At 66.0% G+C, this 56,798-nt stretch carries 53 protein-coding genes, 1 tRNA gene and 2 pseudogenes (1 of these 56 running past the window's edge); 20 read left to right on the top strand and 36 right to left on the bottom strand.

Annotated features, from left to right (window positions below):
- Positions 1-368: the 5' portion of a succinyldiaminopimelate transaminase gene (gene dapC, locus DC347_RS16585; RefSeq protein WP_109863727.1), read on the bottom strand. It extends 784 nt beyond the left edge of the window; the window shows 368 of its 1,152 coding nt (coding positions 1-368); it begins with the start codon at positions 366-368; its stop codon lies off the left edge, out of view.
- 14 nt (positions 369-382) lie between these two features.
- The gene (gene fdxA / locus DC347_RS16580; protein ID WP_009356972.1) at positions 383-709 is read right to left on the bottom strand and encodes a ferredoxin; all 327 of its coding nucleotides are present in this window, start codon (positions 707-709) and stop codon (positions 383-385) included.
- A gap of 136 nt (positions 710-845) precedes the next feature.
- On the opposite strand from fdxA, the gene DC347_RS16575 reads away from it, so the two are divergent.
- A complete protein-coding gene (locus tag DC347_RS16575; RefSeq protein ID WP_109863726.1) occupies positions 846-1,082 on the top strand; it encodes a hypothetical protein in 237 nt (78 codons plus the stop codon).
- A gap of 133 nt (positions 1,083-1,215) precedes the next feature.
- On the opposite strand, the gene typA is transcribed toward DC347_RS16575, so the two are convergent.
- Positions 1,216-3,144: a translational GTPase TypA gene (gene typA / locus DC347_RS16570; RefSeq protein ID WP_109863725.1), complete on the bottom strand. Its 1,929-nt coding sequence runs from the start codon at positions 3,142-3,144 to the stop codon at positions 1,216-1,218.
- Between the two features lie 270 nt (positions 3,145-3,414).
- Between typA and DC347_RS16565 the strand changes: the two genes are divergently transcribed.
- A complete protein-coding gene (locus DC347_RS16565) occupies positions 3,415-4,299 on the top strand; it encodes an SGNH/GDSL hydrolase family protein (RefSeq protein WP_109863724.1) in 885 nt (294 codons plus the stop codon).
- A 58-nt stretch (positions 4,300-4,357) separates the two neighbouring features.
- Here DC347_RS16565 and DC347_RS16560 read toward each other — a convergent pair whose 3' ends face one another.
- The 6 genes from DC347_RS16560 to DC347_RS16535 all read right to left on the bottom strand — a co-directional run bounded on the left by DC347_RS16560 (position 4,358) and on the right by DC347_RS16535 (position 13,520).
- Entirely contained in the window at positions 4,358-6,064 is a 1,707-nt protein-coding gene (locus DC347_RS16560) for an ABC transporter ATP-binding protein (RefSeq protein ID WP_109863723.1), read from the bottom strand.
- Positions 6,065-6,075: 11 nt separating this feature from the next.
- Positions 6,076-7,020, bottom strand: a complete 945-nt coding sequence (locus tag DC347_RS16555; RefSeq protein WP_109863722.1) for an ABC transporter permease — start codon at positions 7,018-7,020, stop codon at positions 6,076-6,078.
- Positions 7,010-7,939, bottom strand: coding sequence for an ABC transporter permease (locus tag DC347_RS16550; protein WP_109863721.1), 930 nt, complete (start codon positions 7,937-7,939; stop codon positions 7,010-7,012). The genes DC347_RS16555 and DC347_RS16550 overlap by 11 nt, the downstream gene beginning before the upstream one ends.
- A 124-nt stretch (positions 7,940-8,063) precedes the next feature.
- The gene (locus DC347_RS16545) at positions 8,064-9,746 is read right to left on the bottom strand and encodes an ABC transporter substrate-binding protein (protein ID WP_109863720.1); all 1,683 of its coding nucleotides are present in this window, start codon (positions 9,744-9,746) and stop codon (positions 8,064-8,066) included.
- 290 nt (positions 9,747-10,036) lie between these two features.
- Positions 10,037-11,797 carry an ABC transporter family substrate-binding protein gene (locus DC347_RS16540; protein WP_109863719.1) on the bottom strand — a complete coding sequence of 587 codons (1,761 nt, stop codon included), beginning with the start codon at positions 11,795-11,797 and terminating at the stop codon, positions 10,037-10,039.
- A 91-nt stretch (positions 11,798-11,888) separates the two neighbouring features.
- Positions 11,889-13,520: a cryptochrome/photolyase family protein gene (locus tag DC347_RS16535; RefSeq protein ID WP_109863718.1), complete on the bottom strand. Its 1,632-nt coding sequence runs from the start codon at positions 13,518-13,520 to the stop codon at positions 11,889-11,891.
- A gap of 84 nt (positions 13,521-13,604) precedes the next feature.
- Here DC347_RS16535 and DC347_RS16530 point away from each other — a divergent pair, with 84 nt between their 5' ends.
- Positions 13,605-14,072 (top strand): hypothetical protein, encoded by a 468-nt coding sequence (locus DC347_RS16530; RefSeq protein WP_109863717.1) that lies wholly within the window; start codon positions 13,605-13,607, stop codon positions 14,070-14,072.
- A 37-nt stretch (positions 14,073-14,109) separates the two neighbouring features.
- On the opposite strand, the gene DC347_RS16525 is transcribed toward DC347_RS16530, so the two are convergent.
- Complete coding sequence (locus tag DC347_RS16525; RefSeq protein ID WP_109863716.1) at positions 14,110-14,361, bottom strand: DUF1272 domain-containing protein; 252 nt, start codon at positions 14,359-14,361, stop codon at positions 14,110-14,112.
- Between the two features lie 133 nt (positions 14,362-14,494).
- Here DC347_RS16525 and DC347_RS16520 point away from each other — a divergent pair, with 133 nt between their 5' ends.
- From DC347_RS16520 to DC347_RS16510, 3 genes are read left to right on the top strand one after another with little or no spacing between them, the layout of a single operon-like run.
- A complete protein-coding gene (locus DC347_RS16520; RefSeq protein WP_109863715.1) occupies positions 14,495-15,187 on the top strand; it encodes a histidine phosphatase family protein in 693 nt (230 codons plus the stop codon).
- A 24-nt stretch (positions 15,188-15,211) separates the two neighbouring features.
- Positions 15,212-15,757, top strand: a complete 546-nt coding sequence (locus DC347_RS16515) for a DUF3090 domain-containing protein (RefSeq protein WP_109863714.1) — start codon at positions 15,212-15,214, stop codon at positions 15,755-15,757.
- Positions 15,757-16,524 carry an SCO1664 family protein gene (locus DC347_RS16510; RefSeq protein WP_109863713.1) on the top strand — a complete coding sequence of 256 codons (768 nt, stop codon included), beginning with the start codon at positions 15,757-15,759 and terminating at the stop codon, positions 16,522-16,524. The genes DC347_RS16515 and DC347_RS16510 overlap by 1 nt, the downstream gene beginning before the upstream one ends.
- A gap of 46 nt (positions 16,525-16,570) precedes the next feature.
- Here DC347_RS16510 and ychF read toward each other — a convergent pair whose 3' ends face one another.
- A complete protein-coding gene (gene ychF, locus DC347_RS16505) occupies positions 16,571-17,656 on the bottom strand; it encodes a redox-regulated ATPase YchF (protein ID WP_109863791.1) in 1,086 nt (361 codons plus the stop codon).
- 90 nt (positions 17,657-17,746) lie between these two features.
- Between ychF and DC347_RS16500 the strand changes: the two genes are divergently transcribed.
- Positions 17,747-18,973 (top strand): DNA recombination protein RmuC, encoded by a 1,227-nt coding sequence (locus tag DC347_RS16500; RefSeq protein WP_109863712.1) that lies wholly within the window; start codon positions 17,747-17,749, stop codon positions 18,971-18,973.
- 115 nt (positions 18,974-19,088) lie between these two features.
- On the opposite strand, the gene DC347_RS16495 is transcribed toward DC347_RS16500, so the two are convergent.
- Together DC347_RS16495 and DC347_RS16490 are read right to left on the bottom strand one after the other, a co-directional pair.
- Positions 19,089-20,168 carry a 4-hydroxy-3-methylbut-2-enyl diphosphate reductase gene (locus DC347_RS16495; RefSeq protein WP_109863711.1) on the bottom strand — a complete coding sequence of 360 codons (1,080 nt, stop codon included), beginning with the start codon at positions 20,166-20,168 and terminating at the stop codon, positions 19,089-19,091.
- A gap of 9 nt (positions 20,169-20,177) precedes the next feature.
- Positions 20,178-21,026: a hypothetical protein gene (locus DC347_RS16490; RefSeq protein ID WP_109863710.1), complete on the bottom strand. Its 849-nt coding sequence runs from the start codon at positions 21,024-21,026 to the stop codon at positions 20,178-20,180.
- Positions 21,027-21,186: 160 nt separating this feature from the next.
- Between DC347_RS16490 and xseA the strand changes: the two genes are divergently transcribed.
- A complete protein-coding gene (gene xseA, locus DC347_RS16485; protein ID WP_109863709.1) occupies positions 21,187-22,521 on the top strand; it encodes an exodeoxyribonuclease VII large subunit in 1,335 nt (444 codons plus the stop codon).
- Positions 22,518-22,736, top strand: a complete 219-nt coding sequence (locus DC347_RS16480) for an exodeoxyribonuclease VII small subunit (protein WP_109863708.1) — start codon at positions 22,518-22,520, stop codon at positions 22,734-22,736. Before xseA ends, DC347_RS16480 begins: the two co-directional genes overlap by 4 nt.
- 17 nt (positions 22,737-22,753) lie before the next feature.
- Here DC347_RS16480 and DC347_RS16475 read toward each other — a convergent pair whose 3' ends face one another.
- The 6 genes from DC347_RS16475 to DC347_RS16450 all read right to left on the bottom strand — a co-directional run bounded on the left by DC347_RS16475 (position 22,754) and on the right by DC347_RS16450 (position 28,551).
- Positions 22,754-23,608 carry a polyphosphate kinase 2 family protein gene (locus DC347_RS16475; protein ID WP_109863707.1) on the bottom strand — a complete coding sequence of 285 codons (855 nt, stop codon included), beginning with the start codon at positions 23,606-23,608 and terminating at the stop codon, positions 22,754-22,756.
- A 51-nt stretch (positions 23,609-23,659) separates the two neighbouring features.
- The gene (locus tag DC347_RS16470) at positions 23,660-24,880 is read right to left on the bottom strand and encodes a pyridoxal phosphate-dependent aminotransferase (protein WP_109863706.1); all 1,221 of its coding nucleotides are present in this window, start codon (positions 24,878-24,880) and stop codon (positions 23,660-23,662) included.
- A gap of 143 nt (positions 24,881-25,023) precedes the next feature.
- On the bottom strand, positions 25,024-25,986 hold the full coding sequence (locus DC347_RS16465) for an ABC transporter substrate-binding protein (RefSeq protein WP_109863705.1): 963 nt from the start codon (positions 25,984-25,986) through the stop codon (positions 25,024-25,026).
- On the bottom strand, positions 25,983-26,729 hold the full coding sequence (locus tag DC347_RS16460; RefSeq protein ID WP_018760342.1) for an ABC transporter permease: 747 nt from the start codon (positions 26,727-26,729) through the stop codon (positions 25,983-25,985). The genes DC347_RS16465 and DC347_RS16460 overlap by 4 nt, the downstream gene beginning before the upstream one ends.
- Entirely contained in the window at positions 26,726-27,451 is a 726-nt protein-coding gene (locus DC347_RS16455; RefSeq protein WP_109863704.1) for an ABC transporter permease, read from the bottom strand. Before DC347_RS16455 ends, DC347_RS16460 begins: the two co-directional genes overlap by 4 nt.
- Positions 27,451-28,551 (bottom strand): ABC transporter ATP-binding protein, encoded by a 1,101-nt coding sequence (locus DC347_RS16450; protein WP_018760344.1) that lies wholly within the window; start codon positions 28,549-28,551, stop codon positions 27,451-27,453. The genes DC347_RS16455 and DC347_RS16450 overlap by 1 nt, the downstream gene beginning before the upstream one ends.
- Positions 28,552-28,780: 229 nt before the next feature.
- On the opposite strand from DC347_RS16450, the gene DC347_RS16445 reads away from it, so the two are divergent.
- Positions 28,781-29,800, top strand: coding sequence for a pirin family protein (locus DC347_RS16445; RefSeq protein WP_109863703.1), 1,020 nt, complete (start codon positions 28,781-28,783; stop codon positions 29,798-29,800).
- Here the strand turns inward: DC347_RS16445 and DC347_RS16440 are convergent.
- Together DC347_RS16440 and DC347_RS16435 are read right to left on the bottom strand one after the other, a co-directional pair.
- Positions 29,797-30,744: an N-acetylglucosamine kinase gene (locus DC347_RS16440; RefSeq protein ID WP_109863702.1), complete on the bottom strand. Its 948-nt coding sequence runs from the start codon at positions 30,742-30,744 to the stop codon at positions 29,797-29,799. The genes DC347_RS16445 and DC347_RS16440 overlap by 4 nt on opposite strands.
- Complete coding sequence (locus DC347_RS16435; RefSeq protein WP_109863701.1) at positions 30,741-31,724, bottom strand: LysR family transcriptional regulator; 984 nt, start codon at positions 31,722-31,724, stop codon at positions 30,741-30,743. The genes DC347_RS16440 and DC347_RS16435 overlap by 4 nt, the downstream gene beginning before the upstream one ends.
- Positions 31,725-31,872: 148 nt before the next feature.
- On the opposite strand from DC347_RS16435, the gene DC347_RS16430 reads away from it, so the two are divergent.
- Together DC347_RS16430 and DC347_RS16425 are read left to right on the top strand one after the other, a co-directional pair.
- Entirely contained in the window at positions 31,873-33,111 is a 1,239-nt protein-coding gene (locus DC347_RS16430) for an MFS transporter (RefSeq protein WP_018760348.1), read from the top strand.
- 140 nt (positions 33,112-33,251) lie between these two features.
- Complete coding sequence (locus tag DC347_RS16425) at positions 33,252-33,755, top strand: Lrp/AsnC family transcriptional regulator (RefSeq protein WP_018760349.1); 504 nt, start codon at positions 33,252-33,254, stop codon at positions 33,753-33,755.
- 40 nt (positions 33,756-33,795) lie between these two features.
- Here the strand turns inward: DC347_RS16425 and DC347_RS16420 are convergent, their stop codons facing one another.
- Entirely contained in the window at positions 33,796-35,040 is a 1,245-nt protein-coding gene (locus DC347_RS16420) for an MFS transporter (RefSeq protein ID WP_109863700.1), read from the bottom strand.
- A 169-nt stretch (positions 35,041-35,209) separates the two neighbouring features.
- Here DC347_RS16420 and DC347_RS16415 point away from each other — a divergent pair, with 169 nt between their 5' ends.
- On the top strand, positions 35,210-35,704 hold the full coding sequence (locus DC347_RS16415; protein WP_196803301.1) for an Lrp/AsnC family transcriptional regulator: 495 nt from the start codon (positions 35,210-35,212) through the stop codon (positions 35,702-35,704).
- On the top strand, positions 35,705-36,700 hold the full coding sequence (gene corA / locus DC347_RS16410; RefSeq protein ID WP_018760352.1) for a magnesium/cobalt transporter CorA: 996 nt from the start codon (positions 35,705-35,707) through the stop codon (positions 36,698-36,700).
- A 74-nt stretch (positions 36,701-36,774) separates the two neighbouring features.
- Here corA and DC347_RS21715 read toward each other — a convergent pair whose 3' ends face one another.
- The 5 genes from DC347_RS21715 to galU all read right to left on the bottom strand — a co-directional run bounded on the left by DC347_RS21715 (position 36,775) and on the right by galU (position 39,777).
- The gene (locus tag DC347_RS21715) at positions 36,775-36,927 is read right to left on the bottom strand and encodes a hypothetical protein (RefSeq protein WP_018760353.1); all 153 of its coding nucleotides are present in this window, start codon (positions 36,925-36,927) and stop codon (positions 36,775-36,777) included.
- 85 nt (positions 36,928-37,012) lie between these two features.
- Positions 37,013-37,088, bottom strand: a tRNA-Ala gene (locus tag DC347_RS16405).
- A gap of 132 nt (positions 37,089-37,220) precedes the next feature.
- Positions 37,221-38,165, bottom strand: a complete 945-nt coding sequence (locus tag DC347_RS16400; protein WP_231369811.1) for a hypothetical protein — start codon at positions 38,163-38,165, stop codon at positions 37,221-37,223.
- An 81-nt stretch (positions 38,166-38,246) separates the two neighbouring features.
- Positions 38,247-38,867 (bottom strand): GNAT family N-acetyltransferase, encoded by a 621-nt coding sequence (locus DC347_RS16395; protein WP_018760355.1) that lies wholly within the window; start codon positions 38,865-38,867, stop codon positions 38,247-38,249.
- A 4-nt stretch (positions 38,868-38,871) separates the two neighbouring features.
- Positions 38,872-39,777, bottom strand: coding sequence for a UTP--glucose-1-phosphate uridylyltransferase GalU (gene galU / locus DC347_RS16390; RefSeq protein ID WP_026264278.1), 906 nt, complete (start codon positions 39,775-39,777; stop codon positions 38,872-38,874).
- A gap of 103 nt (positions 39,778-39,880) precedes the next feature.
- On the opposite strand from galU, the gene DC347_RS16385 reads away from it, so the two are divergent.
- From DC347_RS16385 to DC347_RS16375, 3 genes are all read left to right on the top strand, one after another.
- Entirely contained in the window at positions 39,881-40,501 is a 621-nt protein-coding gene (locus DC347_RS16385) for a 5-formyltetrahydrofolate cyclo-ligase (protein WP_109863699.1), read from the top strand.
- Positions 40,502-40,613: 112 nt separating this feature from the next.
- Positions 40,614-40,877 (top strand): FmdB family zinc ribbon protein, encoded by a 264-nt coding sequence (locus tag DC347_RS16380; protein WP_109863698.1) that lies wholly within the window; start codon positions 40,614-40,616, stop codon positions 40,875-40,877.
- A 111-nt stretch (positions 40,878-40,988) separates the two neighbouring features.
- Complete coding sequence (locus DC347_RS16375; RefSeq protein WP_206073953.1) at positions 40,989-41,720, top strand: RcpC/CpaB family pilus assembly protein; 732 nt, start codon at positions 40,989-40,991, stop codon at positions 41,718-41,720.
- 78 nt (positions 41,721-41,798) lie between these two features.
- On the opposite strand, the gene DC347_RS16370 is transcribed toward DC347_RS16375, so the two are convergent.
- The 7 genes from DC347_RS16370 to DC347_RS16340 all read right to left on the bottom strand — a co-directional run bounded on the left by DC347_RS16370 (position 41,799) and on the right by DC347_RS16340 (position 52,860).
- Positions 41,799-46,103: an AAA family ATPase gene (locus DC347_RS16370; RefSeq protein ID WP_109863697.1), complete on the bottom strand. Its 4,305-nt coding sequence runs from the start codon at positions 46,101-46,103 to the stop codon at positions 41,799-41,801.
- Positions 46,104-46,231: 128 nt separating this feature from the next.
- Positions 46,232-47,821, bottom strand: a complete 1,590-nt coding sequence (gene guaA / locus DC347_RS16365; protein WP_109863696.1) for a glutamine-hydrolyzing GMP synthase — start codon at positions 47,819-47,821, stop codon at positions 46,232-46,234.
- A gap of 86 nt (positions 47,822-47,907) precedes the next feature.
- On the bottom strand, positions 47,908-48,417 hold the full coding sequence (locus DC347_RS16360) for a DUF3817 domain-containing protein (RefSeq protein ID WP_109863695.1): 510 nt from the start codon (positions 48,415-48,417) through the stop codon (positions 47,908-47,910).
- Entirely contained in the window at positions 48,414-49,277 is an 864-nt protein-coding gene (locus DC347_RS16355; protein WP_109863694.1) for an SURF1 family protein, read from the bottom strand. Before DC347_RS16355 ends, DC347_RS16360 begins: the two co-directional genes overlap by 4 nt.
- 76 nt (positions 49,278-49,353) lie before the next feature.
- On the bottom strand, positions 49,354-49,842 hold the full coding sequence (locus DC347_RS16350; RefSeq protein ID WP_018760364.1) for a PTS sugar transporter subunit IIA: 489 nt from the start codon (positions 49,840-49,842) through the stop codon (positions 49,354-49,356).
- 40 nt (positions 49,843-49,882) lie between these two features.
- A complete protein-coding gene (locus DC347_RS16345) occupies positions 49,883-51,622 on the bottom strand; it encodes a glycerol-3-phosphate dehydrogenase/oxidase (RefSeq protein ID WP_109863693.1) in 1,740 nt (579 codons plus the stop codon).
- A 101-nt stretch (positions 51,623-51,723) separates the two neighbouring features.
- Positions 51,724-52,860, bottom strand: coding sequence for a GuaB3 family IMP dehydrogenase-related protein (locus tag DC347_RS16340; RefSeq protein ID WP_018760366.1), 1,137 nt, complete (start codon positions 52,858-52,860; stop codon positions 51,724-51,726).
- 154 nt (positions 52,861-53,014) lie between these two features.
- On the opposite strand from DC347_RS16340, the gene DC347_RS16335 reads away from it, so the two are divergent.
- From DC347_RS16335 to DC347_RS16325, 3 genes are read left to right on the top strand one after another with little or no spacing between them, the layout of a single operon-like run.
- Positions 53,015-53,239, top strand: coding sequence for a hypothetical protein (locus DC347_RS16335; RefSeq protein ID WP_133247101.1), 225 nt, complete (start codon positions 53,015-53,017; stop codon positions 53,237-53,239).
- A complete protein-coding gene (locus DC347_RS16330) occupies positions 53,236-53,883 on the top strand; it encodes a hypothetical protein (RefSeq protein WP_109863691.1) in 648 nt (215 codons plus the stop codon). The genes DC347_RS16335 and DC347_RS16330 overlap by 4 nt, the downstream gene beginning before the upstream one ends.
- Positions 53,884-53,907: 24 nt before the next feature.
- A complete protein-coding gene (locus DC347_RS16325; protein WP_109863690.1) occupies positions 53,908-54,513 on the top strand; it encodes a hypothetical protein in 606 nt (201 codons plus the stop codon).
- On the opposite strand, the pseudogene DC347_RS16320 reads toward DC347_RS16325, so the two are convergent.
- Positions 54,510-56,368: pseudogene (locus DC347_RS16320) on the bottom strand (ABC transporter ATP-binding protein). The gene DC347_RS16325 and the pseudogene DC347_RS16320 overlap by 4 nt on opposite strands.
- 34 nt (positions 56,369-56,402) lie before the next feature.
- Positions 56,403-56,798: pseudogene (locus DC347_RS16315) on the bottom strand (HNH endonuclease); the annotation flags it as partial.

The raw sequence follows: 56,798 nt of genomic DNA, 5'->3' as shown, positions 1-56,798 counted from the left end.
TTGGGACGGACGACGACGTCGCCCGGCTTGAGGCCCAGCAGCAGCGGAAGCCAGGCAACGAGTTCTTTCGAACCCACGGTGGGCATGATGTTGCGGGGATCCAGGCCGGACACTCCGCGCCGGCGTTCGAACCAGCCGGCAATGGCGTCCCGGAGCGCCGGCGTGCCGTGCACGGTGGGATAGCCGGGGGCATCGGCGGCAGCCTTCAAGGCGTCCTGAACCAGTGCCGGGGTGGGATCCACCGGCGTGCCGATCGACAGGTTGACAGCCCCGCCGGGGTGCCTGGACGCCTTGGCCAGATAAGGTGCCATAGCCTCCCAGGGGTAGTCGGGCAGGGCCAGGCCAAACGAATTCACTGCTGCTGTCACGGCGCTCGTCCGGGTCAGTGGTCTTGGTTCTGCGGCGGCAGAGCGGCGATCATCGGGTGGTCCTTGCCCGTGTTGCCGATCTTGGCCGCGCCGCCCGGAGACCCGAGGTCATCGAAGAACTCGACGTTCGCCTTGTAATAGTCGGCCCATTCATCCGGAGTGTCATCCTCGTAGTAGATGGCTTCCACCGGGCAGACCGGTTCGCAGGCGCCACAGTCGACGCACTCGTCCGGATGGATGTACAGCGAACGCTCGCCCTCATAGATGCAGTCCACGGGGCATTCTTCGATGCATGCCTTGTCCTTAACATCCACACACGGCTGCGCGATTACGTACGTCACGTCCCTGGCCTCTCCACGTTGGGTTCCGGCGACCCGCCGGTTCTTGCATCCGGCAGCACGGCCGGACTCTTGACATCTGAGCCTATTATCTCCCAGCACGTTCCCGCGAACCTAGCCGGCACCCTAGTATGAACTGGTGAGTCTGCCTGCTGCCGCGCCCGCCCGGTTCCTGACCGCTGCGGCCCCGGGTACCCGCGTCGTGGTCCGTTACCGCATCGACGGAGGCCTGACCGACGCCCTGGGCCACCTGCTGGCATGCGACGCCGGTTCCTGCACCATCCGCACCCGCCGGGCCGACGTCGTTATCCCCCTGGAACGCGTGGTGGCGGCCAAGGAGGTTCCGCCCGCTCCCCCGCGGCGCCCCGCGCGGTGACGGCCGCCCCCCGCGCCACCCCTCGCGCCACAGGCTCGGGGTTGCTGCGCAGCACGGACATTAAAGCGGAACGGATGTTAAAGCAGAATGCCACCGGTGCAGTACCGGTGGCATTCGTGGTGTTCAGGCGTTGTTATGCCTTGGCGCGGGCGCGGTTGGCCTTGGCACGCTCGTTGGTGTCCAGGATGACCTTGCGGATGCGGATGGCCTCCGGGGTCACCTCGACGCACTCGTCCTCGCGAGCGAATTCAAGCGACTCTTCGAGGGTCAGGTCGCGCGGCGGCGTCAGGTTCTCAAAGGTGTCGGAGGAAGCGGCACGCATGTTGGTGAGCTTCTTTTCCTTGGTGATGTTGACGTCCATGTCATCGGCGCGGGAGTTCTCGCCAACGATCATGCCCTCGTACACCTCGGAGGTGGGCTTGACGAAGAAGGAGCCGCGTTCCTGCAGGTTGATCATGGCGAACGGGGTCACAACACCGGCACGGTCGGCAACCATCGAACCGTTGGTACGGTACTCGATGGGACCGGCCCAAGGCTCGTAGCCCTCGGAGATGGAAGCGGCGATGCCTGCACCGCGGGTGTCGGTCAGGAACCGGGTACGGAAACCGATCAGGCCACGGGCCGGGACGATGAACTCCATGCGGCACCAGCCGGTGCCGTGGTTGGCCATGTTGGTCATCCGGCCCTTGCGGGCGGCCATGAGCTGCGTCACGGCACCCAGGTATTCCTCGGGAACGTCGATGGTCATGTGCTCCATCGGCTCGTGGATCTTGCCGTCCACCAGCTTGGTCACAACCTGCGGCTTGCCGACGGTAAGCTCGAAGCCTTCGCGGCGCATCTGCTCCACCAGGATGGCCAGCGCCAGCTCGCCACGGCCCTGGACTTCCCAGGCGTCGGGACGCTCGGTGGGGAGCACCTTGATGGAGACGTTACCGATCAGTTCCTTATCCAGGCGGTCCTTGACCTGGCGGGCAGTGACCTTGGCACCCTTGACCTTGCCGGCCAGCGGCGAGGTGTTGATACCGATCGTCATGGAGATCGCGGGATCATCCACCGTGATCAGCGGCAGCGGCTGCGGGTTCTCGGCGTCCGTCAGGGTCTCACCAATGGTGATCTCCTCGATACCGGCGACGGCCACAATTTCGCCGGGGCCGGCGGATTCGGCCGGCACGCGCTCCAGCGCCTTGGTGGCCAGCAGTTCGGTGATTTTGACGTTCTTGAGCTCACCGTTGGCGCGCGCCCAGGCAACGGTCTGGCCCTTGCGCAGGGTGCCGTTGTAGATGCGCAGCAGTGCGAGGCGGCCCAGGAACGGGGAGGCGTCGAGGTTGGTGACGTGCGCCTGCAGCACACCCTCCGGGTTGTAGGTGGGGGCCGGGATGTGCTCGATGATGGTCTTGAAGAGCGGCTCCAGGTCCTCGTTCTCCGGAGCGGTGCCGTCGGCGGGCTGCTCGAGGGAGGCGCGGCCAACCTTGGCTGCGGCGTAGACGACCGGCACTTCGAGGATCTTGTCCAGGTCCAGGTCCGGCACTTCGTCCGCGAGGTCGGAGGCGAGGCCCAGGAGCAGGTCCATGGACTCGTGGACGACCTCTTCGATGCGCGCGTCAGGGCGGTCGGTCTTGTTGACCAGCAGGATGACCGGCAGGTGCGCGGCGAGTGCCTTGCGGAGCACGAAGCGGGTCTGCGGCAGCGGACCTTCGGAAGCGTCCACGAGCAGCACGACGCCGTCGACCATGGACAGGCCGCGCTCCACCTCGCCACCGAAGTCGGCGTGGCCCGGGGTGTCGATGACATTGATGGTGATGGTCTCGCCGTTGGAGGACGGACCGTTGTAAGCCACCGTGGTGTTCTTGGCCAGGATGGTGATGCCCTTTTCACGCTCCAGGTCACCGGAGTCCATCACACGGTCTTCGAGGTGGTTGTGCTCGGCAAAGGAGTTGGTCTGCTTGAGCATGGCGTCGACCAGGGTGGTCTTGCCGTGGTCAACGTGGGCCACAATCGCGACATTGCGGAGGTCACTGCGGGATGCAGTGGCCACCGCGGTGTTGGTGGTGGTTTCAGACATGCGTAATTGCTCGATTCAGTGGAGTCAGCTGTTGTATCGCGACATTTCCAACTGGAACGCACGACGGACAAGGCCCTTGGCACAGGGCGCCTGCATCTATTCTAGCCGGTGAGCCATTTGTTGGCCTAAAATCCGGCGGGACCACGTGCCCGCAGGGTGCATCCTGGCAGGGCTGGCCCGGCAAAGTGTGACGAAATTCACTGGCACTTCCGGGAGCGTGGCATGATTGCTGTGACGCAGAGCCCACCTTCAGAGCAGGCGGAGACCACGATGCCCCGTGCGACGGCCACCACGCCCAGCGGCGCCGCCCGCGCCGCCACCATGGTGGCGTCCGGCCTCCTGGCGGCCTCTGCGGTTCTGGGGCTCGCCGGGTGCGGGGCGCCTGCCGGTGACGGGGTCAGCTCCCTCTCGCGTGCCGCAGCGTCCGGTGGACAGGCCCCCGCCGCCGCCATGAAGACGAACGTTGCAGCCACGTCGCGGCTGCTTAATGCCGGGAACGGACGGCTTGAGGCGGTGCTACCGGACATCAGCAGGACTGTCCTGCTGATCGGGGATTCCCAGTCTGAACCCCTGGACGGCTGGCCGCGCCTGGGCCTCGCCGCTGCCGGGTACGACGTGTATTTTTGCGGCCGGGGCGGCACGGGTTACGTCGCGGCAAACGGTGCCACCGGCAACTACGTTGACGCCCTGGAGCGCGGGGACTGGTTGCTCCCTTCAGGCACCCCGGCGCTGATCGTCATCGAAGGTGGCGGCAATGACGCGGCCAGCGGCGCGAGCAACACCCAGATTGTCCGCAACGCCGAGCGGCTGATCGCCGATCTCAAAACCCGCTACCCGGGCACTCGGATGGCAATGATCGGCACCTTGGCACGCGGCGCGGACAACGGCGGCGGTCGCCGCAGCGAAGTGGACGCCCTGGTGGGGTCCGTGGCCGCCGCCCACGGCCTGACTTTTGTTTCAGCCGGGGACTGGCTGACCCGCTACGGACTCGCCAAGGACCTGGCTGATTCCGTCCATATGAACGCCGCCGGCCGCGTGGCCCTGGGCGGGATCCTTGAGCGACGGCTCAGGGAGTTGAAACTGGATCGGACGTCGGCCGCCGGCCAGGGTTCGCTGGCGGCAGTCCCCGGCGGCACCAGCGGGCTGCAGGACTGAGGCTTAAACAGGTGAAGCCGGGACCCACCGTCCCGGCTCCACTTGTTTGGGCTGCGCCCTACGCCACCTCAGGCGGCAGCATCAGCTTCGCACCGGGAATGGCGTTGAGCAGCGCCTTGGTGTAGTCCTGCTGGGGCGACTCGAAGACATCGTCCGTCGAACCGGTTTCCACCAGCCGGCCCTTTTCCATCACGCACACGTGGTCGGCGATCTGCCGCACCACGGCGAGGTCGTGGGTGATGAACAGGTAGGTCAGCCCAAGGTTGGCCTGGAGGTCGGCGAGCAGGTTCAGGACCTGCGCCTGCACCAGGACGTCGAGGGCGGACACGGCCTCATCACAGATGATCACCTCGGGATCCAGCGCCAGGGCGCGGGCGATGGCAACACGTTGCCGCTGCCCGCCGGAGAGCTCGTTCGGGTACCGCTGCATGGCGGACTGGGGCAGCGCCACCTGGTCCAGCAGGGTCCGGACTTTCTTTTCCCGGCTTGCCTGGTCCCCGATCTTATGGACCCGCAACGGTTCTTCGATCGTGCGGTAGATGTTGTACATCGGATCGAGCGAGCCGTACGGGTCCTGGAAGATCGGCTGGACCCGCCTGCGGAACTTGAACAGTTCGGCCGGTTTCAGCGCCGAGGTGTCGACGCCGTCGAACAGGATCCGGCCCTCCGTCGGCTTCTCAAGCTGGAGCACCATCTTGGCCACCGTGGACTTGCCGGACCCCGACTCCCCCACGATCGCCGTCGTGGTTCCGCGCCGCACATCGAAGCTCACGCCGTCGACGGCCGCGAAATCCGCCGCCTTGCCCAGCCCCTGGCGGAGCTTGTACACCTTCCGCAGGTCCTGGATCTGCAGGAAGGTATCGGACTTCGCCGTTTCGGCAGCAGGCGCCAGCAGGTCGGTCGTCTCCACGCCCTGTTCCTTCGCCACCTGGATACGGCGGCTGGCGAGGGACGGGGCCGACTCCACAAGCCGCTTGGTGTACGGGTGCTGCGGGTTGCGGAGCAGTTCCAGCGACGGTCCGGCTTCAACGACGCGGCCCTGGTACATCACGACAACCTTGTCCGCGCGCTCGGCTGCCAGGCCGAGGTCGTGGGTGATCAACAGGACGGAGGTGCCCAGTTCGTTGGTCATGGTTTCCAGGTGGTCCAGGATCTGCCGCTGGACCGTCACGTCAAGGGCCGACGTCGGCTCATCGGCAATCAGCAGCCGCGGCTGGCAGGACAGGCCGATGGCGATCAGGGCTCGCTGGCGCATGCCGCCGGAGAACTCGTGCGGGTACTGGTTGGCCCGGCGCTTGGCGTCCGGCAGCCCTGCCTGGGAAAGCACCTTGGCGATGTCGTCCGGCCCGCTGGGCCGTCCGTTCGCGCGCAGTGTTTCCCGGACCTGGTAGCCGATCTTCCAGACCGGGTTCAGGTTGGACATGGGGTCCTGCGGGACCATGCCGATGGTGTTGCCGCGCAGTTCGATCATGCGCTGCTCGCTGGCGTGGGCAATGTCCTCGCCGTCGAGCAGGATCTGGCCGCCGGATACCTTGCCATTGTTGGGCAGGAGGCCAATGGCCGCCAACGCAGTGGTGGACTTGCCGGAGCCGGACTCCCCCACGATGGCCACGGTTTCGCCGGGCATGATGGTCAGGTGTGCGTCCCGTACTGCCTTGACTTCGCCGCCACCGGTCTTGAAGGTGATGGCGAGGTCGCGGATTTCGAGCAGCGGCCTGATCCCGGTGGTGCCGGCCTCGTCAATGCGGACGTCTGGAGTTGTCATCTCGTTATCTCTCATCGCTGACGGCTCTTCGGGTCGAGGGCGTCGCGCACGGCGTCACCCAGCATGATGAAGCTCAGCACCGTGATGGACAGCGCCGCAGCCGGGTACAGCATGATTTCCGGCCGGGTCCTGATCGATGCCTGCGCACCGGCAATGTCGTTGCCCCAGGACATGATGCTCTGCGGCAGGCCGATGCCCAGGAAGGACAAGGTGGCTTCCGCCACGATAAACACGCCAAGTTCAAGCGTTGCAAGGACGATGATCGGTGCAAGGGCGTTCGGCAGGACGTGGCGGATCAGTGCCCCGAACTTGGAAACACCCAACGCCCGTGCCGCCGTAACGAAGTCCGCGTTGCGTACCTCAATCACCGCGCCGCGGGTAATACGGGCCATCTGCGGCCACGCGAGCAGCGATATGACGAACACTACGGTCCACACGCTCTTGTTCTCGCGGAACAAGGGAAGCTGCGTGATGACCAGCGCACCCAGGACCAGCGGCAGGGCGAAGAAGATGTCGCCCAGGCGTGCCAGCACGGCGTCAATCCAGCCACCGTAGTAGCCGGCGAGGGCGCCGAGGGTCACGCCGATGACCAGGACGCAAAGGACCGAGAGCAGGCCCACGGAAAGCGAGGCTTGCGTGCCGTGGATGACCCTGGAGTAGACGTCGCAGCCCTGGAAGGTGAAGCCGAACGGGTGCCCCGCGGTGGGGCCGCCTTCGGAGTTGCCAAGTTCGCAGCCGTCGTTGGGGGGCGTGGAGGTGAACAGGCCGGGGAACAGCGCAATCACGACCAAGGCAAGGATCAACAATGCCGAGATGATGAACAGCGGACGACGGCGGAGCTTGCGCCAGGCGTCTGCCCACAGGCTGAGCGGGGCCTGGTCAGTCTTGACGGCATCCGTTGCCTGCAGCGGGGTCTCGTCGATGGGGGCCACAAAGTGGTCATTTTTACTGGTCATAGCGGATCCTCGGGTCAAGCCAGGCGTACAGGAGATCGACAAGCAGGTTGGCCACCACGAACACCAGCACCAGCACGCTGACGATGGAGACGATGGTGGGGCCTTCGCTACGGAGGACTGCCTGGTAGAGCTTGTTGCCTACGCCGGGAACGTTGAAGATGCCCTCGGTCACGATGGCACCGCCCATCAGGCCGCCAAGGTTGGCACCGAGGTAGGTCACCACCGGAATGAGCGAGTTGCGCAGGATGTGCGCCAGGACCACCCGGGGGCGCGAGAGCCCCTTGGCGGTGGCGGTCCGCACGTAGTCGGCGTTCATGTTTTCGCTCACGGACGCACGCGTCAGCCGGAGGACGTAGGCAAAGGAGACGAGCCCCAGGACCACGGCCGGCAGCAGCAGGGTGACCCAGTCGGCGTTGGCGCCCACAGTGGGTTTCGCCCAGCCGAGCTGCACGCCAAAGACGAGCTGGAAGACGAAGCCCAGCACAAACGTGGGAACGGCGATAACCACCAGCGAAGCTACCAGGACCGTGGAGTCGAACCAGCCGCCGCGGCGCAGGCCCGCGAATACGCCGAAAGCGACGCCAAAGATTGCCTGGATTGCCAACGCCTCGACGGCCAGCATGGCCGTGACGGGGAAGACCCGGGCAAGGCTGGCCGCGATGGGCTGGCCGGTGAAGTCGTTGCCCAGGTTGAAGGTGAAGAGGTTCTTGAGGAACAAGCCGTACTGGACCCAGAAGGGCTGGTCCAGGTTGTACTGGCTGCGCAGGGTGTCAATGACTGCCTGCGGGGGCTGGCGGTCGCCGAAGAGTGCGGCGATGGGGTCGCCGGGCAGGGCGAACACCATGTAGTACACCAGGAGGGTCGTGCCGAGGAACACAGGGATCACCTGCAGGAGTCGGCGCAGGATAAACCGGATCACAGGATCACCTGCCTTCCGGTAGGGGGGAAAACGCGTTCATGAATGCCTTCCTGCCGCTTGCAAGCCAATGGGGGCCCGGACGTAACCGGAACCCCCATCAGCCTTCGGCAAGTTAGATCTGGGCCTACTTGGCGGTAATGCCGTAGTAGAGGATTTCACCGTTCCAGCCGGTCTCGGCCTTCACAATGTTGTTGCTCCACACGATCGGGCGTGCCTGGTCCCAGAGCGGCAGGCCGGGCAGGTCCTGGAACAGGACCTCCTGGGCCTGGTTGAACTTGGCGTTGGCCTCGTCCGTGCTCTTGGCTGCCAGGCCTTCCTTCAGCAGCTTGTCGAACTCCGGGTTGGAGTACTTCTCGTAGTTGGAGGAAGCGCCCGTGGCCCATACCGGTCCCAGGAAGTTGTAGAGCGACGGGTAGTCACCCTGCCAGCCTGCGCGGGTCAGGCCCGGCAGCTGCTGGGACTTGCGCAGGTTGAGGACCTCGGCGAACTTCGCGAACGGCTGGATTTCAGCCTGGATGCCGAGGTTGTTCTTGAAGCCGTTGGCAACAGCGTCGATCCATTCCTTGTTGCCACCGTCGGTGTTGGAGGCAATCTGGAGCGGCTTGGAAGCGTCGTACGGCTGGATCTTGTCGGCCTGGGCCCACAGGTCCTTGGCCTTGGCGGGATCGAACTTCAGGACTTCGCTGCCCTTGAGGCCTTCCTTGAAGCCGTCGATGACCGGCGGAGCGAAGGCCTTGGCCGGGGTGCGGGTGCCGTTGAAGACAACCTTGGCGATTTCCTCGCGGTTGATGGCGTAGGACAGAGCCTGGCGGCGCAGCTTGCCGGCTTCACCCTGGAAGTTCGGGTTGTAACCCGGGATGTTCAGGGTGGAGTCGGTGGCAACAGCCTTGGTGGCGTTGCGGTCCGGGAAGTCGTTGACGTAGGTCTTCAGCGCGTTGGACGGCAGGACGTCAGTGATGTCCAGGTTGTCCGACTGCAGGTCCGTGTATGCGGGGCCCGGATCGGTGTAGAACTTGAAGGTCACGCCGCCGTTCTTGGCTTCGCGGGTGCCCTTGTAGTCGGCGTTCTTCACCAGAGTGATGGACTGGTCGTGGACCCAGGAACCCTGCTTTTCGAACTTGTAGGGACCGTTGCCTACCGGGTTTTCACCGAAGGTCTTGGGGTCAGCCAGAGCGGCGGAAGGAAGCGGGTAGAAGGCGGAGTAGCCAAGGCGCAGGGACCAGTCGGCCTCAGGCTGGGCGAGCTTGACCGTGATGGTGGAATCATCGGTTGCCTGCAGTCCGGACATCGTGTCGGCCTTGGGAGCCGGGGTGGTGGTGGTCTTGCCGTCGGCACCCTTCACCGAGTTCACGGCCGAGACGTCTTCGTAGCCGGCGATGGACTCGAAGAAGAAGCCGTTGTTCTGCAGGTTCTTGGAGTTCGCGGCGAAGTTCCAGGAGTCAACGAAGGTCTTGGCCGTGATGGCTTCCCCGTTGGTGAACTTCGCGCCCTGCTTGACCTTGATGGTCCAGTTCTGCGCGTCGGACGACTCGATGGAATCGGCCAGTGCGTTTACGGCCTTGCCGTTGGCGTCGTAGCTGCGAAGGCCTTCGAAAAGCAGGTTTACGACGCGGCCGCCGTAGACCTCATTGGTGTTCGCCGGCAGCAACGGGTTTTGTGGCTCATTGCTGTACGCGGTGATGACCTTGTTCGGATCGCCGGCAGCAGTGCTGGACCCGCCAGTGCTGCCGCCGCCGCCGCACCCGGTCAGGGCAAGCGCGGCGATTGCCACGATGCCCAGTGCTTTGGAAGTGCGCGTAAAACGCATTCCGCCTCCTATGAGTTGTGGGAGAGAGATATTGGGGAAATCTTGTGCTTCCCCGCAGGCTGGACACAGCTGAGTGCTGTGACGAAACCTACATATACGGGTTAGCCTAACCGCACGAAGTCCGGATACTGGTACTCCGTTGCCAAACCGTGACCGGAGCAGTCAAATACCCCGCGAGTGGTGGGCAGTTACGCACGTCACATGCTACTCGTCGGTACGCCAGACGGCGAATCGGGGCCGTGATCGTTCACGTTTAGGCGCCTCCGTTCGCAGCGAAGGGCGCTCCCGGCCTACGCCAGCCGCCAGTCCCAGACGTTCCACCAGACACCCACGGGACCGGGGCTGGTTTTCACGCCGGCCACCCGGGAGTTGAACGCGGTGGTGCCCAGGGTCTGGTAGAGCGGCAGGCCGTAGGCGTCCTCCCAGACGTGCCTGTCGATGTCGGCAAGGAGTTCGTCCTGTTTGCCAAGGTCGGTGGTGACGGCCAGTTGCGCCATCACCTTGTCCGCATCGGCGTCGGAATAGCCCGTGAAGTTGCTGCCGCCTCCGGTGCGGAAGATCTGCGGTACCCGGCTGACTCCCGCTTCCGTGCCGATCCATCCGGACAACGCCGCGTCATAGCCGCCGCGGCTGAGCGATGCTGCCCAGTCGGCGCTTGCCTGGCCGCCGTCTTCCACCCGGAAGCCCGCCCGTTCGGCCGAACCCCGGATCAGTGCGAAGGCCTTGGCGCGGTTGGGGTTGTCCCGGTTGTAGAGGATGCGGACGGTGGGCGTGGCGCCCCTCAGGAGGCCCTTGGCGGCGTCGATGTCCACCTCGGCGTAATCCGAGGAGCCGTTTTTCTTTACGGTGTCCGCGTATTTGGGCTGATCGGGCAGGAAGACCTGTGAATCCAGCGGTTTGTTGTCCACTGCCTGGCCGCCCAGCACGGCATCCACGATGTCCTGCCGGGGAACAGTTTTGAGGAAGGCCTCGCGGACGTCTTTGTCCTTGAAGGGGCCGGCGAAGTTCAGGTCGAGGTGGTCGTAACCGGCCTGCTTGTAGCGTTGCACAGTGATGCCCTGCCCGGACAGGCCCGTGAGCAGCGCATCGGTGGCAGCGGATGGCTGTGGCGAGATGATGTCCGCCTGCCCGTTGCGCAGGGCGTCGACGGCGGCGGGCACGGCCCCGGTGAATCGAACGTTGATCTCGTCAAGCCAGGGTTCCTGGCCCCACGTGTAGTCCCGGTTCCGAACCAGTTTCATGGAAACCTCCGGGACGATGTCCCGGACGATGTAGGGGCCGTTGGAAAGGTACAACGCCGGATCATCCGGGATTTTCTTCGTGTCGAAACCGGTGTTCCAGAAGTCGCTGACCTTCTTGAGGGCCGCGATGGTTACGGGCTTCTCAGGATTGCCGCGCGGCGTGTCCTTCAGGAGGTCGACCAGGTCTCCTTCGTCGGTTAGCCCGCTCTTGGCCGCGACCACATGGGCCGGGAGCCCGACGTCGAATGCCACTTCCCAGTCGGCGTACGGTGCGGCGTACTCGAGGGTGATGGATCTGCCGTCCGAGCCGAGTTCCGGAAAGACCGTCCCTGCCAGGCCGGTGGCGTTGGAGGCTGTTGCGAAGTATTTGGTGCCTTTCCCGGTGCCGGGGTCGACGTCGTCGAAGTAGCCGGATCCGGCAGCCCAGCTCAGGAGCAGGTCGGCGGCGCCTACCGGAGCACCGTCGGACCACTTGACTCCCTCGTTGACCGTGTATTTCACCTTGAGGGGCTGGTCCGACACCTTTTCGTAGTGCCCGAACTTGTCGTTGCGGACCACCTTGGAGCTGTCATCGAGGAAGAAGAAGCCGGAGTGCGTAATGGCGCCGATCTTCGTGTTGATGTCGGTGTTGCCGTTTGCGCTGTACGGGTTGAAGGAGGAGAAGGCGTTTACTTCCGCGACGGTCACGCTGCCGCCGCGCTTGGCCTCCCCCACCACCACCGAAGGGGCACCCCCGCCGGAGCAACCGGACAGAATCAGGGCGGCCGCCACCGCAGCAGTGAGCAGTCGCATCAGCTGCCTGGCCGGCATGCCGCCTCCTTTGTGTTTTTCCCTCTCCGGAGGGCAACGGGCCGCCACGAATCCGCCCGGTGAAATCAGGATACGCGGTGCCCCTGCCCAGTTATCGAATCCTGTCCCCCTCTCCCGTAAACGGGGGCTTCCGGACCAGCCGGTCACGGCCGGGGTTATCCAGCAGGGCGTGGGCACGGGCCCGGTGGTTGTCCTTGACCGCCGGATCCATCCGGTCCCACAAGGACACGACCATCCGCGAGCGCGGATTCCGTTCGAAGACCGGACGGTGGTCATCGATGAACGACCAGTACAACCCGTCCCAGTCAGCCATCCACTCCCCCGCCGGCAGGTCCGACATCTTCCGCAGGTAGTTGCTGCCCGAGACGTAGGGTTTGGTGGTGATGTCGGCCCCCGCGGCGAACTGGCTCATGGCGTAGACGTTGGGCACCATCACCCAGTCGTAGGCGTCGATGAACATCTCCATGAACCACGCATAGACATCGTCAGGGTGGATCCGCAGCAGGGACATGGCGTTGCCCAGCACCATCAGCCGTTCGATGTGGTGGGCATAACCGGTGGCCAGCACGCGCGATATGACCAGGTCCACGGGTGCCAGCCCTGTCCTGGCATCCCACCAGCCCGCACCGGGCCGGTTCCGGTGGTTGAGCAGGTTGGCTGTTCGCATCCGGCGGCCCCGCACCCGGTAGGTGGCACGCATGTATTCGCGCCAGCCGATCACCTGCCGCGCGAAACCTTCAAGCGAGGCCAGTGATGTGGCGGCGCCGGCGCCGTCCAAGGCAGTGTCCAGGACTTCGCGCGGATCCAGCAGGCCGATGTTCAGGACCGGAGTAAGGAGGCCGTGGTTGATGAACGGATGCTCGGCTGAGATCGCGTCTTCGTAGGGTCCGAAGCCGCCCAGGCGCTCTGAAACAAATTCCTGCAGATGTTCGCGGGCCTCCCGGGTCGTGGTAGGCCAGGCGAACAGGCGCGGGTCGCCCGGGGCATCCGGGAATTCCTGCGACACCCATTCAATCGCGAGGCCGACCTCGCGGGATGCCTCGTCGCTGTGCCGGCTTGGGGCCGCCAGGGAGGGCTCAGCCAGCGCATCAAGGTCGAACGCGCCTTGCTGCTGGAGAGCGGGGTGGTCCCTGAAGCGGCTGACGGTGGGTGGAACATGCCCCCGGGGAAGCTTCTTGCGGTTCTCCGCGTCGAAAGACCATTTTCCGCCGGCCGGTTCGCCGTTATCGACCAGGATGTCCAGCCGCCGGCGTTGCCAGATATAGAAGTCCTGCATCCGTGGCCGGTTATGGGAGAACCAGTCGTCGATCTGCGTGCGGGCCGTCAGAAAGTTCGGCGTCTCGAGCACGTCTTCGCTGCGCAGCCGGTACCCGCCGTCGGCCAGTCCCGCAGCCAGGTCCTGCTCAAGCCAGTCATCGACGACGTCGAACCAGGTGACGGACAACGGACGCCGTTGCCTGACCAGCTCGGCAAGCTGGACGCGTGACGTCCGGGTACGGTCGCTGGCGAGGACCACCACGTCGTAGCCGAGCCCGCGAAGCCGGCGGGCGAACCTGGCCATGGATGCGCGGTGCAGCACCAGTTTGTGGGAGTGGAAGGCGTACTGGCGGAAGTAGAGGTCATGCTCGATGAGCACGAAGACGGTGTCCGTGCCCGTCTCCTCCCAGTGCTTCTCGAAGAGTTGATGGGGCAGGACAAGGCGCAGGCGTGGTCCATCAGTCATAGGGAAACCCTATGGTGCCTCGGTTTCGGCCAGGGCCGCGGGCGGTAGGGTGGACGGACGTCAGGCCATGGCATTGGGGGAAGAATGCTTGAAAACACCGCACGGCCGTCACAGCCGCCACCACCTGCAGCCCATCACCGCGTCCGGCAGGCGGACCTGCCGGCAGAACAGTTGTCCGCCCTGGAACCGGTGCCGAAAGGACGGCTGGCCGGTTGCGTCCTGGCATTGCTCCTCGGCGGCTGGATGCTCGCAGTCCCGGTTGTCCTCATTGACCGGCTCAAGGATTCTCCAGGAACGACGGCGGGGGTGCTGTCCGTCGTCGTCGTTGCCTGCGCTGTTGTCACCGCCGGCCTCGGGGGGTTCCGTTTCTTCAACCCGAGGGATGAGCGCAAGCCACTGCGGTTGTCCCTTTCTGCTGCCCTGACGGCAAGTATCGCTGCCGGCGCCGCGTCTGCCCTGGTGCCCGAGTACGGCGTGCTTCTGGTGATTCCGGCAGTGTTCGCCGGAATACCTGCCCTGGGCCTGCTTGTGAGGGACGCCAGGGCAGGCTGACCGCCGGGGCCTGCACCCGTTCTGGTCCCGGCCGGCCTCAGCTACGGGTGGTTTGCTGGAGGCAACCGGGCGACACCACCCTGACCGTACCCGCCGGATTGTTGACCAGGGCTGCCGCGGGGCGGACAGGCCGCCGCTGCAGGTCGCCACCGCAGTTGGGACATGACCTGTTGGGGAAGCGCTCGACGCAGTCCGGGCACCACGTGCATTCAAAGGTGCAGATGTAGGCGGGATCGGACGGCGCAATGTCGCGGTCGCAACATTCGCAATTGGGACGGATCTCAAGCATCCGACAACTCTAGCCAATGGGACCCGCACAAACGCCCGGTACACCTTGAGGCTGGACTCCCGGACGGCCACTGCCTGTGAACGTTCGACAGGGTGGACCTGTGAACGTTCGACAGGGTGGATAGGCTGGGTGCATGGCGACCGTTATTCTCGTGCGGCATGGCCGCACCACTGCCAATGCCACGGGGCTGCTGGCCGGCCGGGCGGCCGGCGTCGGCCTGGACCAGCTCGGACGGGACCAGGCGGCACTGACCGCGGACCGGCTCGCGCCGGTGCCGTTGGTCGGCGTGGTGTCCAGTCCGCTTGAGCGGTGCCTGCAGACCGCCCGGTTCATCCTGGACCGCCAGGCCGGTGCGCCGCATGCGCCGACCGATCCGGATCTCACCGAGTGCGATTACGGCCAATGGCAGGGCCGCCTGCTCAGCGAACTCGCAACCGACGCGCTGTGGCCGGTCGTGCAGTCGCAACCGTCCGCCGTCGTCTTTCCGGGCGGCGAAGCCATGGCCACGATGCAGGCCCGGTCGGTGGCAGCTGTCCGACGCCACGACGCAGCCTTCGAAGCCGAGTACGGGCCGGGGGCCGTCTGGGCAGCGGTGAGCCACGGCGACATCATCAAGTCAATCCTCGCTGACGCGCTCGGCATGCACCTTGATCTGTTCCAGCGGATTAACGTCGGTCCCGCGTCCGTATCGATCGTGCGCTACGGTGCCAACCGGCCGAGCGTCTACGCCACCAACACCGATGCCGGCGACCTGTCGTGGTTGTCGAAGGGCATGGACGCCGTCGACGCTCCGGTAGGCGGCGGCGCGGGGCACAAGGCGCCGTGAACCCCATGTGCCTAGAATACTGACATGCCTACACGTGTTCACGAGTTTGACTGGCCTGACCGGGTGGTTGTTGGCACCATTGGCCTGCCGGGGGCGCGTACGTTCTACCTTCAGGTACGGGCAGGGGCGCAGCTGGTGAGTATCGCCATGGAGAAGCAGCAGTCCGCCCTGCTTGCGGAGAAGATCGACGAAATCCTCGACCAGCTCATCACCGTCGAGGGCAATCCCTTCAGCATTCCCACTGGCACGCCCCTTGAACTTGTCGACAACGACCAGCTTGAGGCCGTCCAGGAACAGTTCCGCACCGGGGCCATGAGCTTGGGGTGGGACCCCAGCACGGCCCAGGTGGTGATTGAGGCGCATCCCATTACCGATGCCGATGACGACGACGAATCGTTTGACGAGGACTCCGACGAGTCGGAAATGTTGGTGGTGCGGATGCCTGTCGGCACCGCCCGTGCCTTCGCCAAGCGGACCCGTGAGATCGTGGGCGCCGGACGTCCAGCGTGCCCGATCTGCGGCTACCCCATAGACGCCGACGGGCACACCTGCACCCTTCCCGAGGCCTGATGCCGGCGCCGGACCTGCTGGCCGCCGAGCTGACTCTCACCGGCCGCATCACGACGGCATCAAACGCTACGTTCCTGGGCAGCATCGGCGACGTGGCCGTCGTTTACAAGCCGGTTGCAGGCGAGCGGCCGTTGTGGGATTTTCCCGCGGGATCCCTGGCCCGCAGGGAGGTGGCCGCGTACCGGGTCTCGCAGGTCCTGGGCTGGGACATCGTGCCCCGCACCTGGCTGCGCGATGGTCCGATGGGCGAAGGGATGGTCCAGCTCTGGCAGGAGCGGGACCCCGCCCAGAGCCCCGTGGACCTGGTCGCTACGGAGCAGGTGCCGGAGACGGGCTGGAAACAAATCCTCGAGGGACAGGACGAGCGTGGACGGATGGTCGCGCTGGTCCACGAAGACTCGCCGGCCCTCAGGCGCATGGCAGTGTTCGACATCATCGTCAATAACGCCGACCGCAAGGGCGACCACATCCTTGCCATGCCGCGCGGACACCGGCACGGCGTGGACCATGGGCTCACCTTTCACAGCGACCACAAGCTCCGCACGGTGCTGTGGGGATGGCTGGGAGAGGCCCTGACCGCCGAGGAGCGCGCCGGCGTCGACCGTGTCAGCGCGGGACTTGACGGCGAACTGGGCCGGGACCTGGCGGACCTGATCAGCGCCGAAGAAATCGCATCGCTCGCCGCCCGCTGCGCCCGGTTGCGCCAGACGGGGCGGTTTCCGGCTCCGAGCGGCGAAATGTCGGCGGTACCTTGGCCGCTGTTCTGAGGAACTTCCCCGGATGCTTCGCAGCCATCGCACCGGCGCCCCTGGACTAGACGTTGAAGCGGAACTCCACCACGTCGCCGTCGGCCATGACGTATTCCTTGCCCTCGATCCGGACCTTGCCGCGGGACTTTGCCTCGGCCATGGATCCTGCTTCGACGAGGTCGTTGAAGGACACCACCTCGGCCTTGATGAACCCGCGCTGGAAATCGGAGTGGATGACACCGGCGGCCTGAGGTGCTGTATCGCCCTGCCGGATGGTCCAGGCGCGGGTTTCTTTCGGCCCGGCGGTGAGGTACGTCTGGAGCCCCAGGGTGTGGAAGCCAACACGGGCGAGCTGGTCGAGGCCGGATTCGTCCTGGCCGTTCATCTCGAGCATCTCGCGGGCTTCTTCCTCGTCCAGTTCGACAAGGTCGGACTCAAGCTTGGCGTCGAGGAAGATGCAGTCGGCCGGGGCCACCAGGGCGCGCAGCTCGGCCTGCTTCTCGGGGCTTCCGAGGATTCCCTCGTCGGAGTTGAAGACGTAGATGAACGGCTTTGCGGTCAGCAGGCCGAGTTCCTTCAGGTGCTCCATCTCCAGCTTGTCGCTCTTGATCGAGGAGAAAATCGTGTCGCCACGTTCCAGCACCGCCTGGGCGGCCTTCACGGCGGCCAGTTCGGCGGCTTCGCGCTTCTTGATCTTGACTTCTTTTTCGATCCGCGGGACGGCCTTTTCAATCGTCTGCAGGTCAGCGAGGATCAGCTCGGTGTTGATCGTCTCCATGTCGGACCGGGGGTCCACCTTGCCGTCGACGTGGATGACGTCGGGATCGTCGAACACGCGGACCACCTGGGCGATCGCCTCGGCCTCGCGGATATTGGCCAGGAATTGGTTCCCCAGCCCTTCGCCCTCCGAGGCGCCCTTGACGATCCCGGCGATGTCGACGAAGGACACGGCGGCGGGAAGCACGCGCTGGGAGCCGAAGATGGCAGCCAGCTTTTCCAGCCGCGGGTCCGGCAGGTTGACGACGCCGACGTTGGGCTCGATCGTGGCGAACGGGTAGTTCGCCGCGAGCACCTGGTTGCGGGTCAGTGCGTTGAAAAGGGTTGATTTGCCGACGTTGGGCAGTCCGACGATGCCAATAGTTAGAGCCACGAGCATTGATTCTACCCGCCGGGGCCCTGCCGCCAGTACCCGGGGATGTCACTGGCCGTGATTGTCAGAGGCCCGTGCAACAGTGAAGCCATGGATGCTTTTGCCTTGATTTTGGCCCTTCTGATGTTGCTGCTGGGTGCACTGGCCGGTGCGGCGGCCATGTACGTCCTGCTGCGCAGGAACTCCCGCGGACTGGAGGCGGACTTTGACGCTGTCTCGTCCCGGCTTTCGGAGGTGACGGCCCAGTTGGCAGCGGCCGACGCCGAGCGGCGGCTTTTGGCTGCCCAGAACCGTGAGCTCGGTGAGGCGCGGACGCAGGACGGCAGCGTGCTGCGTGCCCTGGCCCCGGTGGCCGAAAAACTGTCCGCGGTCCAGCATCAGGTGGCGCTCCTGGAACGGGACCGGGTGGAACAGTACGGCCAGCTGGCACAGCAGTTGCAGGAAGCCCGGCTGTCCGACGAGCAGCTGATCCGCTCCACGCACGCGCTGGAATCGGCTTTACGGTCAAACAGTGCCAGGGGCCAATGGGGCGAGGTACAGCTTCGGCGGGTCGTGGAGGCCGCGGGGATGCTCCGCCACGTGGACTTCGTGGAGCAGGCCCACAGTGCGGGCCACGATTCTTCTGTACGCCCCGACCTGGTGGTGCAGCTGCCCGGCGGGAAACAACTTGTGGTGGACGCCAAGGTGCCGTTGTCGTCCTACTTGGAGGCGCAGGATCTCGGTGTGGCGGATCCCCGCACGGTCCAGCCCTCCGGGGCGCGGTCCGCGAATGATGCCCGCAGCCAGGCACTGCTGGCAGCGCACGCCAAAGCGTTGAGGGCGCACGTGGACGCTTTGGGCACCAAGAAGTACTGGGACATTCCGGGAAATTCGCCGGAACTGGTGGTCTGCTTTATTCCCGCGGAATCGATTCTTGCGGCGGCGCTGACGGCAGATGCCGGACTCCTGGACTATGCATTGTCACGCAACGTGGTCCTCGCCTCGCCAAGCACGCTGCTTGCGGTATTGAAGTCCGTGGCGTTCACCTGGCGCCAGGATGTCCTGACGGACAGCGCACGCGAACTGTTCGAGCTCGCGCGGCAGCTGTACGACCGGATGGGGACGCTGGGTGAGAACGTCGGGAAGCTCGGCTCGTCCCTGAAGTCGTCGGTGGATCGCTACAACGCCATGGTGGGGACCCTGGAAGCGCGGATCCTGCCCACGGCCCGGAAACTCAACACCCTGGAAGATTCAGGCCTCGTCACGCCGGCCTTGGTGGAAGCAACCCCGCGCGCGCTGGTGGCGCCTGAACTCCAGGGCGACGACGAAGCGGCCTGAGAACCTTGGGGGTGCTGGAAGGGCCTGGCAGGTGTTTGAAACTGCCCGGCCCTTCCTTCACACTGTTGCTTGCCGCCGTCGGCCTGCTGTGCTGGGTCCCCGGCGGCGGGGGTGGTCAGCTGCGGGTCCGGCGGCCGCCCAGGGCGCGGCTGACATCGCCGGCTTCCTTGAGGGTTGCACGGAGTTCCTTGGGCAGCGAGAACAGCAGGTCCTCCTCGGCGGTGACCACTTCTTCCACCGCGCCGTAGCCATAGTCGGCCAGCAGCCGCAGGACGTCCTGCACCAGGACCTCCGGAACTGAGGCCCCGGACGTGACGCCCACGGTGGCAACGCCTTCGAACCAGGCTTCGTCAACCTCGTTCGCGAAGTCCACCCGGTACGAGGCCTTGGCGCCGTATTCCAGCGCCACCTCGACCAGCCGGACGGAGTTGGACGAGTTGGCGGAACCCACCACGATCACCAGGTCTGCCTTGGGCGCGATCTTCTTGATGGCCACCTGCCGGTTTGTGGTGGCATAGCAGATGTCATCGCTGGGCGGGTCCTGCAGGGTGGGGAACCGGTCCTTGAGCAACCGGACGGTTTCCATGGTCTCGTCGACGCTGAGGGTGGTCTGGGACAGCCAGATGACCTTCTCCGGATCGCGGACGGTCACCTTGTCCACTTCGTGGGGCCCATTGATGATCTGGATGTGGTCCGGCGCTTCACCGGAGGTGCCTTCCACTTCCTCATGGCCGTCATGGCCGATCAGGAGGATGTCGAAGTCGTCCTTGGCGAAGCGAACGGCTTCCTTGTGCACCTTGGTGACCAGGGGGCAGGTGGCATCGATGGTGCGCAGTCCTCGGCTCTCCGCCGATTCGACGACGGCCGGGGAAACGCCGTGGGCCGAGAAGATCACCAGCGCGCCCTCTGGCACTTCGTCAGTTTCGTCCACGAAGATGGCGCCTTTTTCCTCGAGCGAGCTGACAACGTGGACATTGTGGACGATCTGCTTGCGGACATACACGGGCGGACCGTAGTGCTCCAGGGCCTTCTCGACGGCGATCACTGCCCGGTCAACACCGGCGCAATAGCCACGCGGAGCGGCCAGCAGCACCTTCTTGGTTCCGTTCACGGGGGCCGCGGCCGCCACTTCCTGGGGAGAGCGGCGCCGGCGCGGAACGGTTGGCATCGAAAGGGGTACAGCCGAGGTGGTCATCCCTCCATGCTACCGGCTGGCCTGCACCCGTTTCCGGGAGGCGAACAACGTCACAATTCCCACTGCCACCAGGACCCCGCCAGTCACCGCGGTGGCACCGATCCACGCCTGGAAGTCAGCCGCTGCCACGCCCACGAATTCGTCGCGGAACATGTTTGCCACCGAACTGCCCGTGTCTGCGGTCGCGGCGCGGGCCGATCCCAGCTGCAGTCCGAGCGACCAGAGACCGGCGAGGGCCAGGCCGCCAAGGCCCGCACCGAACAGGACTGTCCAGCGGCGGCGGGCTGCGACGAGTGCCAACAGGAACGCAATGCCGGCACCGATGGCGGCGATGTAGCCCATGGGCGCGTAGGTGGACAGCCGCTCCGCCCACTCGCGCTGTGCGGGTTGGCCGACGTTGATGAGGGCCTGGTCCGGCGGGTTGAGGGGAAGCCGCGTGGTGCGGGAGATTTCCTCCGAACCGAGGGCAACCAGCGGGGCTACGTCAAGGGTCAGCGACGACGCCGGAACGTTGCCGGCCTCCCCCGCCGGGCCTGCGAAGTTCAGGCGGTGGCTCCTGCGAAGGGTCTCCTCCCACGCTGCGGGGTAGCCGGGAAGCTGGGTCAGGGACTCCGCGGCCTTCTCCAGGACCGAATCGACCAGCCCGGACAGGGCGCTGGGAACCGAACCCGTATCGACCGTTCCCACGGCCGCGGCAGCGAGTTTCTTCTGGAAGTCCGCGTTCTTGCCCAGCGGCGCCGCAAGCCGGACGAATCCGTCTTCCTGGATGATGTTCCGGTCCACCCACATGGCGGGGACGGCGACGGATGCCAGGAGGATGCCCAGCACGGTGGCGAGGGCGGAAATGAAAGTGCGCACGGCAGGTCCTTCGGGGTTGGGGGCCTCACTCCATCCTAGGCAGGCCGCCTGGCCGTCCCTGTCAGCCCCGGGTGCTAGACCTTATGGATAAGGTTGATTGACCGCCCACAACAGTTGAAGGACCCCATGCCCGCAGCACCAGCCCCGCACCGGCGTCCGCATGTCTGACCAGGCATCCCTTCCGGGTGCCGCACCCACCACTTTGCCGGCCACCGCAGCGGAAACCAGCCCGGACAATCCGTGGCCCCTCCAGCTGTTGTCGCAGAAGCTGAAGGCGCACATCGACCGCACTCCGTCGGCATGGGTGGAAGGCCAGGTCATCGAACTGAACCGCCGCGGCACCAACGCGTACATCACCCTTCGCGACGTTGATGCGGAAGTATCGCTGCCCGCGTCCGTCTGGACGAAAGTGCTGGAGCGGCAGAACCTTCCGCTCGAGCGGGGCTCACGGGTGGTTGCGCTGCTGAAACCCGAGTTCTGGATGAAGACCGGCCGGTTGAACATGCTGGTGCGGGACATCCGTCCCGTCGGCCTGGGCGACCTTCTGGCCAGGATCGAACGGCTGCGCCAGGCGCTGGCCGCGGAGGGCCTGTTCGCCGATTCGAGGAAGAAGCCCCTGCCGTTGCTGCCGCACCGCATCGGCCTGATCACCGGCCGCGACTCGGACGCGAAGAAGGACATCCTGCGCAACGCGGCATTACGGTGGCCGGCCGTGGAGTTCGAGATCCGTGAAGTAGCGGTGCAGGGCAACACCGCGGTGTCCCAGGTGGTCCGGGCACTCCGCGAACTGGATGGGTTGCCGGAAGTTGACGTCATTGTCATTGCCCGGGGCGGTGGCGCCCTGGAGGACCTCCTGCCGTTCAACAGCGAGGACCTGGTCCGGGCAGTGGCTGCCGCGGCCACCCCCGTGGTCAGTGCCATCGGGCATGAGGCGGACCGTCCGTTGTTGGACTACGTTGCCGATCTTCGGGCCTCCACGCCTACGGATGCTGCCAAGCGGATCGTTCCGGAAGTCTCCGAAGAACTGGCAGGCGTCCGCCAGGCGCGGGAACAGCTGCGGCGCTGCATGGAACGGCTGGTGGACCGCGAGTCGGACCGCCTGGCCTCGCTCCACTCGCGGCCCGTGATGGCAGCACCCGAGGGTATGGTTTCCGTCCGCGCCGAGGAAATAGAGCGGCTGCTGCGGCGCTCCTCGGCGGCCGTGAATTCCACGGTGGTGCGGGCGGCCGACCAGCTGGAGCACCTGAAGGCCCAGGTACGCGCGCTGTCACCGCAGAAGACGCTCGACCGGGGGTACGCCGTCGTCGAACTGGCAGGTGACCAGAGCGCCCGGATTGCGGCGTCCGGCCACGCCGTCGTCCGCCGCCCTGCTGAGGCGCCGGCAGGGTCCGCTTTGTCGATCCGGGTGGCCGAGGGCCGATTTGGCGCCACGTCCACCGGGGTGCTGCAACCAGGCAAACCAGACCACCAGCAAGGATTGGAAGAGAAGGCATGACCGAACAAAAACCGGAGTCGGACGTCGCGGGGCTGAGCTACGAAGAAGCCCGGGAGCAGCTCATCGCGGTGGTGGGCAGGCTGGAAGCAGGCGGGGCAAGCCTGGAAGAATCCTTGGCATTGTGGGAGCGCGGGGAGGCGCTGGCCGCACGTTGCGAGGAGTGGCTGGAGGGCGCACGGAAGAGGTTGGCAGCCGCACGCGACCAGCCGCTCTAAGCCGCCGCAGCCGCCGGTCAGGACCGGGCCACGAGCTCCCGTTCGATATCCACGTCGAACTCTGCTTTGGGCCACTCCAGGCGAAGATCGGACAGTGCCGACATCACCAACTGCTGCACGGCGATCCGGGCGTACCACTTCTTGTTGGCCGGAACCACGTACCAGGGGGCCGCAGCCGTGCTGGTTGCGTCAAAAGCAGCCTGGTACGCCGCCATGTAGTCGTCCCAGAAGGCCCGTTCCTTCAAGTCACCGCTGCTGTATTTCCAGTGCTTGGCGGGATTGTCCAAGCGGGCCAACAGCCGGGACTTCTGCTCATCCTTGCTGATGTTGAGCATCACTTTGACGATCCTGGTGCCGGCGTCTGCCTGGCGTCCCTCGAATTCGTTGATGGCCCGGTAGCGACGGGTGATCTCTTCCGGCGTGGCCCAATTGTGGACCCGGTGGATGAGGACGTCCTCGTAATGGGAGCGGTCGAAAATCCCCACCATCCCGGCCGCCGGCACCTCCTTCTCGATGCGCCAAAGGAAATCGTAGGACTTCTCCTGCTCGGAGGGGGCCTTGAATGCCTTGAACTGGACTCCTTGGGGGTCCATGGTGGCCATGACGTGGTTGACGATGCCGCCCTTGCCAGCGGTATCCATCGCCTGCAGGACCAGCAGGATCCGCTTCCTCCCGCCGAACCGTGACTCCGCGAACAGCTTCTCCTGCATCTCCGTGAGCTTCCCGTCCAGGTCAGCCAGCAGCGCTTCGCCGTCAGCTTTGTTGCCGCTGTAGCCCGGAGTGGCGTCGGGGTCCACCGCGGCCAGGGAAAATCCCTTGCCAACGCGCAGGGTGTCAGAGGGGTGCTGGTCGAAACCGACAATGCTGGCCACGGGGGTCCTTCCCTGGGAGGGTCATGGACGCGGCGCGCCCGTGACCACAGGCTAGTTCCCCTGGTACCGGCTTAGGAAGTCCCCCATCCGGCCGATGGCTTCCTCGATGTCCTTCACGTTCGGCAGCGTGACCATGCGGAAGTGGTCCGGCCGCACCCAGTTGAATGCCCGGCCATGCGACACAAGGATCTTCTGTTCCCTCAGGAGGTCGAGGACAAACTTCTCGTCATCCCTGATGTGGTAGACCTCCGGGTCAAGGCGCGGAAAAAGGTACAGGGCGCCCCGTGCCTGCTGCGTGCTGACACCTGGAATCGCGTTCAGCATGTCGTAGGCCTTGTTGCGCTGTTCCAGCAGGCGGCCGCCCGGAAGGATGAGGTCGTTGATGCTCTGGTAGCCGCCGAGTGCCGTCTGGATGGCGTGCTGGGCCGGGACGTTGGCGCAGAGGCGCATGTTGGCCAGCAGGTTGATGCCCTCCAGGTAGTCGGCGGCTTCCTTTTTGGGCCCGGAGATCGCCATCCACCCGGCCCGGTAGCCACACACCCGGTACGCCTTGGACAGGCCGCTGAACGTCAGGCACAAGACGTCGTCGCCGGTGAGCTTGGCGAGATTCACATGGACGGCGTCTTCGTACAGGATCTTCTCGTAGATCTCGTCGGCAAAGACCACCAGCCCGTGCTCCTCGGCGAGCTCCACGATGCGCTTGAGCGTGGCATCGGGGTAGACGGCACCGGTGGGATTGTTGGGGTTGATCACCACGATTCCCTTGGTCCGGGGCGTGATCTTCGCTTCCATGTCCTCAAGGTCCGGCTGCCAGCCGGATTCCTCATCGCACAGGTAGTGGACCGGTTTGCCACCGGCGAGCGCCACGGAGGCGGTCCAGAGCGGGTAGTCCGGCGTGGGAATGAGGACCTCGTCGCCGGAATCGAGCAACGCCATCAGGGACATGGTGATGAGCTCGCTGACGCCATTACCCAGGTAGATGTCGTCTACGTGGATGTTCTGGATCCCTCGGGTCTGGTAGTACTGCGAGACGGCGGTGCGTGCGGAAAAGATGCCGCGGGAGTCACTGTAGCCCTGTGCGTGGGGCAGGTGGCGGATCATGTCCACGAGGATGGCGTCGGGCGCCTCGAATCCGAACGGCGCGGGGTTGCCGATGTTCAGCTTGAGGATTCTGTGGCCTTCCGCTTCCATCTGCTGGGCGGCCTGCAGGATCGGTCCACGGATGTCATAGAGGACGTTGTTGAGCTTCGTGGACTGCCTGAATTCTGCCATCCCTCAAATATGCCACAGGAAGGATGCATCACCGTTGAGACCTCCGCCACACGCGCGACGGCGGCTGCGGGACCTTTGGAAGTCCGGCAGCCGCCGTCGTGATCACCTGCTGCTCCGCCCCTGTGGGCGGGGAAGGCGGGCTGTTACTTGACGATGCCCTTGTCTTTGAGCCAGGCGGCTGCGGCCGTCTTGGCGTCCTGCTTCTGGCTGCCGCTGACAGCCCGGTTGAGGTTGATGAGGTCATCGGTGGTGAGGATGCTGGACACTGAGTTCAGGGCCTGCTTGGCCTTGTCCGTCATCTTCGCCTTGTTGTACAGCGGCAGGACCTGCTGGGCGATGAAGTTGTTCTTCGGGTCCTCCAGCACCACCAGGTCGTTGTCGGCGATCGACGGCGTGGTGGTGTAGATATCCGCCACCTGCACCTGGTCCTCAAGGAGCGCCTTGAGCGTCACCGGGCCGCCGCCGTCGCTGAAGGGCTCCAGCTTCTTGGGCACGCAGTTGTAGTTCTTCTTCAGGCCCGGCAGGCCGTACGCGCGCTCACCGAACGTGGCCGGAGCGCCCACCACGATGTCGCTGCAGACCTTGGCGAGGTCTTCGATGGACTTCAGCTGGTACTTCTCCGCGGTTGCCTTGGTGACAACCATGGCGTCCTTGTCCTCGGCCTTGGAGGCGTCGAGCACGGCCAGGCCGTCCGGGAGCTTGCCCGGCAGTGCCTTGGCAATGTCGCCGGCGGAAACCTCGGTGGCTTCCTTGTTGACGTAGAGCAGCAGGTTGCCGCTGTAGTCCGGCACCACGTCCACGGAACCGTCCTGGACGGCCTTGAAGTAGACCTCGCGGGAGCCGATGTTCGGCTTGGTGGTGGCGGTGATTCCGTTGGCGTTCAGGGCGCCGGCATACAGTTCGGCGATGATTTGGCTCTCCGGGAAATCAGCGGAACCAACCACCAGGGACGTTGCCCCGCCGGAGGCGCCGCCGCTGGATGCCGGCGCGTTGCTCAGCGGATTGGACGAACCACCGCAGGCGGACAACGCCACTGCCAGGCCAAGCCCGGCGGCCAGGCCGCCGAAGGCCCGCCTGCCGAGGCGTGGGGGACGGCTATCTTTCATGACTTACCTCCTTGTACAACAGTCTCCGCAACCACGGGGTCTGTGAGATCAACCGCAGCCTCCTGGCTGCGGTGGGACTGCTTCGAGGTGCCTGTTGCCAGGAACAGCCTCTGGAATAGGGACAGGACCAGGTCCACGGCGATGGCCAGGACAGCGATAAGCAGGGACCCGCCCAGCATCTGGGGAAAGTCGCTCAGGACCAGGCCGTCGAAGAGATAGCGGCCCAGGCCACCCAGGTTGATGTAGGCAACCACGGAAACCGTGGCGATCACCTGCAGCACGCCGGTCCGGAAGCCGCCGAACATGACCGTGAGGGCATTGGGCAACTCGGCCCGGAACAGGACCTGCAATTCCGTCATGCCCATGGCCCTTGCGGCGTCCACCACGTTGCGGTCCACGCTGGAGATACCGGCGTACGTCCCGGCCAGGAGCGGTGGGACGGTAAGGATCACCAAGGCCCAGATCGGGGGCATCAGCCCGATACCGGCCAGCAGCACGAACAGGATCAGCAGGCCCAGGGTGGGCAGGGCCCGCAGCGCACCGGCCAGGGCAACCACAGCCACCCTCCCCCTCCCGGTATGGCCAACGAACAATCCAACCGGGACCGCTATGGCGGTGGCGATCAGCATGACCAGCCCGGTGTACTGCAGGTGCTCGACCACGCGGGTGGGGATGCCCATGCTTCCGGACCAGTGCATCGGATCGGCGAGCCACGCAACGGTGTCCGAGATGACGTTGCTCATGCTCCCCCTCCCGTCCCGCTTGCGGCGAGGGGCCCCGTGGCGGCGGAGGCCCCCGTGCGGCCGGCGCCGTCCCCGCCTCCGCGCCGTTTACCCGTCCGTTCCCAGGGCGTGAGGATACGTTCCAGCAGGACGAGGAGGGCGTCCATGACCAGCGCCAGGACCAGGATGGCGATGATCCCCACTACCACCTCGGTAACGAAGTCCCGCTGGAGGCCGTCAGTGAAGAGCATGCCCAGGTTGCCAACCCCCAGCAGGGCGGCAACGCTGACCAGGGAGATGTTGCTGACCGACACTACGCGCAACCCGGCGAACATCACCGGAAGGGAGAGCGGCAGGTCGACCTTCAGGAAGCGTGAGAGCGGTTTAAACCCCATGGCTTGGGCGGCCTGGCTGACTTCGGCATCCACGGAGTCGAACGCGTCGAGCGCCGCGCGGACCAGCAGCGCCACAGCGTAGATGGTGAGCGCCACCACCACATTGACGGGGTCCAGGATGCGGGTGCCCAGGACGGTGGGGAGGATGATGAACAGTGCCAGCGAGGGAATGGTGTACAGCAGGGACGACGCCGTCAGCACCACGGAGCGCAGCGCACCGCTCTGCCGGGCCAGCTGGGCGAGCGGGATGGAAATCACCAGGCCCAGGACCATGGGAACGAGCGCCAGGACCAGGTGCTGGCCGCCGCGTTCGAAGACCATGCCGCTGTTGGCCAGGAACCACTCCATCAGAGTGCCGCCTGCCGCAGCTGCCGCGCTTCCTCGATCAGTGCCAGGACCTCGCCGCCGCGGACTACCCCCAGCACCCGGCCGTCGGGATCCACGGCAACACCAAGGCCCGACGGCGATGACAGGGCCGCGTCCAGGGCCCGCCGCAGGCTCTCGCCGGGGCGGAACAGCGACCCGCCGGGAACAAGTTCAGTTTCGGTGCCGGGCGCCGACCAGCCCAGGGGCCGCTTGTCGGCATCGACCACCAACTGCCAGCCACCGGCCGCACCGTGGTCCGACACGTTTCCTTGGGCCCCCCGGATAATCGTAGGTACGGGGTGCAGGACCACGCCGTCGGACGGGGTGAACCCAAGGTGGCGGAAGCCGCGGTCACGCCCCACGAAGGAGGCGACGAAATTGTTGGCGGGCGCCCGCAGAATCTCCTCCGGCGTGGCGTATTGAGCCAGTTTGCCGCCGGTGGCGAAGACGGCCACCCTGTCCCCGAGGATGGTGGCCTCGTCAATATCGTGGGTGACAAAGACGATGGTTTTGGCAAGGTCTTTTTGCAGGCGCAGCAGTTCCTGCTGGAGTTCGTCACGGACCACGGGGTCCACTGCACTGAACGGCTCGTCCATGAGCAGCACCGGCGGGTCTGCTGCCAGGGCGCGGGCCACGCCGACGCGCTGCTGCTGGCCGCCGGAGAGCTGGGAGGGGTAGCGCTTGCCGAGGGACGACGCCAGGCCCACAACGTCCAGGAGTTCCGAGGCGCGTTTGCGGGCGTCAGCCTTTGAGACACCGTTCAGCCGGGGCACGGTGGCGATGTTGTCCAGAACCGACCGGTGCGGCAGCAGCCCCGCCGACTGCATGACGTAGCCCATGGAGCGGCGCAGTTCCGCGGCCGGGACGGAGGTGACGTCCTTGCCGTCCACCGTGATGGTTCCCGACGTTGGTTCCACCATGCGGTTGATCATCCGGAGCGACGTCGTTTTGCCGCAACCGGAAGGACCGACAAAGACGGTAATGGTGCCCTTGGCGATGGACATGGACAACCCGTCCACGGCAGGCTGGCCGCCGGGGTACTGCTTGGTGACGCTCTGGAACTCGATCATCGCCTGGTCCATGGTGCGGACTTACCTGTTCTCTCGGACGGGCTGATCCCAGCACCGCGACTTTGCCATCAGCACGCTGATAGTTACGGTAACCCAATCAGGGGCCGGGTTCACCAGATCTGGCCCCAAACCCCACAAAGGAATCCCTACTGTGACCATTCGGTGCCGCGGCGGGGGGCGGATGGGTATCCGGGCGGGAAAGAGCATGTCCGGCCGGCCGGGGCCCGCCTAAAGTGGAGGCGTGACCAATTTGGAAGTTTCACCCCAGCAGGAAATCTGTCCCCCGGCCCCGGCGGAAGGGAGATCCGGACCCTGCCTGCAGTTGTGGCCGGAGCGCGAGGTGCCGCTGGGCGGGGTGCGCGCCATGAACGTCAAACGCACATTGCCGCAGCGCGGGTTGCCGACGATCGGGGCATGGTGCTTCCTGGACAGTTTTGGTCCGGACCGGACAGCGATGTCGGTCCTTCCCCATCCCCACATCGGGCTGCAGACCGTGACGTGGCCCTTGGCAGGACATATCCGGCACCGGGACAGCGTGGGCAGTGACGTGGTTGTTCGGCCTGGAGAGCTGAACATCATGACTGCCGGGCACGGGGTGTCGCACTCCGAGTTCGCAGTGCTTCCTGCCGACGGCGGCGGGTTGCCGCTGCAGCGGGGCCTGCAGCTTTGGGTTGCGCTTCCCGATGCCCACCGGCACCGGGCGCCTGCCTTCGAACAACACCGGGAGTTGCCGGTGGCGGATGGCCGCGGGTTCTCAGCCACGGTCATGGTGGGTGAGTTTGGCGGCGTGGTGTCTCCCGCCACGATGTACTCGCCAATTGTGGGCGCAGACGTCGCCTGTGAAGGGGACGCGGTTCTGCCGCTGAACCCGGACTTTGAGCACGGTGTCCTGGTGCTCGACGGCGGCCTGGCGGTGGACGGGCAGGATCTGCATGCGGGGCCGCTGGGCTACCTGGGCGCCGGGCGGAGCGAACTGAAGGTCCAGGCACGCCCGGACACCCGCTTCCTGCTGATCGGCGGTGAGCCTTTCGGCGAGGAACTGTTGATGTGGTGGAACTTCGTGGGCCGCACGCACGAGGAAGTGGAACAGGCCCGCGGGGACTGGGAGGCCCAGGCAACACTTCCGGACGCCATGGCCGCCGACGCCCGCTACGGCCTGGTGCACGGACACGGGCCGGATGCCGGGGCCGAAGCCGGCCGCATCCCGGCCCCGCCCCTTCCGGGGGTCCGGCTGACGCCCCGGAAACGCACCGTGGACTAGGCGGGCCGGGCCACCAGCTCCAGCACACCGAAGACAGGTTCCTGGTCCAGGACCCTGACGTCCGTGACTCCGGCGTCGGCCAAATTCCGGCGGAAGGCCTCCTGCAGGGGCACCACGTTCATGCCCAGGCCGCCGCCAAGGATCACCGGAGCGTGGAGTCCCAACTGTGTCAGCACCTGGCCGGCCAGCGCGGCAAGGTCCTTGCCGGCCTGTTCCAGCAGGGCTGCGCTGTCCCCGTGTCCTTCTGCTGCTGCCTCCACGACGTGCCTGGCCTGCTGCGCCCAAAACCGCCTCCCGGTTTCGGGTGAGTGGAACAGCGCTATGAGCTTGTTCGGGTGGTCCAGTCCGCAGCTCTTGAGCAGGGCGGAAGTGAGTTGATCGATCGGCAGTCCTTGGTTCATCCGGCGCAGGCTGTGCCGCACCGCTTCCCTGCCCAGCCAATAACCGCTGCCTTCGTCCCCGAGAAGGTAGCCCCAACCGCCTGCCCTGGCCTCGCCGCCGTCGGCATTGCGTCCCCAGGCGGCCGAGCCGGTGCCCGCAATGACCGCCACTCCTGTTGCGGCCCGCCCGGCGGCGAGCAGGAGGCGCGAGTCGTGCACAACGGTGACGGTAGCCCCCGGGACGAGGGGCTGGATCAGGCCGGCAAGGGCGGCGGCGTCCTGGTCGGTGTCGATGCCACCGGATCCGGCGTATACCCGTGCCACGGGGCCGGCTCCGATCCGGGCGAAGAGGTCCGCCAGGTTGCGGGCTGCCTCATCCCGGGTGACGTTCTGGACGTTGGAGCTTCCGGCGGACTCGTCGGCGACGGGGATGCCGTCCTCGAAGCGGACGCCATGCGTCTTGGTGCCGCCGATGTCCAGCCCGATCGTGATGCCGTGCAGTGGATTGGCGGGATTGTCAGCGGGCCCGGCGTGGGTGGTGGGGGTGTTCTGGGTGTTCGTCACGTCACAAGGGTACTTGCCCGGGTGGCCAGGCCGGCCACCAGGCCCGGGCCTTCGGCCACCACCAGTTCGCGGAACAAGCGTGCCGGCGCAGGCTCGGCGCCGGGTTTCCTGCGCCGCCAGCTGACGCCGACCTCCCGGAAGGCCAGCCGGGAATCCAGCGGTACTTCCACCCAACCGAGGTCTCCGGTTTTGGGGCGGCCGGTCCAGCCCGGTGCCCCTGCGGCGGGTGGCAGGATGCCGACGCCGAGCCCGGCTGAGACGAGCCCGCGGACTGTGTGGGAGTCCTGGCTTTCGAAGGCGATGCGCGGCCGGAACCCGGCGTCCCGGAACAGGGCGTCCGTCAGGGAGCGCAGACCATAGCCTGGGCCGAGCGCTACGAATGGCTCGGTCCTGATGTCGGCCAGCCGGGCCGTCCGCTGCCGCGCCAGCGGGTGGGCATGGTGGACCACCAGCCGGAGCGGCTCACGGTACAGCGCCGCCGAATCAAGGGTGCGTCCAGGGGCGGCAACCGGAGCCGTGAGGGCAAGGTCGGCTTCCCCTGCTGCCAGTTCCTCAATGCAGGAGTCCCGTGCGCCCTGGCTCAGCCGGAACCCGGTCCCGGGATGCCGGGCGCGGAAGGTGCTGATCAGCAGGGGCAGCGTGGCCTCGCCGAAGGTGTGCTGGAAGGACACGGAAACCGTCCCGCGGACCACCTCGGACTCATTGCGCACCAGATCCAATCCGGCCTGGAACTCCGCGAGCGCCTGCTCGATGTAGGGCAGGAGCGTGCGCGCGGCAGGGGTAAGGCGGACGCCGCGTCCGTCCCTCACCAGGAGCTCGGTGCCGACGGCGGCACTTGCCCGGGCCAGCGCTCGGCTCACCGTTGACTGGGGTACGCCCAGAAGCTCGGCGGTTTCCGTGACGTGCTCGGTCCGGCCGAGTTCAGCCAGGACCGGAAGAAGCGGCAGGAGCTGCGCCAGTTGCTTGCGGTCCGGTTCCACTTCCGCTTCCTTCCTTGCCCGCCGGGGAACGCCTGTCTTCCGAGCGGCCAGCGGGGCGGCGCATCTGGTCGGCAAATTCGGTTTTGCTATGAGTTTGACATAAAACATGCATTGGATGCATCAGTTGGGGCGGGACTACGCTGGCGGGATGCCAAAGACTCAGCGCGGCGGCGTTGCCGCTCCCCCACGCTGGACCGGCCACGCCAAGGGATCCAAGGCCTACGGGCGCATCCTCGCCGGACTGTCCTGCGCGGGTGTGGCGACGTTCGCGCAGCTCTACTCCACGCAGGCCGTCCTCCCGCTGCTGGCATCCGACCTGCAGGTCACCGCCGCCGAAGCCGCGCTCACCATCTCGCTGGCCACCGTTGGCCTGGCAGCCACCGTCATTCCCTGGTCTTTCCTGGCGGACAGGATCGGCCGGGTCAAAGCCATGATGTGGGGCATTTCCACGGCCACCGTCCTGGGACTGCTGGTGCCGTTGTCATCCGGGTTCGCGATGCTTCTGGCCCTGCGACTGCTGGAAGGAATGGCCTTGGGCGGCATCCCCGCGATTGCCATCGCCTATCTCAACGAGGAGGTCAGCAAAGCCCACGCGGCGCTCGCGGCAGGAAGCTATGTAGCCGGGACCACCCTGGGCGGCTTGTCCGGCCGGCTGGTGGCGGGCCCGGTCGGCGAACTGTGGGGATGGCGGACCGCGGCCCTGGCCGTTTCCCTGCTCGCGACAGCCGCCGCCGTCGCGTTCCTGGTCCTCGTTCCCAGGGCGCAGGGCTTCGTGCCCGCGAAGGTGGCCGGACTCCGCGGAGCCCTGCGGATGCTCGGCGGCCATCTGCGCAATGTCCGCTTGCTGGCCATCTATGCGCAGGCCTTCCTGATGATGGGTGGTTTCGTGGCCGTCTACAACTATCTCGGTTTCCGGTTGTCGGGCGCCCCCTTTGGACTCCCGGCCACCGTTATCAGCCTGATCTTCCTGGCGTACCTGTCCGGGACGTTCTCCTCCCGCTGGGCAGCCACCATGGCCACCCGGTTCGGGCGTCGCAACGTCCTCCTGGCAGGGCTTGCCCTTGCCATGGCCGGACTCGCCCTGACCCTGGCCTCGAGCCTGGTGCTCATCCTGGCCGGCCTGGTGGTGTTCACCGGGGGCTTCTTTGCGGCCCACAGCATCGGTTCCGGCTGGACGGGCGCCATAGCCAGCACCGGCCGGGCCCAGGCGGCGTCGCTGTACAACCTGGCGTACTACCTTGGCTCCAGCCTGCTCGGCTGGGCCGGCGGCCTGGTTTTCCAGGCCTGGGGCTGGAACGCCCTGGCGGGAGCCGTGATCGCCCTGGCGTGCCTGACGGCCGCAACTGTCGCCGTCGTCCACCCTGGAACGGACCCCGCCGCCGCCTGACGGCCTTGGACCGACTCGAATTAACAGGCTTCAAGGCACCGCCGGGCAGCCTGAATGTTCGGCGGGGCGTGCTCCTGTACCGCGGATGACGGCGTTTCTGCGGTCTAGGATGAACAGAGGACCCGTTGGAAGGAAACGCTGTGAGCACGAATGCCAGGAACATCAGGCCCGGGGCGCACCTGGAACCCCTGGATGCCATTGACGAACGGCTCCTGGCAGCCTTGGTGGCCGATGCCCGGATCTCCAACAAGCAACTCGCCGAGATGGTGGGAATAGCCCCGTCGACCGCCCTGATGCGCACCCGCGCTTTGTCTGAGCGGGGCATTGTGCAGGGCTACGAGGCAAAGTTGAGCCTGTCGGCGATCGGCAGGTCTGTGCAGGCACTGGTGGCCGTGCGGCTCCGCGCCCACGACCGCGACCAGATCGACCGCTTCACGGCACGGGTACCGCACCTGCCGGCTGTCCTCTCCACCTTCCATACGTCCGGGTCGGTGGACTACCTGCTGCACATCGCCGTCGGCAGCACCGAAGACCTTCGGGACTGGGTGCTGGACAACCTGGCTACCGACCCCGTCGTGGGCCATACCGAAACCACCCTGGTCTTCGAACACATCCAGGGCAACCACGGCCCGCTCCCGGAGTAGCGGGGCGCCTGGCTGTGACCGGGGTTGCCCGGTAATGCCGTCAGGCGGCGCTGCGCCTGGCGGACTGAGCGAGCGTCGCGGCGGAGAGGACCAGCGCCGCCGCGCCGCACACCAGGACGAAGCCCTGGACCGCCGCGCCCATCCCCACCGCAGCGCTGGCCCACCCCAGGCCAAGGACCGGAACCGCGCTTCCCAGATACGTAATGACATAGACGGTGCTGATGATCTGCGCGTGCCGGGCGGGCTCCACCCTGGCCGCGACATCGTTGAAGACGGTCCGGAACGCCAGTCCCTGCCCCACGCCGGCGGCGACCGCAGCTGCCACCAGCAGCGCCGGGTTGTGCCAGGCACCGGCGGCTCCCAGCATCACCACCGAAACGCCAAGGACAGCAAGGCCCGCCGGCACCGTGAACCGGCCTCGAACTGTGACCAGCTGGCTCAGGGCCGAAGCCCCCAGCGGCAGGCCTGCCAGGATGCCGATCAACGGCCGGGAATCCGTGGCCAGGACCTGGGCGAAATAGCCGGGAGCCAGCGAAAGGCTGAAGCCAAAGACTGCAAAGCTGAGGAAGCCGACGCCGGATGCCAGCCAGAAGGCTCCGCGCGCCTGGCGTGACACGGAAGGGCGCCGGGGCGCCAGGGCGTGGAGCGGCCGGGTCGGTGCCGGGGCCACGATGGCAGGTCGCGCACGGATCAGGTACAGCGGAACCAGGAGCCCGGCGAGCAGCAGGGAGTGGACGACGTAAGGGGCCGTGGTGGCGCCGGGAAGCAGCGACAGCAGGCCGCCGATGACCGGGCCTGCGGCGACGCCTCCTGAGGAGGCCAGGAGCGTAAAGCGCGATGCCCACTCCGGCCGGGATGGAAGCAGCTCCCGCAGGGCGGCGGCACTGGCTCCGGTGGCAAGTGCCACGGCGGTTCCCTGCAGTGCCCGGCCGGCACAGAGGGCAGCGAGCGACTGCGCTTCCGCAAAGATCCAGCCGCCGGCCAGACCCGTCAGCACAGCAACCAGGAGGGCTGCCCGCCGTCCGATGTGGTCCGACCAGTGGCCGGCCACCAGCAGGGTTCCCACCAGCGCCAGGACGTAGCTGGCAAACGCTGCCGTGACGTCCAGGCTCGAGAGCCCAAGGCTGGACTGCAGGAGGGGATACAGCGGTGTGGCCAGGTTGGCGCCTACGAGGAGCATGAAAATGACCGCACCCGAAATAACCAGCCGGGCCGTGGTGGAGGCATTCCACCCGGCGTGGGTGGCCGCTGCCGGGCGCATGCGCAGCTCACTGAAGACCGTCATCGTGCCGCCTTAGGGATCGCCGCAGCGGACAGTCCTTGTGGGACGCCGGCGCGGATACAACTGTGATGCTTCAAGGGTGCGGCAGGGTTGCGCGATCCAACAGTTATTGGATGGATAATTGAGCACAATCATCAAATATCGGATTCCAATGTGGTTGAGAGTGACGATCGTGAACAAGTTGGACCCCACTGACCTGAAGATCCTCCTGGCCCTGATCAAGGATCCGCGGATACAGATCGGGGAACTCAGCGAGTCGCTGGGTATTGCCCGGAACACTGCGCAGTCCCGGGTGCGCCGAATGCTCCGCGCAGGTGTCCTGCGTCCGGGCGGCCGCGAGGTTGACCTGGATGCGGTGGGCTATGACGTCGTGGCCTTCGTGACCATCGAGGTCTCCCACCGGGAACTGGACGGGGTGGTGGCGGCGCTGCGGCTTATCCCGCAGGTCCTGGAGGTCCACGAAATCTCCGGCCGCGGGGATGTCTGGTGCCGGGTGGTGGCCACGGACACGCACAATCTCCAGGCATCGCTGCGCCAGGTCCTGAGGATCAAAGGGGTCATCCGGACTGAGACGGTGCTGGCCCTGCACACCCATATCCCCTACCGGACAGAGCCCCTCATCAGCGGCCTCAGCAATGCCGCGTCCGCGGCCGCTAGGATTTCCTGAATGACCATCATCGATAACGCCGTCTACGTCAACGGTGTCCGCCACGCGGAGCCCGAAAGCCTGGAGCAGACCTTCGAAACCCTTGCCCGGCATGGTGGCATGGCGTGGATCGGGCTTTACCGGCCCACGGCGGACGAAATGGCGGCGGTGGCGGCGGAATTCGGGCTGCACGGCCTGGCGGTGGAGGATGCGGTCTCAGCCCACCAGCGGCCCAAGCTGGAGCGGTACGACGACAATCTCTTTACTGTCCTGCGCCCGGCCCGGTATGTGGACTCAGACGAAACGGTGGAATTCGGCGAGCTCCACGTCTTCACGGGCAAGAACTTTGTGGTCACGGTACGCCACGCCGAAACGGCCGGCGTAGCCAGGGTGCGGCAGCGCCTGGAGGCCCGGCCCGACCTCCTCCAGCATGGGCCCGAAGCCGTCCTGTACGCCCTTTTGGACCGGGTGGTGGACGACTACGCCCCGGTGGTGGCCGGGCTCGAGAACGACATCGACGAAATCGAGGACCAACTCTTCAGCGGCGATTCTTCGGTGTCCCGGCGGATTTACGAATTGGCCCGGGAAGTCATCCAGTTCCAGCGCGCCATCCATCCCCTCCCGGAAATGATGGACCAGCTGAAGCGTGGTTTCGAAAAATACGGGGTGGAGACCGATTTGCGGCACAACCTGCGGGACGTTGAGGACCACGTGGAACGGGTGATCTCCCGCGCAGACTCCTTCCGCGACATTTTGCAGAACGCGCTGACCCTGGATGGGACACTGACGGCAAACCGGCAGAACGAGGTCAGCGCCGAGCAGAACGAGCAGGTCAAGAAGATCTCGTCCTGGGCGGCCATCCTGTTCGCACCGTCGTTCGTTGCCGGCATCTACGGCATGAACTTCGACAACATGCCTGAGTTGCACTGGCCCTGGGGCTATCCCATGGCGCTGGGCCTGATGGTGGCCGCAGCGGCACTCATGTACGGAATCTTCAAGAAGAAGGGCTGGATTTAAACCAAACGCCCAAGGCGCCACCCCATTGTGGAGGGTGGTTCCTTGGGCGTTTGGCGCGTTGCGTCAGGATCAGGTCAGGCGTTGGTCCTGCGCTTGAGCCAACCCCAAACACCTGTTGCGACGAACAGGACCAGGCCGATGATGGCGAGCCAGAGCAGGCCCTTCACGACAAAGCCGACGATGGACAGAATGAGCCAAATGACAAGAAGTCCGATGATTATTCCCATGGGGCCACTCTAGGCCCGCCATGCAGTAACGGCCCGGGCATTCGACTGCGTTTCGCCCATAAACATTGCGCTGGGGGCAGGGTTCTGGTGGAGCTAAGGAGATTCGAACTCCTGACCTCTTCGATGCGAACGAAGCGCTCTACCAACTGAGCTATAGCCCCGGAATTGACCGCGGCCTGCGTGGTACTCCAGGCCGGTGCGGAACCGGTGTCCCTAGGCTACAAATAATCCGTGTCCAACACCAAATTGACGCGCCCGGTGCGGCACAGCGGATGGGAATGCTTGCCGGCCGCCTATGCCCGACGGCGCTGGAGGACGTCGTCGAGGTTGCTCAAGGCACTCTGTGCCTTGGTCAATTGAGGTGAACCCGCAGGCTGGGACGCGGCTTCCGGGGCGTCGGCACCGGCGGCCCCCTGCTTCAGCGACGGTTTGCCAACCGCTTTCGGAGCCTCCGGCAGTTCAAGCGGCAGCGGCTCGGGGCGCTCAGCTTTGGCTGCCTCAACGTAGGTTGGCCTCGGAACGTCAACAGGCTCCCACGGACTGCCCACGGGAGCGACTGCCGACGCGGCGGCCGCACTGGTGTCACCGGCGGCAACGGCGACGGCGAGGGCCGCCTCACGCAGTTCCATTGCCGTGAGCGGTTTGGCCTTGGCCTCACCCGCTTCGGCGTCAAACAACGGGCTTTCCGGCCGGGCCGGAGCTGTATCGGTTTCGGGCACGGTGACGGGGTCCGGCTCCTGGCGCCGGGAAGGCGCATTCATGGCGGAGCGGAAGGCCGCGTTGACCTTCGCTTTGCGGTCCCGGAGGGCCAGCCAGCGGAGCAGGGCCACCGCGCCGAAAGCCAGCGCAAAGGCGGTGAGGGGAAGCGCGGGCGATCCCACACCGAAGGGAAGGAGCACACCTGAGATGAACGCGGTCACCAAGCACAGCAGACCCGCCAAGGCCACTGCCGTCCGGCCGTACCGGATGCGGAACCGGGCCGGGGGCGGGGTGCTGGCAGCGCCGGCAGCGGCTGCGGCGCTCTTGTTGGGTTCCATGGCTTTCTCCTGCTGGGCGACGACGTTCAACACTTTGCCGGCGGTCTGGTCCGGCCTTTCATCGGCGGGGACGTCTGCCAGGAAGTCGCCGGCGGCCTGGACCTGGCGCCTTCGGTTCCGGAGGACGTACGGGGCGACCCAAAGGATCCAGAGCGCGACGGCAACCACGAGGATCACTGAGCTGCTTAGGGGGAAGTCCACACTCAAAACCGTATGAGCATCATGCCTGCTCAGGCCGCATTAGCCCCGGTGTGTCGTACCCCTGTCCACAAACCGATGGATTTATGACGGGCGGGACGCCAGCCACGGCGCCAGCAGGCCCGCCGGGACTTCTTCGGAGGTCAAGGCAAACGAACGGTGATCCGCCCACCGGCCATTAATGTGCAGGAAACGGGGCCGGTATCCCTCATCCCGAAATCCCAGCTTCTCCACCACCCTCAGGCTGGGCGCGTTCTCCGGCCGGATGTTGATTTCCATCCGGTGCAGGCCAAGGGTCCGGAAGCAGTGGTCTGTCACCAGGGCCACGGATGTGGGCGCGATCCCCCGGCCGGCCCGGGCTTGATCCACCCAGTACCCCAGCGTGGCCATCATGGCCGAACCCCACACAATCGAGGACACCGTCAGCTGGCCCACGATGGCCGGATTCCGAAGTCCCGGCGTCCGCTCGGTGATGACGAATGGAAGCGCCGTGGCCTGGGCCGCCTGCGCGTTCAATGAGCGCACCATATGACGGTAGTCGGGCAGCCCGCCTCCCGGTTCGGGGTTGGAGGCCTCCCAGGGCGCCAGCCACTCGCTGTTCCTGGACCGCACCTCGGTCCATTCCCTTTTGTCGCGGTAGCGGATGGGCCGCAGGACCAGGTCACCGCATTCGAGGGTGACCGGCCAGATGGGACCGGTACGCACGGCGTCAGCTGGAAAGGCCGGCGGTGAAACCGGGCAGCCATTCCCGCAGGCCGGGGCCCAGGTCATCGCTGTCGACGGCCAGCTGGACGCAGGCCTTCAGGTAGCTGAGTTTGTCCCCGGTGTCATAGCGGCGGCCGCGGAACACCACACCGAAGACCCCGTAGCCCTCCCCGTCTCCGGACGCGAGTTCCTGCAGGGCATCGGTCAGCTGGATCTCGCCGCCGCGGCCGGGTGCGGTGTGCTCGAGGACATCAAATACCGCGGGGTGCAGGACGTAGCGGCCGATCAGCGCCAGGTTGGACGGTGCTTCCTCGGGTGAGGGCTTCTCCACGAGCCGGTTGACGCGGACATAGCCTTCGCCGTCCAGTTCCTGGACGTCGGCGCAGCCGTAGGCACTGATCTGTGCCGGCTCCACCTCGATGAGGGCGACGACGGACCCGCCGGTCTTCGCCTGCACGTCGATCATTGTGCTCAGCAGTTCGTCACGGGCATCGATGAGGTCATCACCCAGCAGGACAGCGAAGGCTTCGTCGCCGACGTGTTGTTTGGCGCGGAGCACGGCGTGGCCCAGGCCGTGCGGGTCGCCTTGCCGGACGTAGTGGATGTCGCCCAACTGGCTGGCTGCCTGGATGGAGGCGAGCTTCTCCGTGTCGCCCTTGTCGGCAAGCGTCGATTCGAGCGAGGGCACGCGGTCGAAGTGGTCTTCCAGTGCACGCTTGTTTCGGCCCGTAATCATCAGGATGTCGTTCAGGCCCACATGGACGGCTTCCTCCACCACGTACTGGATGGCAGGTTTGTCCACGACGGGGAGCATTTCCTTCGGCATTGCCTTGGTGGCCGGCAAGAACCTGGTGCCCAGGCCCGCTGCTGGGATGACGGCTTTGCGGACTCTGGGGTTACTGGTAGTCACCGGACTAATCTAACGTCAGCGTCAAGCATTTCAGTAACCACCGGCACAGCGGGCCGTCATCCGCCCGTGACGCCGCGGAACGCCGGTACCAAGGAAGGACACCATGCAGGAGCAGACGAATCCCGCGAAGGACGATATCCGGGCGGCCCACCGGCGCCGGCGCGCCGCGCTGACGGAGGCGAAGCTGGACGCCGCCGGTTCGGCATTGGCTCGCCACGGGGAAGCCTGGGCAGCATCCGTCACCGCGGGGCGCCCAGGCACCGTATGCGTCTACCTGGGTGTCGGCAAGGAACCGCCCACCATGCCGCTGGTCAAGGCGCTGCACGGCAGCGGCCACGAGGTCCTGCTTCCGGTATGCGAGCCGGGCCGGGAGCTGAGCTGGGTGTTCTGGACCCCGGACACCAGCTTCGAACGCAGCCGGTACGCGCCCATCCTGGAACCCGCCGGGAGACGGCACGGGCCCGACGCGGCCGGAAGCGCAGCGGCGCTCATCATTCCCGCCACTGCCGTGGACCTGTCAGGCAACAGGATCGGCCAGGGGGGCGGCTACTACGACACCTTCCTGGGGCATCTCGCCACTGCCGGGAAGGAAATACCGCTGGCCGCTGTTATCTACGACGATGAATTGCTTCCCGCGGGGCGGATTCCTGCCGAGGAATTCGACCGCCCGGTCCCGGGTGTCCTGATGCCTTCCGGGTACCGGGGCCTGGCGGGTGGCGGCTGAGCCCGGTCCCTTCCGGGCGCAGTGATAGAATTAGCACTCAGGCCCTGCGACTGCTAACGAATTACCGGGTGGCAGCACGGGACCTCTCGTTTGCCCAAGAGGAGGAGCACCAGTGCCAACATATGCTTACGCCTGCAAGGATTGCGGCCACGCCTTCGATATCGTCCAGTCGTTCTCGGACAGCAGCCTGACATCCTGCCCCGAATGCGAGGGCACGTTGCGCAAGAAGTTCAACAGCGTGGGTGTGGTTTTCAAGGGCTCAGGTTTCTACCGTACCGACTCCCGCGATTCCAAGGGCAGCTCGGTCTCCTCCGCCCCGGCAGCGACGCCGGCGACGCCGGCGGCATCGCCAGCCCCGGCTGCAGCGGCCAGCTAGCCCCAAGCACTGATGACGACGACGGCCGGCACCTTCGGGCGCCGGCCGCCTTTGTCCACATAGCTGCAGCCACCACTGTCCTGCCGCTTCGGCTGCCCATAGCGTGGGCGCATGCCTGCATATCCACGCCGCGGCCGCGACAGCCTCCGGATTCCCACGACGTCCCGCACCACCGGCCGTCCCGCCAAGGCCAACCACCCCATCCCGGCGCGGGTAGCGTCCTGGCTGGGCCGCAACCGCCGCCTGGCCGCCGCCCTGGTCCTGTGTGCAGCGGCGGCCATCACTGTCAATCAACTGACGCCGGCTCCGCTCTCGACCGTGACAGCACTTGCTGCTGCGCGGGATCTTCCGGCAGGTACCGCTGTGACGGCGGCAGATTTGGCCAGCGTTCATGTGCCGCCCGGGATGGTGGCGGAGGGCTTCCTCCAAGACACTGCCGCAGCCGCCGGCAAGCAGCTCGCCGGTCCGTTACGAAAGGGCCAGCTCGTTACCGACGCCCAACTCCTGGGACCGGGCCTTCTCGTTGGGACGCCTCCGGGCTCGGCCGCGGTTCCGCTCCGCATGGCGGACCCGTCCTCCACTCAGCTTGTGGCCCCGGGCCAGTTGGTCAATGTGGTGCTCACATCTGCCAACGGGTTTGACCAGCAAGGCCCCTCCGAGGTGCTGGCGTCTGCGGTTCCCGTGCTGTGGACTTCGAACAAGGGCGGCCAGGGTGGCCAGTGGCTGGGTACAACGGAGACCGACGGGTTGATAGTGGTGGCAGCAAACGCGGAACAGTCATCCCGGCTGGCTGGAGCGTCAACGCAGGGCAGGCTCTTCTTCGTCCTGGTTGGTCCGCCGTGACACCACGGATACGATCCCTCAACAACTTCCGGGTTGCCCGGGCCCAAAGGCTTGGCTGCTCGTCAGCCCCGCTGCTGGTCAGCCCCAGTGCGGCGGTTTCTGTTCCTTCAGCCACGCGTCGTGGTCATCCTCCCGGTCGCCCCAGCTGCGGGCGTCGTCCTCCGCAGCCTTGCTGGGCAGCACAGCGTCGGTACCTGAGGTGGCCCGCCCTGGCGCTGGAGTGGAGTGAGGCGCACCTGCCGGATTTCCGCCGTCAGGTACCGCTTCCGTCTTCTCGTTCTCGCTCATATCTTCTCCGTCCCGATCTTCCGCGGACCCATTGTTGTCGGAAATATCGCTGCCGGAACCATTGTCGTCGGAAACACTGACGTCGGAAACACTGTCGTCGGAGACACTGTCTTCCGCGGCCATGCCGTTGGCCTCCTTGGCGTCCAGGCCACCGGCCCGCCGGCCCTGGCTGGGGCGGATGCCCGCGGCGGGGTCTCCGGAGTCACTCCGGTTCCCGCCATTGGCGTTCCGCGGCAGATAGGCAACACCGGCGGCCGGTGCTGCATCGATACCATTGAGCGCCTGGTCCACGTCGTCGTCAAGGAATCCAGCCGAGTGCCCGGTCCTGCCCGGCAGCACCAGGTTTTCCAGGCCGAGGTACCCGGCAATGCGGTCGGCACAGGACGACGGGTCGGTAAATACCTCGATGGTCCACAACGGCATATAACGCCATCCCAGGCGCTCCAGCAGCTCCGGGCGGAGCCTGCTGCGTTCCCGGACGCTCATGGTGCGGTACTGCCCGGTGCCGTCAGACTCGATCGCCACTGGTCGTGGCAGGTCGGCATCATCCTTGCCCATGGTATTCAGCGGGTCAGCCGCGGCCACAACGTCGATGGCGCCGTCGTACTGGTGCCAAACCCGGGCGCCGCGGGCGCGCAAACGGTCACCCAAGTCGGCGACCAGCGGGTCCGCACCGAGTGCCTGTTCGCTGGCGGCAGCCCGGGAGGCGGGAGTTCCGAGGTCGGTGTTACCCGAAATTTCGCGGTTCAACAGCGTGTACAGATCCACCGCCCCGTGCGTGAGCCTGGTGTGGTCCAGGTCCTCGGGCCTGAAGCAGGTGAGCACATGCATGGACCGGCGCGCCCGCGTCATGGCCAGGGCGAACTTCTCCCTGCCACCTTCCGCGGACAATGGTCCGAAGTTGTGCAGCGCCCGGCCGTGCGGGGTGCGGCCAAAACCTGGGGAGAAAATAACATGGTCGCGAACCAGCCCCTGGGCCCTCTCCAGGTCCACCACCCTGAAGGACTCAGCACCGGCACCGAAGAAACCGGCCATTCCGGGCTGGTTGGCCAGCTGGAGGCGGATGGACTCGCCAATCCTGGCGGCATGCCGCAGGCTGGCGGTGACCACGGCGAGCGAAGTGCGCGGACGCAGGCGGGCGTGCTCGAACACGAGCTCGACCACCCGGTTGACCTCGGCCACCACCGACTCCACACCCTCGTGGTCTGCGCTCGGCAAGCCGGTTCCGTCAGGCAGGTACTCCACCAGCAGCGACCGGTCCAAGCCCGTCGCCGACTGGCCCTCGGGCAGCCGGCGCAACCCGCCGTCGTAAAAGTTCTTGCTCAGCTGCAGGACGAGGTCCTCGTCCACGGCCCGGTACACCACGTTCAGCCGCCAAACCGGAAGCACCGCAGAGAGAGCCGTGAAGGCACTCTCCACCCTGTGGTGGGCGGACTCACCGGCGGCGAGGCGTTCCACGCCCACGGTAAAGGTCCGGGGCGACGCGATGCGCGGGTCGCCGAACGCAATCACCTGGCGTGCACGGGCGATCGACGGCAGGACGGCCTGCAGGGACGTGGCCTCGGCATCCAGGATCACGACGGCGTCGAAGTGTTGCTCTGCCGGGAGCAGCCCGGTCATCAGGTACGGGCTGACAGACCACACCGGAACCAGCGTGCCGATCAGGTCAGGAGCCTGGGCGGTCAAGGACGGGAGCGATACCCGGCCGTCCTTGAGCAGGCTCCGCAGCAGGCCCGCCTGGCGCGGCTGCTCGGCGATCGCCCCGCGCCAGCGTTCCGCCAAGTCCCAGCGAAGGCGTGCGGCGCCGCTGGCGATGTGCGCGTTGTCCGCCAACCGATACTCGGCCTCGAGCCGGCGCAGCGCGTCGCCGTCGGACATGGCCAAGTAGTCATCGCCGCTGATCATGGCCTCAAGGGCCGACTGCCACCACGCCAATTCCAGCTCGGCTGCAACGGACCGTTCCGGGACTTCCCGCTCCGCGAGGTCGGCAAGGAGTTCGCCCAAACCGTGCTCACGCATGTTTTCGATCAGTAGTGTGCGTTCGGGCAAGGTCTTGAGGGTATCGGTGTCCGCCACGAGGCGTTCCAGCCGCTCCATCAGCTGGCCGTAGGGCGCAGTGGCGAGCGACCCGCCGGCATCCGTGTGCCGGAGCGCCTGGCCCAGCTGTTCCAGCTCCGCGTCCAGCGACCGGTACATGGCGTTCATTTCGGCAAGGCCGGACGGAACCGCCGGATGGCGTTGGGTGGTGGCATACCCGGCCCAGAGGGCGCGCTGCTCCTGGACCAGGACCAAGGATGTGTGCAGGTCGGCGATGTGCACGCCGGGGCGGACGTATTCCTTGGCCACCCGCCGAAGCCTGGAACGCTGCATGGACGTCATTTCGATGCCGCGCTCACGGCGCCACGCTGACGGTGCCGTGGCGGAAATCAGGTCCGTCACGGGCCGGTCAAAGATGTCCGGCGTGAATTTGTCCAGGCTGCCGCGGACGGCAACCAGCAGCTCGAGCTGCTCGCCCCATTCCGCAAAGGACTCCCCCAGCCGGATTTCAGCGTGCTCGGCGACGGCGTCCATGCGGTCGCGCAGCACCGGGAGGCTCTTGGCCACGGAGCGGACCAGATCCTGCGCTTCCTCGGTTTCCTTCCGGGTCAGCAACCGCGCGCCGTGCCAGGGGCTGGTGGTGGCGGCCTTGCTGAAGCTGCCCAGTTCGGCAGCACGGCGAAGCCGTCCGGCCAGCTCCTCGCGGTCGCGGATGCTGTCCAGGACACTGCGCTTCAACCGGACGGTGGTGGCCGGCGCCGGATGGATCGAGGTGAGCTCCGCGAGGGACTGCATGGCCTGGTAGGGCGAGCAGCCCCACCGGTCCCGGACGTTGTGCAGCGACGCCACGTGGTCCATGAGCGCGTGCCGGTGCTCAGTCAGGGTGGTGTGCAGGTTGCCCAACTGCGGTTCCAAGGACTTTTCGTTGCGGACAATCGCCCGCACCAGCTGGCCCTTCAGCTGCTGCGCCGTGACGTTCCCGGAAAGCTGGAACAGGATGGATTCCAGTCCCAGGGATTCGAGCTGGCCGGAGACTTCATTCAGGCTGGCCCGGCGGTCACCAACCACCAGCACCGTCTTCCCGGCGTCCACCAGGGCACCAATGGTGTTGATCGCGGTCTGCGTCTGGCCGGTACCCGGCGGGGCGCTGACAACGAGGGAGTCACCGGCTCGGGCCGCATCAATCACATACTGCTGGTCCGTGTCCGCGTCCAGCAGCAACAGCTCGTCCTTGGGATGCCTGTTGTCCAGGTGCGGGAAACGCGAGGGGTCCGGGTCTTCGACATCCACAACTTCGCCCCCGGCGGCGGTCGCCAGCGCGGACACAATGGGGTGGGAGTCGTTGATCCAAGGGTCGTCCAGGTTCCCGGAAAGATCGGCGAAGGTCGAAACGAGCAGGTTGTGCTGGGTTTCTGCGCCATGGATGGGCCGGATCAGCGTGGCCAACCGGTCAAGGACGGGCTGCGGGTCGAACCGTGCGGTGCTGTAGGCGAGGCGGGTCACGGCGTTGACGTCGAAGACGATCCCGTGGATGTTCTTCAGGTGGCGCACCAGGGCGGGGTTGATGTGCGCCTGCTCGGTGAGCTGCAGCTCGAAGTCGTCCTCCCCCGGACGGACGGTGAGGGATATGGCGGTCAGCATGACGGGGGCGGACACGCGCTGGGGTTTGCCTCCGACGGCGGACGTCCACACCACAGTGCCGGCGGACAGGTACCCGGCGTCGATGCCGCGGTCGTTGGAGAGCTCAAAGATCTTTGACCGGATGTTGCGCGATGCCCTGGCTGCCACGACGTACTGCTGGCGGTCCCGGATCAGCGTGGACAGGCGTGTGCGGCGCCCTGCCATGAGCTGGGCGAGCCCCGAGGGATGCGCCGAGGTGAGGTCGATGGAGCCTTCGGGGGTCTTGGTGAAGCGCAGCATCGTGTCCGCGCCAGTGACGGGTTTAAGCCCGGACAGCCATTTGCGAAGCTCTTCCGAGCCTTCCGGGTGGCCTTGACCAACTGACACTTCTGCCTTCTTTTCTGCGTTTGCACGTGACGCCCTGGACCATACCGGCATAGATTCGAGAGTAGCCGCTCCGGTGCCGGACTTTGGCGACCGCAACACTGGAGCACAGGAAATTGCTGGGATTCTCCCGGGAAAAACAGTGGCCGGCCTCCGCTGGCGGAGGCCGGCCACTCAGGGGACTATTCCCATTCGATGGTTCCCGGCGGCTTGCTGGTGACGTCCAGCACCACCCGGTTGACGCCGTCCACCTCGTTGGTGATCCGGTTGGAGATCCGTGCCAAAAGATCGTAGGGCAGGCGCGACCAGTCGGCGGTCATGGCGTCCTCGGAGGACACGGGACGGAGCACGATCGGGTGGCCGTAAGTGCGGCCGTCCCCCATGACGCCGACGCTGCGGACGTCGGCGAGAAGCACAACGGGCATTTGCCAGACTTCGTCGTCCAGGCCGGCGGCAGTCAGTTCGGCACGAGCGATGGCATCCGCCTTGCGGAGCAGGTCCAGCCGGTCTTTGGTGATGTCGCCGACGATCCGGATGCCCAGGCCGGGGCCGGGGAAGGGCTGGCGGCCGACGATTTCCTGCGGCAGGCCGAGCTGTGCGCCCACGGCACGGACCTCGTCCTTGAACAGGGCGCGCAGGGGTTCGACGAGCTCGAACTGCAGGTCCTCGGGGAGGCCGCCCACATTGTGGTGGCTCTTGATGTTGGCAGCACCTTCGCCGCCGCCGGATTCGACGACGTCCGGGTACAGGGTGCCCTGGACCAGGAATTTGATCTTCTCGCCGTGGGCAGCAGCATCGGCGATGATGGCCAGTTCCGCTTCCTCGAAAGCACGGATGAATTCACGGCCGATAATTTTGCGCTTGGTTTCCGGATCGCTGACGCCTGCCAGTGCCGAAAGGAAGCGCTCCTGCTCGTTGGCGACGTAGAGCTTGACGCCGGTGGCGGCGACAAAGTCGCGCTCCACCTGCTCTGCCTCGCCTTCACGCAGCAGGCCGTGGTCCACGAAGACACAGGTGAGCTGGTCGCCCACTGCGCGCTGCACCAAGGCGGCGGCCACGGCAGAATCGACACCGCCGGAGAGTCCACAAATGACCCGGGCGTCTCCCACCTGCTGGCGGATGCGCTCCACCTGCTCCTCGAGGATGTTGCCGGTAGTCCAGTTGGGTTCCAGCTTGGCTCCCTTGAAGAGGAAGTTCTCCAGGACCTGCTGGCCGTAGGCGGAGTGCTTGACCTCCGGGTGCCACTGCACGCCGTACAGGCACTTCTCCTCATTGGCGAAGGCCGCGACTTCAGCGCCGGCGGTGGTGGCCAGGACATCGAAGCCTTCGGGCGCCTCGTGGACGGAGTCGCCGTGGCTCATCCACGTCTTCTGGTGCTGGGGCATGCCTTCCAGCACGGAGCGCCCGTCACCCAGGATGGTGGTTTCGGTGGATCCGTACTCCCGCAGCCCTGTCTTGTCCACCTTGCCGCCCAAGGCGTTGGCCATGGCCTGGAAGCCGTAGCAGATGCCGAAGACGGGGACTCCGGCTTCGAAGAGGTCGGCACCGACGCTCGGGGCGCCGTCGGCATAAACGCTGGAGGGGCCGCCGGAGAGGATGATGGCGGCGGGATTCTTGGCCAGTAGCTGCTCGGTGGTGTAGGTATGCGGAACCACTTCCGAATACACATTCGCTTCCCGGACGCGGCGGGCAATGAGCTGCGCGTACTGGGCACCGTAATCAACAACCAGCACCGGCTTCTGGGAAGTCTGGGATGCAGTGGGAGTAGTCACCGTAATAGCCTACTTTGCGCCGTTGCACCGACGCACCTTGAGAGACCTCCCTGTGACGGAGCAGACGTCAGTGAAGGCGGAAACGCTCAGTAGCGCTGGGGTGCCTGCGGGTTGGCGGCGAGCTCGGCCTCAACCTCGGCGTGGAACTTCTTTTCGACGATGAAGGACAGGAACGGCACCACGCCGCCGAGGGCCAGCAGGACCAGCTTCAGGAACGGCCAGCGCATGAGGGACCAGAGCCGAAAGTTGGAGATCAGGTACACCACGTACATCCAGCCGTGGACGATCAGGACCGTGACGGAGACGTTCACACCGTTCAGTACCGCCGGCGGTTCGGCGTCGGCGAAGCCAAAACCGAAGGGCTGGCCGGTGAGTGCGCTGGTGCCGCCGGCAAACAGGTACTGCCCGAAGCCGTACCGGGCCACCAGTTCCGCGCACAGCAGGAGCAGCATGGTGCCGGTCAGGTAGGCCATGACCTTGTAGAACTTCAGGGCCGACCGGATCTGCGCTTCGGTGCCGCCGAAGCGGCGCTTCTTGCCGGATCCTTTGGCGCCGGAGGCTTGGGACGAGGGGGTGGCCGGTTTCGGATCAATCATGGCTGTACCTTCTGCTGGTGCTGATCAGGTTGCTGCTGTTCGTTCTGGTGCTGTTCCGGTTCATCCGACTCCTCGGCTTCGTCGAGGGCCTCTTCAAGGTCCCGGTGGTAGTCGTCCTTGACCAGCCGCCACCAGATGAAGAGGGCGAAGCCGGCAAAAACCACCCATTCGATGGAGTAGAAGAGGTTCAGCCAGTTGATCTGCTGCGACGGTGGCTGGGGGCCGATGTTCAGCGGAAGCAGGCTGCCAGGCACGGACGCGGCGCTGACATCTTTGCCGCCCGCCACCTCCGCGGTGGCCGAGACGAATCCCGGGTAGCTGCTGACGCCCCAGTAGTTGATGAGTTCGGCAACAGACACGGCCGAGGCCTCCCCCGTTTTGGGGGCCTTCCCGGGAACCGGCGCTTCAGAAGGAATCAAGCGCCCCGTCAGTTGCACCAGGCCCGACGGAGGGGCTGGCGCGTCGGAAGGGTCCGCCACCCAGCCCCGCGCCACCGGAATCCAGGTTTGTGGGGAGGCAGCCGCACCTTTAAGGGTGGGGGCGCCGTTAACGGCGAAAGCGGAAACTACCCAATAGCCGGTCTTTCCATCGTGCAGCCTGCCAGGGACGAGCACCTGCTTGTCGGGACTGTAGGTTCCCTCCGCGGTGACCATCTGGTCTGAGACGCTGCCGTGGAAGAATTCGCCGGGCTGGAGGGTGCTGGTGAGCGGCTGGACCTGTTCGGTGGCGGGGTTGACCGGCGCTTCGGGCTGGGTGGACCGGCCGAACTGCCACTGGCTGAGCAGCACGAAGACCCCGGAAAGCGCGATCGCGAAGATGAAGCCTGCGATCCATCGGGGTTTGAGGGCTGTTTTCCACACGTCTTAACCGTACTTCGTACTTCTGTAGAACAACTAAACGCCTGTGCGTTCGGATGCGGCGCAGGGACCCGGCTGCTTAGTGGTCGAAGAACACCAGGCTGGAATTGATGAGCTCGGCGATGACTTCTGCATCGTAGGCCCGCCGCAGGGATTCCCGGAAGGATTCCTTGGACAGCGACCGGGCCAACGTGGCCAGCACTTCCAGGTGGTCCGAGAATGAACTGGCGGGCGTGGCGATCAGCAGGATGACGGTGGCCGGGCCGTCCGTGGCGCCGAAGTCCAGGGCATGGCCGTACTTGGTGATGCCGACGGCGATCGACGTCCGGGAGACGAACTCGCTGCGGGCGTGCGGGAGACCGACCCCGCCGGGGAGGCCGGTCGCCAGCTGGTGCTCGCGCGCGTTGACGTTCTTGAGGAATCCGTCAAGGTCGGAAATTCGCCCGGCGGCATGGAGCCGTTCCGCCAGCTGGTTGGTGGCGTCGGTTTTGTCCGTCGCTTCCAGTTCCAGAATCACCATCTCGGGGGTGGTGAGTTCGGCGTCATACGGGTCAAGTGGTTCCGCCAAGGCGTATCCCTTCAGTCAGCAGTGCGGGGCGAGCGGCCCCTCAGCGCAAGGGCACGATGTCTTCCACGCCCAGGCGGGCAGCGTCCGCGGATTCGTCGTCCGGCTGTTGCTGGCTGAGGCGCTCGGCCTCCACCCTGGCAATGTAGTGGCGGACTTCGTTTTCGCGCTGCGCGTCACTCCAGCCAAGAACGTCACCCATCAGTTTAGCGACAACGGGGGCAGCAGACACGCCCCGGTCCCACGCCTCGATCGAAATCCGCGTACGGCGGGTCAGGACGTCCTGCACGTGGCGGGCCCCCTCATGGGTGGCGGCGTAGACGGCTTCGGCCTGCAGGTAGTCATCGGCCCCGGGGATGGGTTCGGCCAGCTCCTTATCCTGCGCGATGATGGCCAGGACCTCGGGCGTCATTGATCCGTACCTGTTGAGGAGGTGTTCAATGCGGGCCACGTGCACGCCGGATTCCTCGGCGGTGCGGTTCCTCCGGTTCCAGGCGGCCCGGAAGCCGCTGGCACCGAGAAGCGGGATGGTTTCGGTGCAACTGGGCGGAACCCGTTCGTCCATGGTGCGGGTGGCTTCGTCGACGGCGTCCTTGGCCATGACCCGGTACGTGGTCCACTTTCCGCCGGCCACCACCACCAGGCCCGGGACGGGGTGCGCCACCACGTGTTCGCGGGAGAGCTTGGCCGTGGAGTCGTTTTCACCGGCGAGCAGCGGCCGCAGTCCGGCATAGACCCCTTCAACGTCCTCCCTGGTCAATGGCCGCTTCAGCACCTTGTTGACGTGCTCGAGGATGTAGTCGATGTCCTTGCTGGACGCGGCCGGGTGGGCTTTGTCCAGGTGCCAGTCAGTATCGGTCGTGCCGATGATCCAGTGCCGCCCCCAGGGGATGACGAACAGGACGGACTTCTCCGTGCGAAGGATCAGCCCCACCGTTGACTGGAACCGGTCCCGCGGAACCACCAGGTGGATGCCCTTGGAGGCGCGGACCTTGAGCTGGCCCCGGTCGGTGACCATGGCCTGGGTTTCGTCGGTCCAGACGCCTGTGGCGTTGATGACCTGCCTCGCGCGGACCTTGAACTCCGTGCCGTCCTCGCGGTTGGAAACTTTGGCTCCCACCACCCGCTCCCCTTCGCGCAGGAAGTCCACCACGGCCATCTGGTTGACGGCGTGGGCTCCGTAGTAGGCGGCGGTACGGATGAGGTTGGCCACGTACTTCGCGTCGTCCACCTGGCCGTCGTAGTAGCGGATCGAGCCCACGAAGGCGTCGTCCTTCAGGCTGGGGGCGGCACGGAGGGTTCCACGCCTGCTCAGGTGTTTGTGGAACGGCACGCCGCGGCTGTGCCCGCTGGAGATCGACATGACGTCGTACAGCGCAATGCCGGCGCCGACGTAGGGCCGTTCAATGAACGGCTTGGTCAGCGGATAGAGGAATGGCACCGGCCGGGCCAGGTGCGGGGCAATTTCCGAAAGCAGCAGTCCGCGTTCCTGGAGGGCCTCCTTGACCAGGGCGAAGTCAAGCATTTCCAGGTAGCGCAGGCCGCCGTGGATGAGTTTCGAGGACCGCGACGACGTTCCGGCGGCCCAGTCGCTTGCCTCGACGATGCCAACGCTCAGCCCGCGGGTCACGGCGTCCAGTGCGGCTCCCGCACCGACGATGCCGCCGCCCACGATCAGGATGTCCAGTTCCTGGCCAGGTTCCGCGGTGGCGCGCAACCGCCCTATGGATGCTTCCCTGGCTTCCGGGCCGAGAACTCCGCCGTTTGCAGGAACACTCTTCATTGAACGCCTCCAGTGCCGCTAGTGCCGGTAGTAAACCCACACTACTTGCTGGAAGCGCGCTTTGGGCAGGGCGGCGGTGACTGCCGCCCCGCCCAATCGGCTCAGTTCCCCGCGTAGGGCGAGACCACGACGTCGACCCGCTGGAATTCCTTCAGGTCCGAATAGCCGGTGGTCGCCATGGAGCGGCGCAGCGCGCCGATGAGGTTGGACGTGCCGTTGGTGTGGTGGCCGGGTCCGAACAGGACTTCCTCCAGGGGTCCCACGGTGCCCACGTTGGCGCGGTCCCCGCGCGGGAGCTCCGTGTGGTGGGCTTCCTGGCCCCAGTGCCAGCCTTTGCCCGGCGCCTCCTCTGCCCTGGCCAGGGCGCTGCCCAGCATGACGGCGTCGGCGCCCATGGCAATGGCTTTGACGATGTCACCCGAGGTGCCCATGCCGCCGTCGGCAATCACGTGGACGTAGCGGCCGCCGGACTCGTCCATGTAGTCACGGCGGGCGGCCGCGACGTCGGAAATGGCTGAAGCCATGGGCGAGTGGATGCCCAGGGCGCGACGCGTGGTGGTGGTTGCGCCGCCGCCGAAGCCCACCAGCACACCCGCCGCGCCGGTACGCATCAGGTGCAGTGCCGGGGTGTAGCCCGCCGCCCCGCCCACGATGACGGGGACGTCGAGTTCGTAGATGAACTGCTTCAGGTTCAGCGGTTCGTGGTTCTTGGAGACATGCTCGGCGGACACCGTGGTTCCGCGGATGACGAAGATATCGACGCCGGCGGCGACGACGGTCTTGTAGTGCTCCTGGGTGCGCTGCGGGGTGAGCGATCCGGCCACGGTGACGCCGGCCTCGCGGATCTCGGCCAGACGGGAGGTGATGAGTTCCGGCTGGATGGGCGCACGGTACAGCTCCTGCATCCGGCCTGTCACGGCGGGGCTGTTGACCTCGTCCTGAAGGGCCGCAATCTCGTCCAGCACGGACTGCGGATCCTCGTACCGGGTCCACAGGCCTTCCAGGTCAAGGACGCCCAGGCCGCCAAGCTTGCCGAGGGCGATGGCGGTCTGCGGGGACATGGCCGAGTCCATCGGGGCGGCGATCACAGGCATGCTGAACTGGTAGGCGTCGATCTGCCAGGAGACGGAGACGTCCTTGGGGTCGCGGGTGCGACGGTTGGGGACGATTGCAATGTCATCCAGGGAGTAGGCACGACGCCCACGCTTGCCACGGCCGATCTCGATCTCATAAGTCACTGCTCTAGGTTATCTCAGCAGCTCCGCTGGCCGGGTCCGGACTGCATGCAAGGGTGGAGTCCTGCCCATGGAAGAACTGCCAGGCTACCGCGTAGCCTTGGGCAGGGGGATTCGGTGAACGCTCCCCGCGCCCACCTTCCGAGGAGAACCAACCATGGCCACCTGGTCTATCCGTCGCTGGCAGCCGATGATGAAGCAGACCTCGCCGTCCCTGCCAGCTGGCTCAACGACACCCCTCCCGCAGGCTGACCAGCACGAACACGCCGGTACAGGTGCGGCCGGCGTGGAAATCGCCGCCGGTGACGAAACGCAGCCTGCGACCGCGGCCCCGGGCCTGGCGGACCGGCTGCGCCATGGACTGGGCTTGCTTCCGGCATGACACATCACAATCCCTTCCCCGCAGATGCGCCCGTCCACTCCCTCGAGCACTGGCTGGCTCCGGAACTGGCTCGGATCAGCCCGCCAAACGCTCCGTCCCGGCTGCGTCAACTGGCTGACGCCCAAGGTACCGGAGCCGCCGGCTGGAGCAGCGCAATCGCCGGCGGTCCCGTCCTGGCCCTCGCGGGCATGTTTTTTGCCGTCACGTCGGGGAACCCTGCCGCAGCGCTCGTACTGGTCCCTCTGGGGGTTGGCCTGATGCTTTCGGGCCTCTTTGGATGGAAGCGTGCCCGGGCCGCCCTGCCCACCCCCGACAGGGTCCTGATCAGCCGTGGCCCGGGATCCGCCCGTGGTGGCGTCGCCATGATATCCGTACTGGCAGTCGCGCTGGGCGCCATCATGGTCCTCTACCTGCCCTCGGCCACGGCGAAGGGCAATGGTGCGGCAATAACACTCGTGGGAGCCTTCGTACTCATCCTGCTTCTCCTGGTCGCATGCATCGTGGTCCCGTCAACGGTCATGGGCCGCGCCCGGCAATCGTTCCGGGAAAGGGTGCAATCCAACCCCGAGCTTCGGCGGGCAGTTGAAGAAGATTTGGCCCTCTGGCGCGATCCTCATGGCAATGCCGCCTACGGACCGCTCTGATAACCGGTCAGCGGCAGGATTGTGATGGGCAAACGCTGGATCTTCGACGGGCATATTGCAGGTATTGGCACGGCATCCGGGCTCCGCGCCGTGGTGGGCATCTGGCAAGACTCCCCCTTCGGTTCATTTGCCGACGTCATGGTGCAGCAACCCTCGGGGCACCGGCTGCTGTTGGCACCCCGGCCGGATGTGGCAGAGTTCATCGCGGCCACCTACACGTTCGATGAGGTGCGTTTGGTTGACGTCTCCGCCATGTTGGGTGAACGGGCGCTAAGGGTCGACGCCGGCCCCTTGGCAATCCGGGCCGTGACCGGGGCGAGGACCTTCCTAGGTACGGCTTTGCGGGCCGTACCCCGGCGCCTTGCGGTGCACCCGCGCTGGCTTTCCGCCGTCAGTCCGCTTGCCGCGTTGGCGGCCCCGGGAGCCCGCACCTACGGCACGGCGGGCAGCGGCAGGGCGGAGTATTACGGGGTGAGCGACCTGCACCACGTCACCTCCGCCGTCGTCCGCTGGGAAGGCGCCGACGCCGGGACCCTGGCTCCCATCCGGCCCGCCGTGACGTTCGGGTTCAGCAGCGTCCCGCCCAGGCCGAGCGTGGCACGGGTCCGCACCACCGTGGTGCAGTCCTAGGTTCCGGTCGGTTCCTCGACGGTCAACTGGGATTCGAACATCCTGAAGTACCTGCCGCGGAGGGCCACCAGTTCTTTGTGCGTGCCCTGCTCGACGATCCTGCCGTCTTCCAGCATGTAGACGACGTCGGCCTTTTCGATGGTGGCCAGCCGGTGGCTGATGGCAATGATGGTGCTGTCGCGGTCGGCGAAAAGGCGGGTGAATATCCTGTGCTCGGCGAGGGCGTCGATGGCGGACGTCGGTTCGTCCATCACCATGAACGAGGCGTCCCGGTAGAAGTTCCTGGCCATGGCCAGGCGCTGCCATTGGCCGCCGGAGAGGCCGCTTCCTTTACGGCCCCGCGGATCCTCCATCCAGTTGCTGACGTGGTTGTCCAGGCCGTTGGGCAGTTTGTTGATGAACTCCAAAGCTTCGGCGTCTGCTGCCGCCCGCCGGATGCGGCCGTCATCGCGCCGGCTGTCGACGTCGCCGAAATAGATGTTCTCCGCGGCCGTGGCGAACTCGTACTTCAGGAACTCCTGGCTAAGGACTGCCAGGTGCCGGTGCCAGGAGGTGACGTCGACGGCGGCGAGGTCCACGCCGTCGAGCAGCACCTGTCCGGAGTCCGGGCGGTAGAGGCCGGCGAGGATGCGGATCAGCGTCGACTTTCCGGCGCCGTTCTCCCCCACGATGGCGATGTGCTGGCCGCGCCTGATGGTGAGGCTGATTCCCCGAATCACCTCGATATCGCTGCCCGTGTAGGTGAAGCGGATGCCCTTCAGTTCCACTTCCTGTGGAGCCTCCAACAGGGGCGGTGCATGTTCGGCGTGAACGGGCATCCCCATGAAGGTCTCGTAGTCCGTCAGGTTGGCCAGGTCTTCGTCAATGGAACTTAGTGAGGACACCAGGTTGTTGGCGGTGGACAAGGCGCGGCTGACGATCTGCTGGACGTACAGGAATTGGCCTACGGGCTGGGCCCGGGCGATGACTTGGCCCACCACCCAGATCAGCGAGACCACCTCGGCGCCGTACTGCAGGGCGTCCGCAGCCAGCTGCCTGGGGATGTAGCGCCGCTGGTAATCAAGACGGCGCCGTTCGTCCGCGTCGCGGAGGCGGGAGCGGAGGTCCATGAGGAAGCGGACGATCCCGTAGAGCCGCATCTCTGCGATGTGCTGCGGGCGGAGCAGGTTGGTTTCGATCATTCGGCGCTGGCGGCGTGAGTCCACCTGGGTGTTCCAGTGCGCAATCTGCTCCCGGGAGAGCTTGAACTGCAGGTACACGCTGGGAACGATGGCCACCAGCACGATGACGGCGATCCACCAGCTCACCAGCAGCAGGGCACCGATGGCCAGGATGACCGAGACCAGCTGAGTGAAAATGGCGGCGATCCGGTCCAGGACGCGGGCGTACGAGTCCGAGAACCGCTTGGCGCGGTCGTAGAGGTCCACCGTCTCCTTGTCGTCGTAGCGCCAGAATTCCAGCGCAAGGAATCGTTCGTACATTTGGTCGCCCACGATGGCGCCAACCTTGAAGCTCATCAACTGCTGGATGTAGCGGTCGACGCTGCTGAAGGCGCCCCAAAAGAGGCCCAGCGCCGCGGTGACCACGACGTAGACGATCGCAAGGCGTCCGGCTCCGGCGTCGCCCGCATATGCAGCAGCAAGCGCCGTGGTGGTCCGTGACGCAAAGTAGGTGGTAACCAGGGAAGGACGGCCGAAATCAGCGAGCCGAGCACCTTCATGATCACCGCGCCCGGGGACGCCCGGAAACTGACCCTGAGGACCTGGGCTACGGCGCGCGCGTACGGCCTGATGGCAAGCCGTTTTTGCGGATCGCGTTTTGGGGTGAGTTCCGCCGGATGGCGCGGTTGGGACATGGAATCAGCCTAGTGCTGGCACCGGTTGAAACGGTCAACACCGGACGATCTGCTGAACGACGTCAGACACGACCTGGACCGACAGCACGAACGGTTTTGCGAAGTATCCGGCCCGGACGGGGTCCTCTTCCGGGAGGTCGTTGAGGTCTATGAGGTTGGCGTCGTCCGGTTCCCATGGCGGGAGGTCTTCAATGCCTGCCTGTTCGCCGTGGAATTGGATGGGTATTGCGTGTGTTTTGGCCGGCGGGGTTCCTGGTGGCCAGTGGGTTGGTTGGGGGTCGTGTTGTTCGGGTTTGTAGTGGCGGCCGGTGGGTGAGGTCCAGCCGGGTGGTTTGTTTTTGGTGGCTGGGTCGGGGGTCCAGGTGCTGTGGTGTTTGAGGCGGTGGTGTCGGGGGCAGAGTTGGGCCAGGTTGTGGGTTCCGGTGGTGCC

Origin of the sequence: Pseudarthrobacter sp. AG30, assembly GCF_003116525.1 — a bacterium.
GTDB lineage: Bacteria > Actinomycetota > Actinomycetes > Actinomycetales > Micrococcaceae > Arthrobacter.
The sequence above is the reverse complement of the archived record's forward strand: the minus strand, read 5'-3'. Positions and strand labels throughout refer to the sequence as shown.

Coding starts and splice junctions, on each gene's coding strand:
- typA (WP_109863725.1), bottom strand. CDS start 3,144: ATGTCTGAAACCACCACCAACACCGCGGTGGCCACTGCATCCCGCAGT.
- DC347_RS16565 (WP_109863724.1), top strand. CDS start 3,415: ATGCCCCGTGCGACGGCCACCACGCCCAGCGGCGCCGCCCGCGCCGCC.
- DC347_RS16560 (WP_109863723.1), bottom strand. CDS start 6,064: ATGACAACTCCAGACGTCCGCATTGACGAGGCCGGCACCACCGGGATC.
- DC347_RS16555 (WP_109863722.1), bottom strand. CDS start 7,020: ATGACCAGTAAAAATGACCACTTTGTGGCCCCCATCGACGAGACCCCG.
- DC347_RS16545 (WP_109863720.1), bottom strand. CDS start 9,746: ATGCGTTTTACGCGCACTTCCAAAGCACTGGGCATCGTGGCAATCGCC.
- DC347_RS16540 (WP_109863719.1), bottom strand. CDS start 11,797: ATGCCGGCCAGGCAGCTGATGCGACTGCTCACTGCTGCGGTGGCGGCC.
- DC347_RS16535 (WP_109863718.1), bottom strand. CDS start 13,520: ATGACTGATGGACCACGCCTGCGCCTTGTCCTGCCCCATCAACTCTTC.
- DC347_RS16530 (WP_109863717.1), top strand. CDS start 13,605: ATGCTTGAAAACACCGCACGGCCGTCACAGCCGCCACCACCTGCAGCC.
- DC347_RS16525 (WP_109863716.1), bottom strand. CDS start 14,361: ATGCTTGAGATCCGTCCCAATTGCGAATGTTGCGACCGCGACATTGCG.
- DC347_RS16520 (WP_109863715.1), top strand. CDS start 14,495: ATGGCGACCGTTATTCTCGTGCGGCATGGCCGCACCACTGCCAATGCC.
- DC347_RS16515 (WP_109863714.1), top strand. CDS start 15,212: ATGCCTACACGTGTTCACGAGTTTGACTGGCCTGACCGGGTGGTTGTT.
- DC347_RS16510 (WP_109863713.1), top strand. CDS start 15,757: ATGCCGGCGCCGGACCTGCTGGCCGCCGAGCTGACTCTCACCGGCCGC.
- DC347_RS16500 (WP_109863712.1), top strand. CDS start 17,747: ATGGATGCTTTTGCCTTGATTTTGGCCCTTCTGATGTTGCTGCTGGGT.
- DC347_RS16495 (WP_109863711.1), bottom strand. CDS start 20,168: ATGACCACCTCGGCTGTACCCCTTTCGATGCCAACCGTTCCGCGCCGG.
- xseA (WP_109863709.1), top strand. CDS start 21,187: ATGTCTGACCAGGCATCCCTTCCGGGTGCCGCACCCACCACTTTGCCG.
- DC347_RS16480 (WP_109863708.1), top strand. CDS start 22,518: ATGACCGAACAAAAACCGGAGTCGGACGTCGCGGGGCTGAGCTACGAA.
- DC347_RS16470 (WP_109863706.1), bottom strand. CDS start 24,880: ATGGCAGAATTCAGGCAGTCCACGAAGCTCAACAACGTCCTCTATGAC.
- DC347_RS16465 (WP_109863705.1), bottom strand. CDS start 25,986: ATGAAAGATAGCCGTCCCCCACGCCTCGGCAGGCGGGCCTTCGGCGGC.
- DC347_RS16460 (WP_018760342.1), bottom strand. CDS start 26,729: ATGAGCAACGTCATCTCGGACACCGTTGCGTGGCTCGCCGATCCGATG.
- DC347_RS16455 (WP_109863704.1), bottom strand. CDS start 27,451: ATGGAGTGGTTCCTGGCCAACAGCGGCATGGTCTTCGAACGCGGCGGC.
- DC347_RS16450 (WP_018760344.1), bottom strand. CDS start 28,551: ATGGACCAGGCGATGATCGAGTTCCAGAGCGTCACCAAGCAGTACCCC.
- DC347_RS16430 (WP_018760348.1), top strand. CDS start 31,873: ATGCCAAAGACTCAGCGCGGCGGCGTTGCCGCTCCCCCACGCTGGACC.
- DC347_RS16420 (WP_109863700.1), bottom strand. CDS start 35,040: ATGACGGTCTTCAGTGAGCTGCGCATGCGCCCGGCAGCGGCCACCCAC.
- corA (WP_018760352.1), top strand. CDS start 35,705: ATGACCATCATCGATAACGCCGTCTACGTCAACGGTGTCCGCCACGCG.
- DC347_RS21715 (WP_018760353.1), bottom strand. CDS start 36,927: ATGGGAATAATCATCGGACTTCTTGTCATTTGGCTCATTCTGTCCATC.
- DC347_RS16385 (WP_109863699.1), top strand. CDS start 39,881: ATGCAGGAGCAGACGAATCCCGCGAAGGACGATATCCGGGCGGCCCAC.
- DC347_RS16375 (WP_206073953.1), top strand. CDS start 40,989: ATGCCTGCATATCCACGCCGCGGCCGCGACAGCCTCCGGATTCCCACG.
- DC347_RS16370 (WP_109863697.1), bottom strand. CDS start 46,103: ATGCCGGTATGGTCCAGGGCGTCACGTGCAAACGCAGAAAAGAAGGCA.
- DC347_RS16360 (WP_109863695.1), bottom strand. CDS start 48,417: ATGATTGATCCGAAACCGGCCACCCCCTCGTCCCAAGCCTCCGGCGCC.
- DC347_RS16345 (WP_109863693.1), bottom strand. CDS start 51,622: ATGAAGAGTGTTCCTGCAAACGGCGGAGTTCTCGGCCCGGAAGCCAGG.
- DC347_RS16335 (WP_133247101.1), top strand. CDS start 53,015: ATGGCCACCTGGTCTATCCGTCGCTGGCAGCCGATGATGAAGCAGACC.
- DC347_RS16330 (WP_109863691.1), top strand. CDS start 53,236: ATGACACATCACAATCCCTTCCCCGCAGATGCGCCCGTCCACTCCCTC.
- DC347_RS16325 (WP_109863690.1), top strand. CDS start 53,908: ATGGGCAAACGCTGGATCTTCGACGGGCATATTGCAGGTATTGGCACG.